Raw genomic sequence first — 53,562 nt, forward strand, 5'->3', positions numbered from 1 at the left:
AGACAAACTCTGCGCGGATGGCCTGCAACAAAACATCCCGGAATCCCTTTCTGGACTTCCCTCGAAAGCGTTCCCTCAACCTGATTTTATCACATTGCTGGCGCATATGCTTTCCCGGAGCATCCGGATGCACTGTCACCGAATGTGTCTTTTTTGCCATTTTTTTCAAAGCATTTTCTCAGCATCCACTCAGAATATGATTGACAGACTGATTTGTATTTGATAGTGTGGAGTTAACAAAATACGATTCGATGTGATGAAGAGGTCGCGGTTAACAATCAGTAAGGGGTTCCCTGAAAGGTGTTGCTGCCGAAATACTCTGTATTGGGGCCAAGGTTGAATAAATCTGGCACTGTCGGACAAAGCCGCCCAGCTTTGTTCGGTGAGCTTCTCACGTTGGGGCAAATTGGTGGAATTCACTATCTGGATGCAATGTTTCAGCTTAAGCAGCCTGTTTTGAACGACTATGAGACCATTTGCTCATAGTCGTTTTTTGTCTATTCATAAATAAAACACAGAATTCAGGAGGAAGATAAGCATGGCTATTTTTGAAGGCTCAGGCGTCGCTATTGTTACGCCGTTTAAAGATACGGAGAACCAAGAAATCAACTACGAGGTATTGGAAGAACTGATCGAGTTCCAGATTGCGAACGGAACCGACTCGATCATTATCGCAGGAACAACCGGAGAGGCTTCCACGCTGACGGATGAGGAACAGCTGGATCTGATCCGCTTCACTGTCGAAAAAGTCAATGGCCGCGTACCCGTCATCGGCGGTGCCGGAAGCAACGATACGCGCCACGGCGTCGGATTGACGCGCGCTGTCGAAGCAACGGGTGTGGATGCAATCCTCAGCGTCACCCCTTACTACAACAAAACATCGCAAAAAGGCTTGATTGAACATTACAAAGCTATCGCCAACAGCGTGAAAGTGCCGATCGTCCTTTACAATGTGCCTGGCCGTACCGGTCAGAATATTACCCCAGAATCTTTGGTGGAGTTGGCGAAAATCGACAACATCGTTTCGTTGAAGGATGCTACCGGCAACTTCGGCCAGGCAGTGGACAACCTGCGTCTTTTGGGCGATCGTTTGGACATCTACTCGGGTAACGATGACACGATCATCCCGCTGATGAGCTTGGGCGCAAAAGGCGTCATCTCCGTCCTTGCCAATATCGCACCGAAAGCTACAGCCGAAATGACCCACGCTTGGCTAGATGGCGACATCAAAAAAGCTGCAGCAATGCAGGCCGAGTACAAAGAACTGATCGACTGCCTGTTCGTGGAGCCGAATCCGATTCCAGTCAAAGCAGGAATGCAATTGTTGGGCTTCAATGTCGGACCGATGCGTCTGCCTTTGACGGATGCCGATCAAGCAGTCATCGACCGTTTGGCCGCAGCCATGAAAAAAGTTGGTTTGATCTAGAACAACCCAAAAACCCCTTCCGGAATAATTTTTATTTCCGAAAGGGGTTTTGTATTTGTCAGAAAAGATGCAGCAGATATTTATTTACCAATAAAATAATCAGTACAAGAAGCATAACAATGACAAAACCGATGGCTCGCTTCACATAGAACTCCCTCAACTTCATGGAAATCCCCTTCCATGACCGCTCTGGAAAAATCTTTTATTTTATGACTACAAGCTTTTTGAAATGGGCCTTCGGAAAGGCACTGATGCCGATGCCGTTCGCATCCCCCAGCTTGATTGTGCCTCCGGTGAACAGCGGACCGCCCTCATAGGATTCGATTTTGTAGAACGACGGCCCAATGAGGTCGACCATCGTGATGCAGTTTTTAGCGGCTGCCAGATGGGCCGCTGCACTGACCGAAATCTTGCTTTCCAGCATGCAACCGATCATACAATCCACCCCGTAGGTTTCCGCCACGGTGCAGATTTTGAGGGCCTCGTGAATGCCTCCGGTTTTCATCAGTTTGATGTTGATGAGGTCGGCTGATTGTGTCTGGATTATATGGAGGGCATCCTTCATGGAAAAAATACTCTCGTCGGCCACTATCGGTGTTTGGACATGTTGCTTCACAAATTTCAGGCCGGCCAGATCGTGCGCCTTCACCGGCTGTTCCACCAGCTCGGTCTGCATGTCCTTATCCTCCAGCAGACTGATGATGCGGATCGCATCCTGGGGGCTCCAGCCTTGATTTGCCTCGACCCGGATACGGATGCCCGGTCCGACGGCCTTGCGGATAGCCAGCAAACTATCCACATCTTTGAGCCTTTGCTTACCGACATTCACATTCAGGATGCTGAAGCCGTCCTGAACGGCCTGCATACTGTCGCGCAGCATCTCATCGATGGGATTGTCGCTGATGGTGTAGGCAGTCTCGATTTTCCGTTTCGCTCCGCCCAGTACTTTGTACAAAGGTTGGCCGAGCGTTTTGGCATATAAGTCGTAGACAGCCATGTCAACGGCAGCTTTAGCTGATGTGTTGTTGACGATGCTGGCATGCAGCCTTTGCATGATGGTATCCAGGTCGAAAATTTCCATCCCGATGATGCTCGGAGCGATATATTGCATGATGGCCTCGCGGATGGAAGCCTTTGTTTCGCCGGTGATCAAGGCTGTCGGTGGTGCCTCCCCATAGCCTGCAGTACCGCTGTCCGTCACGATGCGGATCAGGATGTTATTCACGGCATCAACCGTGCGCGACGCTGTTTTGAATGGCGTCCGCAGCGGGATGGCCACTTCCCCAATTTCAATTCTGTCGATTTTCATCATCAAACCCCCTCTCTTCACCGGCACGCTTTCTAATCCGGGATAAGGCAGCGGCTTTTTCAGCTGATTTTGTTCGACCACCCGTTTGTATCTATTTTACCAAGAAAACGCTTAGGCACCAAACGGGAGGCCGTAGTCTGCTGGCTTCTCGATGAAGCACGATAAGATAAATAACGTCCAAGCGGCCAGCAGCGTTACACTGGTCGCTTGGACGTTATTTTTTTCTGCTTACAGGGCTACGGCGGAAATTCGGCTATCATTTTTGCTCGTGTTCTCCGGCCAAGAGGAGCTTCGCCGGAGGAAAACTTGGTTTCGGGTTGCCTCCTCAGGTGAAGATTGCTTCACCTGAGTTCAGGAGCCCCATTTAAGCGTCTCCTCCGGCCGCATCAGAACTCACCGGAGAAAAACAGCTGAATCCAGTTCGGTTTCTTTCGGCCAGCTTCGCTTGCGCCAGCTGGCCTCCCGCATTCATTATCCTTGTTTTTTCTTTTGCTGCCTGCTCGTCAGGCGCACGACCAAGTTGCGCGGCGCCAGCTTCGACGAGAAGAGCGCTCCCTTCAGCAACATCGTCGGAACGATGATTTTCTTGCGTTTATACATTTTATCCAAGGCATAATTGACGCAGTATTCAGAAGTGATGCCCTTCAGATTGAACTTCACATCAGCTACTTTATTGAACTCTGTGTCTACCGGCCCCGGACATAACGAACCGACGTAAACGTTGCTCTTCTTCTCTTCCAATTCTTCAGCGATTGCAGAGGTGAAACTTGTTACGTAGGCTTTGGTTGCGTAATAAGTTGCCATGTAAGGCCCCGCTGGCATCAGTCCGGCAACCGAAGCAACATTCAGAATATAACCTTCATTTTTTGCGATCATATCCGGCAGAAATTTCTTGGTCAGAATATGAACCGCCTTGATGTTGACATCGATCATCTCCAGTTCCTTGTCCAGGCTGGTCGTCGTGAACGCGCCGAAATCGCCGAAACCGGCACAATTAATCAGCATGGAAATATTTTTGCCCTTCGTTTCTTCGTACAGACGGTAGCATTCCTCCGCCTTAGCCAAGTCCGCTGTGATGATTTCACTTTTGGTCGACAAGTGTTTGGCGATTTCCAAAAGTCGATCCTCACGCCTCGCAACCAGAATCAGATCGTACCCTTGTTGGCTCAGCTTCTTAGCGAACTCCTGACCGATACCGGAGCTTGCGCCAGTGATGAGCGCTAGTTTATTTGTCATTATTTGTCCCTCGCGTTTCGTCAAAATGATAGTTGTATTTAGCGTATCGTATTTGCTTCATCAGAGCAATATTTAAGTGCATCTGCTAAATGTTTTCACTATATTGATAGAAACTATTTGAAACGAATACCGTAATATATAGGCAAATAGAAATGAAGGAGTGGTATTTTGCACCATCATAACGATTCTTATTTCACCGGAACACTGTTGGAGTATTTGGGCATTATGCTTGTCAGTTTTCTCGCGGGCTTTTTCACTCTCGGACTGGCTGCACCTTGGGCTTTCTGCCACCGGGAAAGATGGGTCGCCAGGCATACCTACATCGAAGGTCGCCAATTGCATTTTGTCGGAAAATCCTTTGATCTGTGGCTTTTCTTGCTGAAATGGACTCTTTTTTCAGTCCTGACTTTGGGCCTCTACTCTTTTGTTGTGCCGATACGTTTCCAACAATGGCGCATCAAAAATACTTATGTTTACGGCTATTGGGACGAATACTACGCGACGGAATAACAACTTCATCCAAACAAAAAACCCCAAACACGGGGTTTTTTCGTTATCTTAAACATGCATCCGTTTTTCCAACTCGCGCCAAATCTCGCCGCCGTGGTAGAGCAGGATGATGACCAAGGTGACTGCGCTCATCATGACCGACAGGCTTGAAGGCAATGATGTCGTGACCCAATCCAAGGTCAGGAAAAGCGCCGGCAGCAGCCCCAGCAAGGCGGCTGTCAAAAGGTAAAGCACATAGTCCCTCACGCCCAAGTTGACAAGTCGCACTGCGATATATAGGGATATGATGGCAAAACTGCAGATGATCGGTACGGCATACGTGGTCGACCACCCGCTCCATCCTGACAAATAATCCAAATAAATGCACAGGAGCGACAGCGAGACGATCAGATAAACGATGCCCTTTGCGATGTTCCGCCTTTTCCGGATCAGGATCAAGACGGAAAGCCACATGCTCATGATCCCGAACAGGGCGAGCTGAAGATTCTCCATCCGTCCGATCCAGATCAATTCGATCAGCAGAAAGGCGATGATCAGAACGAAGGAAATCAAGGTCAAATATTTCCAGACTATTTCCTTATTGAACCGCAGCGGAATCTTCGGATAGGGATCCGGCAGCACCGGATCGGCGGCTTCATCCAATGTCGTTTGGCACAAGGGGCATTGATCCCATTCTCCCTTGATGGTCGCGTTGCAGTGATGGCAATATCTCATTCTAACTCACCTTCCAAATCTTTACTTGTGACCTTATTCGCTGCGACAGTTACGTCTATGCCTGCGTGGGTCAAAATCCGGACAAATTGCTCCTCGATCGTGGATTCGACAAATGGTGAGGTGAAACTGACGGTCAGCTGGTCTCCATGGCTGATGGCGCAAAATTGCGGACGGACCGCTGAAGTGTGGAAATACATTTTTTCGATGTAGCCGTCGATCGGATCAGGAAACGTGACCTTTCCTAGATTAGAGATCGCAATCGTCAAATTCCGGTTGCTGACGTAATTGACCAGCTTCAGAACAAGGTCTTTGATAGGTCGGAAGACCACCCGCGTGAAGGGGCTGTACTCGAAGGCAATCAATGTCCTCAGCTTGTCCTCCAAGCTTTCCGGTGTAATCTGTTGCTGGAACTGCTCCTTCAGGGTTTGGGCTATTGCGCCAATATCATCCGTATTGTCCTGTTCATTTGTGGTATAGATCAGGCGAGTTGTGCTGAAAAAATTCCTGGCAGAATTGGACGGGAAGAACTGCCTTAAATTGACCGGAACAGAAACAGCCATAGCCGATCCGGGTTTAAAATCGGGACTGGCTCTGCGTACAGCCAGCATAAATACTGCAGTCAGATACAAGGTCAGCGATGTTTGCTGTTCCCGGGCCAAGGCAAGCACCCCCTTGACCGGCATCTCCAATTCGACGACATGTGGCCGGTTGTCAGGCGTCTTTTTGCCGCGGAACTGGTGCACCTGCCGATTCTGCTTATTTTCCTCAGGCAAGGCACTCTTTTGCGATGGACTCTTTCCAGCCAATTGACTGACTTTCGCGAAGGAACGGATGGCGGATTGTGCCGCGTCAGTAAAGTTCTGTTTCTTATTCTTGCGGAAATAGTGCGCAAAACTGTCCTCCAGTTGATGGTTCAAGCGGTCATGCGCCGCGGCACTCAGGCCTTCAAAAGCCTCGGGATGCCGCAGCATGATATACGCCTTCAACAGATCCTCGAAAAACCAGAGCGCACCGGTTCCGTCCGACAAGGCATGGAACAATTCCAAATGAACCCGGTTTTGGTTGTAGAAGACTCGAAATAACAGTTCCTTCCGATCAAAATGATAAATTTGCGCGCAAGGAGGTAACGTGTCGGCTGTCACTTTTGGCTTCAAATCGCTTTCTTCCAGATAATACCAGAAAAAGCCACGCCTTAGCACGCTATGATACAGCACATAATTTTCATAGACTTCATCGAGCGCCCGCTGAAGCAGGATCGGATCCACGGAATCGGTCAATTCCGCACTCATGCGGAAGACCTTCGTATCGCTGTTCGTCATGGCCGCTAAAAATATGTTGGAGGCATTATCCAAACGTACCCACTTTTTTCGGTTCACTGCTGCCCCTCCTTTCTTCCTTCTTTTCTATAGAACGAGCTTCTTGGCTTATGCATTAAGAAACGCATTGATGACTTCGTAGGCTTCTTCAACCGATTCGGCCGTCTTCGGATAGGTGATGAAGCCATGGACGATACCGTTCACGCGATGAACCTGCACCTTGTTGCCGGCTTTCTGCAACGCTTCCGCGTAGGCTTCGCCCTCATCCCGCAACGGATCGAATTCGGCTGTGATCACCAACGTTTCCGGCTGATTTGACAAATTTTCAGCCATTAAAGGTGCGACATACTCATTTTTACGAAGTTCAGGATCAGGCTGGTATAGCGCCATATATTCTTCCATTTTTTTGGCAGTCAGTCCGTAATCCTGTCCATTCGTACGGATCGATTCGAAAGGGGAAGCTTCCGAATGATCCCAATAGGTGACCGGATACAACAAAATCTGTTTGATTGGCGTCGCTTTACCTCTATCACGGAGCAGCAAAGACACGGATGCGGCCAAATTCCCACCGGCTGAATCGCCGATCAGAATCAAATCTTTTTCATCCGATAAGCCGCTCATTTCCAGATGCTTCAGCAATACTTCCGCTACCCGGTAACAATCATAGAGGCCTGCCGGATACGGATGCTCCGGCGCCAAACGATAATCGACAGAATAGACCGTTCTACCGGTCAGATCCGCCATGTTGATGCAGGCATTCGTATAGGTTTCGATGTCACCGATGACCCACCCGCCGCCATGGAAAAAGAGCAAGGGTTCTTTATACAGATGCTCTTTCGGATAGAAGACACGCACGGGAATATCATGGGAACGGTCCTCCGAATAGATTTTGTGATCCATGATGATATAGCCCTTTTTTGGTTTGGGAGCCAAAATCTGCTGCACTTTGCGGACGCGGGCATAATCTTCCTGCATGTTGATTTTTGGTGACGACATCAACTTGAGCATCAATTTAAACAATGGATTCATTCAATTTTCCTTCCTCTGACAGCGTTGGCTGTTCTGGTATCTTTGCTTTATTATAGCACAGGATGAGCTAGTCCCATCACAGTTGGACCCTTCGTGAAGGCTACATGTGTGATGGATATGCCACTCTTTCGGCTTGCAAATTCCGCCTATAGTGTTATACTTGTTATATAACGAACGATCACGGGAGTGGTTTTGTTGAACCCAATCGTAAACCTAACCTGGAGATATAAAACTAAGCGAAAAAAAAGAAAGAAGGCGAGTTTTTATGTCAGCTGATTTGCAGCCATACTTCCCTATCCTGATCCCTTTAGTCGTGATCCAGATCATCCTGTTGATCACGGCCCTGCTCCACCTGAACAAGCATCCCCATGTAAAAATAGGCAATAAAAATCTTTGGATCTTCGTCATCATTTTCCTGAACATCATCGGTCCGGTCCTGTATTTTTTGATTGGAAGGGGCGATGAGTGATGGACATCCTCACGATTGCCGGATTGGGGAAAGCCTTCGGGAGCCAAAGCGTGCTCGATGACCTGTCCTTCTCCGTCCCTGAAGGCTCGATCTACGGTTTCATCGGCAAGAACGGCTCCGGAAAGACGACCACCATGAAGATCGTTTTGGGCTTGCTGTCGGCAGATACCGGCGAAATTTCTGTTTGCGGCGAAAAAGTGCATTACGGTGACACCCGGACGAACCGCTTCATCGGCTACCTGCCGGATGTACCCGAATTCTACGGTTTCATGACCGCAAAGGAATATCTGCGGCTGTGCGGCGACGTCACAGGCATGCCGTCCGCGCTTATTCAAACCAAATCCGAGGAACTGTTGGAACTGGTCGGGCTGGCGGATGTGAAAAAACGCATCGCCACGTTTTCCCGCGGCATGAAACAGCGCTTGGGGATTGCCCAGGCTTTGCTGAACGAACCCAGGCTCTTGATTTGTGACGAACCGACTTCCGCCCTGGATCCGATTGGCCGTAGGGAAATATTGGATATCCTGCTGAAAGTGAAAAAACGGACAACCGTCATCTTTTCGACCCATGTCCTGAACGATGTGGAAGCAATCTGCGATCAGGTAGGCATCCTTGACGGAGGAAAAATTGTCCTGACAGGCTCGGTATCCGAACTGAAAAACACTTACTCCAGACATTCCTGCACGGTGACCTTCCGGACACAGGCGGATGCTGATTTATTCCGGACAAGTGCACGGATTAACGTCGTAGGGAGCCTCGTTTCTGAAAAACATGCTTCTGTCACCATCCAATCTGAAGATCCGGAACAGACCATGGCGTTGATCATACGGATTTTGAGCGAAACTGGGTTGGTTCCGCTCCGAGTGGAAACGGTCGAACCCAAACTAGAAGATATCTTCCTGGAGGTGATCCGATGAGAGCGTACCTTGCCTTCACAAAAAAGGAACTGATTGAATATACACGAAACTTTAAGATGTTCCTTGCGATTACCTTGTTTGCGTTGTTGGGCATCATGAACCCGTTGACGGCCAAATTTATGCCCGAACTGTTGGGAAATTTCATGCCAGAAGGGATTACGATCCTCATTACGGAACCGACCAACCTTGATTCCTGGATCCAATTCTTCAAAAACGGCACCCAGATTGGCCTGTTCATCATCGTCATCCTTTTGAGCGGTATGATGGCAAAAGAATACGAAAAAGGCACGCTCATCAATATGGTCACGAAAGGACTGCCGCGCTGGACCATCCTGTTTTCAAAATTTACAGGCGCCTTGTTGCTTTGGACCATAAGCTACTGGCTCTGCTTTTTCATCACTTTGGGATACACGCTGTATTACTTTCCTGAAGGTACCACCGAAAACTTGACACTTTCGGTCATCAGCCTCTACCTGTTCGGTATATTGCTTATTGCTGTTTTGCTGCTGGGGTCTGTCCTGTTCAAAAATGCCTATGGACCGCTGTTGTTGACCGGGGCGTTCCTGTTGGTGCTGTTCTTGTGGAATCTGTTTCCGGAAGCAGCCACGTGGAACCCGTTGGTGTTGGTCTCGCGCAACATGGATATGCTGCAAGGGACACTGCTGCTTGAGGACCTTCTGAATCCGCTGCTGATTACGGGATTGATAATTGCTTCAAGCCTCTTTACCGCAGGGAAACTTTTCAGTAAGACTACTTTATGAAAGTAAAAAAACGCGCCATCCAGCCCTTTTCCGGCTGATGGCGCGTTTTTTGATGTTTTCCGTATCCGATCAGTCGACAGATGTTTTAACTCTCGGGTATTTCCGTCACCGGCCTGGGCTCTCGCCCGACAGCGGACCGATCCTCAGCGCATTTTCCCCAACAGCAAATACAGGAAATAAGGCGCTCCGATCAAGGAAACGACGATACCCGTCGGAAAAGCGGTATCCATCACTGTGCGGCCGATCGCATCGGCAATCAACAGGATGCTGCTCCCGACCAAGAGCGCAATCCAGCTGAAGCGTTCATGCTGTTTGCCGACCAGCTTTTTGGCAATGTGCGGGGACATCAGGCCGATGAAGCCGATGTTGCCGGTCAACGAGATTGCCGCTGAGGCGATGGCGACCGCACAAAGCAGCAGAATCAATTTATCGTTCCGGAGTTTCAATCCCAATGCAGCAGCGGTCTCCTCGCCCAGCGCCAAAATATTCAGCGTCGGGGCTTTCAGGAAGAGGATTCCCACCGCCAACAGCCAACCGGGCAGGATCGTGAATACGAACGGCCAGGTCGATCCCCAGATGTTTCCCGACATCCAAGCGGCGATGAAGCTGACGTCGGTCCGGTCAGAAGCGGACATCAGCAGGACGATCAAACCCGAAAAGGCGGAGGAAATCCCCGCTCCGATGACCACCAGCTGCATCGCATGCTGTTTATGGCTACGGCTGTAACTGAGCAGGTAAACCGCGGAGGCAGCCACCAGCGCGCTGATGAAAGCGACAAGCGGCAGGACCGCCGAAAACTGCAGCATGCCTTCGCCCGCAAACAGATAGAAGATCGTCACGCCGAGACCGGCACCGGAATTGATGCCCAGGAGACCCGAATCGGCCAGGTCGTTGTTGCTCAAGGTCTGCAGGATGATGCCGGCGCCTGCCAGGCAGGCGCCGGCCATCGTCAATACCAAAGCCCGGGGCAAGCGGATCTGGTAAAAGACGTAGTTTTCTTTAAAAACCCCGTTCCCTGACAGCACCTGCAGGATGCGGTCCAACGGAAGCGAAGAATAACCCATGGACAAGGCAGCGAGGAAAGTCGCCACGAACAAAAAGAGGAATAGCCATAATTTTTTTCGATAAGTCAGATTCCATTCGTTAAACAGCTCGGATTCCCCCTTTTCTGGCGATTGTCACGTAGAAAGGCACGCCGATCACGGAAACGATCGCCACAACGGGAATTTCGAAAGGACTGACGACCGTGCGGCCGATATAATCAGCCAGGATCATGAAAGTCCCGCCGACCGTGATGCACAACGGAATGATCTTGCGGTAATCCTGCCCGACCATCTTGCGCACGACATGTGGAATCATCAAGCCGATCAGAGCGAGATTGCCGGCGATGGCAACCGCGCTGCCCGCAAGCAAAGTGATCAAAAGAATCAGGACGGTCCGGATCAGATTGGTCCGTTGTCCCATGCTGATCGCTGTTTCCTCGCCCAAGCTCAGCACCGTCAACTGGCCGCTGAACACCAGGCTCAACAACAGCGCCAGTCCGATGACCGGGGTGATGCTCAAAATATTCCAATCGACACCCATCAGGCCGCCGGAAGTCCACATCGAGACGTCTTTCGAGATGCGGAACCAGATTGCGATCCCGTCCGCGATGGCCTGGAAAAAGAACGAGACGGCTGCTCCAATCAGGATCAGGTTCAAGGGTGATTGTCCGCTCCTCGTCGCATTACTGAGACCGTACACGAACAGCATCGCCAAACCCGCACCCACGAAACAGGCAATGGAAACGAGCAGGTAGGAACTCTGCGGAGCAAAGGCATAGACCAAGGCCACCGCGATGTTCGCTCCGGAAGTCAGCCCCAAAAGCCCAGGATCGGCCAACGGATTCCGCGTCAGCGCCTGCATGATCGCTCCGGCAACTGCCAAGGAACTTCCCACGAAGAAGGCACCCAGGATGCGCGGGAAGCGGATGCCCCGCAGGACAAGATAATAATCGCCGCCGCCTTTCCCGATGAGCGCTTCGAACAGGTCCGACCAATCCGTATCCGCCGCTCCTGTGTAAAGCGCTAGGACCGCTGCCACGATCAGCAACAAGACAGTCACTGCCAGATAGATTCCGAAGGCCTTTCGTTTCCGTTTAATCACTGCAATCGTCCCCTCTTATTCCGCTAAAAAGGATTCCTCGAAGAAGTCCAGTTGGTAATCCAAAGATAGCGAATCATTGAAATAAAATGTCTCGGCATCCGCCACAAACACTTGGTTATTCTGCACGGCCGGTATGTTCTGGAACCATTCAGCATCCAAGAAGCTCGTTTCCGGATCGGTTGCGGCCAAGCTCAAGATCAGGTAGTCGCCGATGTAATCGCCGAGCACCTCTTCGGAAATGGCATAATAACCTGCATCCAAGGCGTTCTCTTTGACCGTTTCCGGCATATTCAGGCCCATTTCCTGATAAAGGATTTCCGTGCCGCGTGCCCAGTTATCGCCGAAAATGTACATCTGTTTTTCGAAGTTCTCGGCAACTGTTACTGTTGCTTCTTCGCCGATTGCTGCCTTGATTTCTTCTCCAACAGCCTGCGCTTCTGTCTGGAATTCCTCCACCCACGCGACAGCTTCCTCTTCCTTGTTGACTACTTTCCCGATTTCCACGATCTGATCCAGGTAAGAAAGGTCGCCGTATGTGAACAGGACGGTCGGCGCGATTTCCGACAATTGATCGGCATTTTCGATATTGTCCAAGCCGATGATCAAATCCGGTTCCAATTCGAGAATTTTTTCGACGTCGGCATTCGAAACGACTGCGACGCCTGAAAGACCTTCGCTGAAATTCGGGTTACCGGCTGACCAAGCATCCACGCCGACGATGTTGATGTCGAAGTTGATGAGATCCCCAGCATAGGACGACAGCACCACTACCCGTTCCGGGTTTGCGGGAACCGCGATTTCTTCGCCGTCGACCGTTGTGTACGTCACCGTTTCGGTTGCTGCGCTTTCGCTAGATTCATCGGCTGTGTCCGTAGCGGAGCAGGCTCCCAAAATCAATCCGGCACTCAATAACATTGTCAGTGATAGTTTGTTTATTTTTTTCATGTTCATTCTCCTCTATTTATCAATTCGTATCCGATGATGACGGGTTTATTTGTCTTTGCGTCCGGCTGGATGGTCGGACGGATGTTGAAGATGGACGCGATATTCGCGGCGGTGATCACTTTATCCGCCGCACCTTGACAGACGACTTTGCCGTCCGCTAGCGCCACGATATGGTCGGAATAGAGCGAAGCCTGATTGATGTCGTGCAGCACCATCACGATCGTATAACCTTCCTCTTCATTCAGTTTCTTGAGCAGTTCCAAAATTTCCAGTTGGTAACTGATGTCCAGATAGGTCGTCGGTTCATCCAAAAAGATGATGTCGGTTTTTTGCGCCAACGCCATCGCCAGCCAGACCCGTTGCCGCTGCCCGCCTGACAGTTCATCGATATAGCGGTGACGCAGCTCGTCGATTTGCGTCTTCTTGATGGCCCAGTCGATGATTTCCTTGTCCTCGCTGCCCAATCCCCTCAAGCCTTTCCGGTGCGGGAACCTGCCGTACGAAACGATCTCTTCAACCGTAATGCCGGAAAGGTTTTCCTGACGCTGCAGCAGGATTGCGATCCGTTTCGCCAACCGTTTCGTATCCATCGTAAAAATCGAAACACCGTCCAGCAGAATGTCGCCGCTCGAGCAAGTCAGGATACGCGACATCGCCTTCAATAAGGTCGATTTTCCGCAACCGTTCGGTCCGATGATTGTTGTGATTTTCTGTGGTGCGATAGTGACTGAGATATTTTTCACAATGATCTGCTTGTCGTACTTGATTTGCACCTCCTCAACTTTCAGGCTGCACATGCCTTCATTCCCCTTTCTTTATCCTTGCAGAAGCGATTCATTTCCGGATCGTTCTTGACATTTTCGAATAAAAATTATTTAATTGATAATGAGAATCATTCTCATTTATAATTTATTCTATTATCATTCATAACATCCAATTAGTCAACAGAAAATGAGGTGGTCTTTTGAACGAAGTATTTGACGTAACGATAATCGGTGGCGGGCCTTCGGGTCTGTACAGTGCTTTCTACAGCGGTTTGCGCAATCTGAAGACGAAGCTGATCGAATCCCAGCCCGTCCTTGGCGGCAAAGTCAACCTGTACCCAGACAAAATCTTATGGGATGTGGGCGGTCTGACACCGATCACCGGCAAACAGTTCCTTTCCAATTGCATCACGCAAGGCCTGACGTTCCATCCGACCGTATGTCTGAATACGGAAGTCAGCCTGATCACCAAAGTCGCGGGCGTTTTCGATATCCGCGCCAGCAATGGTGCCCATCATTATTCGAAAGCAGTGATCCTTGCATACGGCAGCGGCATCATCACGCCGAACAAGTTGGAGGTGGACGGTGCAGAGCAGTTCGAAAGGACCAATCTGCATTACATTCCGAGCAGCCTGGATGCATTCCGCAACAAGGAAGTTTTTCTTTCAGGGGGCGGAAACACAGCAATCGAGCAGGCGAACGAATTGCTGTCCATCGCAAACGGCGTGACATTGGCTTACCGCAGTAATGAACTGCGTGCCCATGAACACAGCGTAGAAAGCTTCTGCAACAACGGCGGCACATTGCTTCTGGAAACGCAGATTCGCTCCTTACATTCTAATCGCCAAGGCGAAATCGAAGCCGTTTCCCTCTCGGTCGGCGGTGAGCATCGGACAGTAGTTTCCAACGCAGTGATCGTCAACCACGGCTTCGCCAGCAAACAGGCGATTACTTTTGGGGATGTAGTGGAGCTCACGTTCAACGAAAACAATTTTATCGAAGGCAGTCCCGACAGCACGATCGGCCATCCCGGCATCTTCGCGGCAGGCGACGCGATTGCCTACACGGGCAAAGTCAATCTGCTCGTCGGCACCTTCCAGGATGCCGTGAATGCCGTGAACAGTGTCAAACAATACCTGAACCCCACCGCTGAAAAGCACGCGATGGTGTCCTCGCACAACGAAGCCTTCGTTGAAAAAAACAAACAGTTTAGTTTGTAGATTTGTAGATTTGTAGATTTGTAGATTTGTAGATTTGTAGATTTGTAGATTTGTAGATTTGTAGATTTGTAGAAAAGCAGCCGAGGGGAGTCCCCTTGGCTGCTTTTGCGTTTCTGGCACCTTTCGTCGGCTGTTCAGCATTCGTTCCTTACAGATCAGCCGACGAAGTGAGTACCTGTTGACTATTCATCATTCATTCTTCCCACAACAGTCGACGCCTGAACCGTTTGTCGGCTGTTCCGCATTTATTCTTCCCTAAACAGTCGACAACCCAAAAATAAAACAAACGCAAGCCAAGTCTCATTCCAAGAATGATCCCTGCCCTGCGCCACTTTTCCTCTGTCAGATTTCGTATTCGACAGCCCGTTTGGCTGCGTCCTCGGTTGCTTCTTTGTACATTTTGCGGGTTTTCTTCTTGCCGACGCCTTCCACCCACCATTGCCAGAAATCGTCGTCCTTGTGATGGGAAATTCCGCCCATCAGTATGCCCCTTTTATAGACATTATATTCGGTATACTCTTTATTTGTTTTGTCCGATGTCAGCCAAATGATCATCTGCACGCCTTCTTTCGTTCGATTTTGTTGATATGCTCTTTATAAGTGCTTGAAAAATCCCATAAAGCAACTCTACTCCAAAAACAAAAAGGTTTCAATAAAAAATAATTTCCATATCAATTCTAGAGCTGCGTACCATCAAAATGTACAGGGCATTTCACTCAAAAATGCATAACATTAGTGCTATACTGACCTTAGAGATCCTGATTCCACGAAAAAGCAGGGCCGGATTCGGATTTCGGAAATCTGAAAATCAAAGGGGTTTGAATCATGAACAAAGAGCAATTCGATATCATGAAAAATCGCAAAGGTTTCATTGCAGCGTTGGACCAAAGTGGCGGCAGCACTCCCAAGGCACTGGCTTTGTACGGTATTTCGGAAGATAGCTATAACGGCGAAGAAGAGATGTTCACGCTAGTCCATGAGATGCGCTCGCGCATCGTCACCTCGCCGGCTTTCAGTTCGGAACACATCTTGGGAGCCATCCTGTTCGAACAAACGATGGACCGCAAAATCGATGACCTCTATACCGCCGACTACCTATGGGAAAAGAAACGTATCGTACCCTTCCTGAAAGTCGATAAAGGGCTTGATGCGGAAGCTGATGGCGTCCAGTTGATGAAACCGAATCCGGATTTGGGCGCCCTGCTTGCGCGCGCAAACGAGCGCCACATCTTCGGCACCAAAATGCGTTCCGTCATCAAATCTGCCAATCGTGAAGGCATCAAAAAAGTCGTCGCCCAGCAATTCGAAGTCGGCAAGCAGATCATTGCTGCGGGACTGATCCCGATCATCGAACCGGAAGTCGACATCCATAGTGCAGACAAAGCTGAATCGGAAACGATCCTCAAGGAAGAATTGTTGTTGGCGCTGGATACGTTGAATCCGAACCAATTTGTGATGCTGAAACTCTCGATTCCGAGCGTCGATGATTTCTACAAAGAACTGATCGCTCATCCGCAAGTCGTGCGGGTCGTGGCACTATCAGGCGGCTATTCGCGTGAAGAAGCCAACGAAAAATTGACCCACAATCCCGGATTGATCGCGAGCTTCTCGCGGGCGTTGTCCGAAGGTCTGAGCGCCGGTCTGACCGAGGATGAATTCCGGAACACCTTGGCCGAATCGATCCAATCCATCTACGACGCGTCGATTGTTTGATGGGTTATGCAAAGATAAATGCCTTTTTGTGCCTTCCGGTAGATTGAAAAACTGAATAATTTTTGCTTATCCGACACCTTGCGCAACGTTTACTCTCCGGTTCTCGGATTCTTCTGGGTTATCCGACAACGAGCACGACGATTCCTCTCCGGTTGTAGGATTCTTCTGGGTTATCCGACAAATCACAGAATGCTTGCTCTCAGGTTGTCGGATTCTTCCGGGTTATCCGGCAACCGGAATAGAAACTGTTTACAATAAATTCATTCGCACGTTCTTGCGTATAGTCACTATAGTAGTACTAATAATAATTGAGGTGATTGTTATTAGTACAAAGAACGGATTAAACCCGAGCATCTACGAATTTTAGAAATATTACTTACTCGCACGAAAATATCAAGAGATGATTACTATTATTTCCTCAATCTGAAAAAGGGTTTCGAAGGGGAGCTCGTATTTGATGCGTACACCAAGCAATTCAAATTAGATCATTTCTTTTTGAATGATCTTCAGTTAGAAATAAGGCGTGCTCCTTTCCAAGTAGATGCTCTAATGATTCGCACCAATCTGCTTATCCTGTATGAAATCAAGAATTTTGAAGGAATCTATAAATGGGGAGCGGAGAAATTCACAAAAACAACCGGAACAGAGTTGGAGAATCCATCCTTGCAGCTGCAGAAAACGAAAGTACGTCTGGAACTTTTACTCCAGGAAAAAGGATATTCGTTAAAGGTTGACACCTATGTCATCTTTGTCAATCCGGAATTCACATTGTTGGGGACGCCAAATGACTCCAATTTTATACTTCCTAGCCAGATTCCTGGTCATTTTCGTAACATCCAGGCAGCCCCTGAGCTGAATGCCGAGCAAATAAAATTGGCTGAAACACTGATGAATCTCCATGATTCCAGCTATCCAAGAAAAAAGACGCAATATACTTATTCAGATTTAAAAAAAGGCATCACGTGCCCAGAATGCGGAACTTTAGCGGAGAAATTTAGCGGATATTCCCAAGTTTGTACCAAATGCGGAAACAAAATGAACGTCAATAAGGCCATACGATCAAGCATCGAGGACTTTCACACACTGTTCCCGGAAATTAAATTGACATCCCGCCGTATGATGGATTGGTGTGGTTGCGGCAACGACATGCGCGTGTATAGAGTTCTCAAGAAAAATTATCGAATGATAGGCAAAAATCGCGGTCGATACTACATTTGAAACAAATCCAGGCGTGGGTTTCTTCAGTTTACAACTGAAACTTTTTTAGAATTAAATACTACTCAAATGCCATACTTTATCCGACATCACACAGAGCGTTAGTATTCCGGTTGTCGGATTCTTTGCGATTATCCGACAACTCGCAGAACGTTTGCTCTCCGGTTGTCGGATTCTTCTAGGTTATCCGACAACTCGCAGAGCGTTTGCTCTCCGGTTGTCGGATTCTTCCGGGTTATCCGACAACTCACAGAGCGTTTGCTCTCTGGTTGTCGGATTCTTTGTGGTTATCCGACAACTCACAGAGCGTTTGCTCTCCGGTTGTCGGATTCTTCCGGGTTATCCGACAACTCACAGAATGTTTGCTCTCAGGTTGTCGGATTCTTCGTGGTTATCCGACAACTCACAGAATGTTTGCTCTCAGGTTGTCGGATTTTTCCGGGTTATCCGACAGCCCAAAGGAAACCACCTGTACAGAACTTTTTCAATCAAACAAAAAGCTCCCGAATTACAGCATAATACATCGCTGTAATTCGGGAGCTTTTCAAATTTTAAGCATTCTGCGCATTGCGCTTGTGCCAGCTTCGGACGACTGCCGAAAGCGTAAAGCAGATGATGAAATACACCAACGCCAGGAAGGCATAAATCATGAACACTTCCTGTGTTTTCGTCACTTTTCCGAGGATAACTTGCCCACTTCTTGTGAATTCCATGATCCCCAGACCAGCCAAGAAAGAAGTATCCTTGATGGTAGTGATCACTTGCGACAGCAGTGAAGGGACAATCTTCTTGAATGCTTGCGGCAAAACAATGTACCACAAAGACTGCATGAAGGAAAAACCTTGAGAATGGGCAGCTTCGAATTGCCCTTTCGGTATCGAATTCAATCCTCCGCGCACGATTTCGGCTACAACGGCCGATGTGTACAGGAACAAGGCAAAAGATCCTTTCAAGGTTATTGTGCTGCCAGGTATCAAGAAAGAACACGAAAGCATCCACAAAAGTAACGGTGTATTCCGGAAAAGCTCGATGTAGGCACCAGCCAGTTTTCCGAATACTTTTTTCTCATAATTACGCAACAGGCCCAATACCGTACCGAAGATGATCGAAAGGATGACGACACCGACAGAAATCAGCAATGCCAGTTTCAATCCTTCCATCATGAACGACACATTCGCTGGTGTGAAGACTGTTCTGATCGATTCCATCATTCCATCACCTCCGGAATATCTACGCCAACGTTGACAATAACCGTATCATTGTCTTTCAGTTTTTGCTCGTATTTCCGCGCAAATGTTGCAAGCGGGAAGCATAGCAGGAAGTAAAGCAATCCGGCAACCGCATAAGCAGGTCCGTAGTTCAAACTGTAGGAAGCATAAGAATCAGCTACATACATGAGGTCCGCTCCGGCGATGATCGCCAATACGGAAGTATTCTTGATCAAGTTGACCGCTTGATTGGTCAAAGGCGGCAAAATGATTTTGACCATCTGCGGCAAGATGACGTAACGCATTGTTTGGATATAGTTGAAGCCCTCTGAGTAAGCTGCCTCTTCTTGGCCTTTCGGAACAGCGAGGATACCTGCACGAACGACTTCAGCGATGTAGGCACCGTGATACATCCCTACACCGACTACCCCGATCGTAAATTCGCTCAGCACCAAGCCTGCCATCGCAAGCCCGTTGTACATGAAGAAGATTTGGATGACCAACGGGATATTCTGAAACATTTCCACGTATATTCTGGCAACAGCACGAGGCAATCGGCCTTTTGCCGTGGACATGGTCCCCACGACAACCCCGATGACCAAAGCCAGCAACAACGCCAACACAGCGACTTGGAGTGTCCGGATAAATCCGGCTCCAATGTCGCTGCTGTTTTCAAGAAGGCTTTCCCAACGCCAGAGAGCGAATGGATTGGTACTTCTCATTACTCGCCCAATCCCCACTCAGTAATCATTGCATCAAGGGTGCCGTCTTCTCCCCATGCAGTGATTAAGTCATTAACAGTCGTTGCCAATTCTGTGTTTGATTTCTTGATCGCAACACCATAATCTTGTGTAGCGAAGCGGTCTTTCAGGATTACAGTCGAATCATCCAAGTAGCCAGCCAAGATGGATCTGTCCACGCTGAATGCATCCACACGGCCGGAATCCAAAGCAGCTTTGATTTCTGGATAAGTAGCATATTCTGAGTAGCTCAAGGAAATGCCGTATTGCTCAGCTTCAGCGTTGATTGCATCAGCAGTTGTTGAACTTTGGGCAACCCCGATTGTAGCACCGTCCATGTCAGCCAGACCAGTGTATCCTTTGTCTTTCTTGACCAACAGGCCGACTGCATCCACATAATAAGCATCAGAGAAGTTATAGGTTTCTTTACGTTCTTCTGTAACTGTGAATGTTGCGATGACCATATCCACTTCGCCGTTATCCAATAATGGACCACGCGTTTTTGCAGTTACCGGAACCAATTCAATCGCTTCAGCATCGCCTAAGATTTCTTCAGCGATTTTTTTTGCGATGTCGATTTCAAAACCTTCGATTTCGTTTGTTTCAGTGTTTCTTAATCCAAAATTCGGCACATCTTCTTTAACGCCGACTTTCAATACGCCTGCTTCTTTGATTGTTTCTGCGGTCACTTGACCGGAAGCATCTGTTGCGGAACCAGCCGCAGAATCTGCTGTATCCGTAGCATCACTACCGCAAGCACCCAAGAACAATGCAGCCGATAAACATAACGAAACCCATAGATTTTTCTTTTTCATACCCAATTCCTCCTATAATGTTGTATTCCGAAAAGATCGGTTATCTTAAAATTTTACCCAAGAAGGCTTTCGTCCGCTCGTTTGTCGGATTGTCGAAAAAGTGCTCCGGAGTGCCTTCTTCAACAATCATGCCGTCAGCCATGAAGATTACCCGATCGGCAACTTGTCTCGCAAAACCCATTTCGTGCGTCACCACAACCATCGTGATGTTCATGCTGGAAAGTTTGATCATGACATCCAATACTTCCTGAACCGTTTCAGGGTCCAATGCCGAAGTGGGTTCATCAAAAAGAATGATCTTTCGCTGTGAACAAAGTGCTCTTGCGATTGCTACTCTTTGTTGTTGTCCGCCTGAGAGTGTTGAAGGATAGACGTTCGCCTTTTCTCGCAATCCGACGATATCCAAATATTCGTAAGCCATCTCTTCCGCTTCTTTTTTGGTTTTCCCTTGCAGCTTCATAGGGCCGATTGTCAGGTTGCCTAACACGGTCATATGCGGATACAAATTAAATTGTTGAAAAACCATTGCAGAGGAATGACGGACAATGTCCAACTTGTTCTTAGGTGTGACTTCTGTGCCGTCTATAAAAACTTTTCCGTCTGTAGGCTCTTCGAGGAAATTCATACAACGGACTGTCGTACTTTTACCTGAACCGGAAGGCCCGATAATAACCACTTTTTCCCCTTCGGCAACTTCAAGGTTGATATCCTTCAACACATGGTTGGCGCCGAAATACTTGTTTACGTGCTCTAACTTAATCAATTTTGCCTCAACCCCTTTTATGCTCGCCATCACGCTGCTTTAATTTCAAGAGCATGGATTGGATCCTTGTCAAGAAAGGACCTCTTCTTATATTTATACCGTTAAGCAAAATTATAATGAAAGCATGATTAAAAATCAATTAAATTCTTCCGCGAGAATGTTAGATTTTCTAACACGAATTTCCCGTATTCTTACTTAATTGTTAAAAACCGCCTATTTTATGCCTGTTTTATGAGAAAGCCTTCCACGATTCTCGCTTTTATATAAATCTTTCTGCTTTAATGTAGCATCCTGAGGCAAAAAGCTTCATTTAAAATAAATAACCGACATAGAAACTTATCGATAATTCTCATTTCATTTCAATGTTCTTGTTTGATTGAACTAAAGGAGCACATTTCAGTATATCTTTCAGCCGTTTTTTGATAAAATGACTGCGTATGAAAATTCCATGATAAAGGGGTACTTACTTTGCCAGAAAAACATAATAAAATTCTTTCTTCCAAAAACTGGGCACCACATACACACCAAGCGCTGAATGCTGTCATCTCTTCTTACGGGAACCAAAGCAGTTCATTCGATCCGGCTGCCCCTCCTTATGTTGTCTTTGATTTCGACAACACTTCCGCCATCATGGATATAGAAGATACTTTGATGCTTTATATGTTGCTGCATTTGGATTACCGTTTGACGCCTGATCAGTTCCATGCGATTTTGACGGATGGCCTCGAGAATGTCGGCGCAACAGTGGACACGCTCCTCGATAAGACCAATCCGCTTGCTACGATCGGCAATATCGCTGACGATATCAAAGTAGCCTATGCTTGGTTGTACAAGCAATATGAAGGTTTTATGCAAGGCGGGACCCTCTCGTTGGAAGAAGCAAAAAAGTCTTCTTATTATGAAGAATTCGCCGCAAAAATTCGTTTGTTCTACACGGTCATCAACGGTGACTTCAAAAGAAAAGCCGGCTATCCTTGGATGACTTACCTTTTTGCGCAACGCAGCAGCGAAGAGTTACGCCAGTTGGCTTACCAATCGATTTCTTATTGGTTGCAGTACGGAAAATTCGAACGCGTGACCTTGACGAGCCCGGCTGATTTGACGAGCAAAGCCGGCGTCATCGTATCGCATTACGATACTGGTTTAGCCTTCCCGAATGAGTTGAAGGAACTCTATCATGTTCTGCAGGCAAACGGCATCGTCGTCTATGTCATTTCGGCTTCACCTGTAGATGTCGTCCAAGTCGCCGCAACGCATCCGGACTTCGGTTACGGATTGGACAACGAACACGTCATCGGCATGTATTACAACAAGGATGAAAACGGCCTGATCCAGCCAAGCATGCAACCAGGCAAAAATATTACGAAAGGTCCCGGTAAAACAGCCGTCATCACAGAACAGCTGATGCCGAAGCACAACGAAAAACAACCGCTGATGCTCTTCGGAGACAGCACCGGCGACTACGATATGATGATGGAACTGAAGGACACCAAACTCTGCGTTCTCTTCAACCGTTACATGAACGATGACACTCAAAAATTGGCGCGCGAAGCTTTCCGCACAATTGAGGACGAAAATCCGCGCATCGTTCTGCAGGGTCGTGACGAAAATAAAGGCAGCCTGCGCCCTTCCGAGAAGACGATCCTTTTGGGAACCCAAGAAGAAGTACTCATCCACGAAGCGTAAACAAAAGAAGCCTACGCACAATTTTTTATTGTGTGGGGCTTCTTTTTTGAGTATTTTGTGCTTTTTCGTATAGGCCGATATGCTTGCTTGCTACTTGTCCGATTCTTCGTGGTTATCGGACATCCCACAGTTGCCCCAAAGGCAAACCATAATAAAAATGGGCATCCTCGATCAGGATACCCACCTCTTTTGATTATAAAATGATACGGGATTCGAATTTTTGATGGCAGGTCGGACATTTCACTGTCTTCTTGCCGCGCTTGACAGGCAAACGCAAAGTCGTTTTGCAATTCGGGCACTTGCGGAAACGGGCCACCTTGATTTCCTTGAATCTTCTGAAAAATAGTTTAAGCTTTTTCTGGTTCGGCTGCCACCACTTTAGGAATTTGCGATTTTCCTCCGCGCGTTTATAGATTTGTTTCGAATAGACTCGGAACAGCGCCCAGAAAATCAGGAGTTGCGCCACTATAACCAACACACCCAAGTCCGTCATTGCACCCAAAAAGTACAGCACCATACCGGAAATGATCAACGCGTTGTAAAGCTGATCGGCACCGTATCTGCCGCGCATGAAAGTCATCAGTTTTCTTTTCAATTTTTCCAATCGGATATCCCCTTACTTCTTCGTCTGCCTACTCCTGGAGCCGAAAAAAGGCTGCAGGAATAAGCGCTATTGTCCCATTATAGCACAGCACATCCTTATTAAAGGTTAAGAATAGTTGAAAATGAGCGGAGCGAGAAAACTCTGTGATACAATAGAAGGAAACGTTATAAACAAACGGAGGTGTATCATGGGTATACTAGATTTTTTCAAAAAAGGATCCAAAGAAAAGGTTCAGCCTGTTTCCGACACTTCAGAACAAGGAAACAACGGCGTCGGCCGAATACTATTCCAGACACGCTGGAAAGGTAGCGCATTATTCGCGGAAAATAGTCTTATCCAAAAAGTTGCAGAGCGCATCATTCAGGAAGATCCGTTCTGTAAACCGTTCGGAAGTCTTGATGATGAAGCGATTGCTCGGACTAAGCGGCGGATCTATGAATACGAACAAGTCACAACGGTGAATGTTGCCATCAAAGACGGCAATCTGATGATTGAAGGTATGTCCTTGGGAAAACTTCCTGCAGAACAGTGGAACGAAATAAACCCTTATTATGGAAAAAATGATTTCACCGCATTCGTATATGTCACCGGAGGACGCTACAAAGCTTATTCGGATGATTCAAAAACAGTCGAAACCGCTTATACACCTTATGATCTGGACATTTTTGTCCAGTTTGAATGAAGTAAAAACAAGGGGCTCTCTCATTTGAGGGATCCCCTTGTTTGTTTTGTGTTATTGAGCAGGCTGGGACCGAAGCACAGGATGCGATCGGGATACTCCTTCTCCGGCGAAGGCTGGTTTGGCCGGAGAAGCGCACAGGATCAGAGCCCCAGCTCCGGCAAGCCGATGTTCGCCGAAGCTGGGAATGAAATAGTTTCAGCTTCTCCGGCAAGCGTTAGCTTGGTCGGAGCTGGGGCTCGGACATTCCATAAATGACAGCAAAAAAAGAGGCACCACCCTGACCCAACAGGATGGCGCCCCTTTAACGAGCTAACTTATTATTTTGCTGCTTTACGGCGTTCTGACAAGATCGCTACGTTTTCTGCAACTTTTTCTTTGGTCAATGGATAGATGAACCATAGGCATAGCGCAACGCAAGTGTAACCGATAGCCGGTACGATCGTAGCTACATCGTAAATACTGTCAAGAACAGCTTGGTCTTGGGTTGCAGCCGCTGAAGCATAACCGATAGCAGCCAAAGCGAAACCGCCCAAACCGCCGGCCAAGGCTTGACCAAGTTTTCTGGAGAAAGAATAGACGGCGTATACTGTACCGCTATCTGCAGTGCCTGTTTTAACTTCTTGATAATCGATAATGTCTGTGATGAAAGCCCAGATGACTACGTTGAAGTAGTTCATTCCCAGACTTGCGAGGAACGCCATCGGCAAGAAGACCATAACATTGTCTGTATGAATGAAGTACAGAACTGCATATACGGCCGCTGAAAAGAATAGCGCAACTGTTGCTGATTCTTTTTTACCGAAACGGGAAGCAATTTTGTTTGCGAAAGGCGCAAGCATAAGGGTGCCAATAGTACCGAGGATACCGGCGACAGCCAATGTCTTGGAGCTCTTGAAGTAATCGGCGTAAAGATAAGCATTCATCGTGTTCACCAACAGCATGGACAACAACAGGAAGATTGCAGCTGCGATGATACCTCCAAGTGCGCGGTTTGTTGACAAACCTTTGAAAAGGACAGCCATTTCTTTACCGAAAGATTGTTTTTCAGTTTCCGGTTTTTGTGGGATCTGAACACGTTCGATCGTGAAGTGATAGCAGAACTGATACAGTGCGAAAGCAAGAACTGCAAAGATTGCAGCAAGGATTGTGAAGCGTTCAGGAATAACGATTTGTGCACCGTTTACATCAGTCTTGTAGACGAATAACGGAACAAAGAAGGAAATGAAGATGCTGGCAAGGCTGGCTCCCATGCTGCGGAATACAGAAAGGGAAGCACGGTCTTCAGGCTTCTCGCTGATTACGGATGCCATCGATCCATAAGGGATGTTGATTGCTGTGTAGCAGATGCTGCCCCAGAAAAGGTACGTTACAAAGATGTAGACGATTTTTGCAGTCATGGACCAGTTTTGAACGACTGATAAGAACATCAGGAACCCGGCGATAACAGCGAAGGGTGCTACACGCTTGATCCAAACCCGGAAACGACCGTCTTTTGAAGGCTTCAAAGTATCAACAAGTCGGCCCATTCCCATATCCGTAAAAGCATCGACAACCCGTGCCGACAAGAACAACGTACCAACAACTGCTCCACTGATGCCCAATACTTTTGTATAGAACAACATCAAGAAAGAACTCGAGAAAATGAAGAACAAATCATTTGCGATGTCCCCCGCCATATAAGCTAATTTATCCAGTAATCCGAATTCCCTTACATTTTTCTTGTCATCGGTTACATTTTCTACTTTATTTGCGCTTGCGTGTTGCATTTCATGACCCCTTTTCTTTTATTGAATAAAACGACGCTGAACCAATTGATAAAATAAGTAAAATTAATTTCATAATGCGATATTCGGTTGCCATTAAAAAACAATAAACGTTTTCAAATGAGACGTCGTAACATTTACACACAGAATATACCACGCATTTTTTGCTCATACAACAGATTAATTATTAACAATTTGTGAACGTTTTTCACGAAATCTGTCATATCCTTGCTCCACCAATGATGTAATCGATGACAAAAAGACCAACTATCCACATAGTAAGGCGGATAGTTGGTCTGAAAATTAACGCTTTATTTTGACCTTCGTCACAATTGTTTCATTCCTGATCGGTTAGCTTTTTCTCTAACGAGCTATGGTGTCTGCTGGATGTCTCCAGTGTTAGCACAAGAATGAGTGAAAATTATTTTTTCTGAACAACATTTCCAGTATTGTCCGATCGATGATTCAGAAATCACAAATCGATTACATCGCCGCCGGTCACGCCATAGATTTGGGCGGTCACGTAGCTGGCGTTGTTGGATGCCAGGAAGACATAGACATGCGCCAATTCGACCGGCTGCCCTGCCCTACCCAGCAAGGTTTTCTGCCCGAATTCCGGCAAGGCGCCGTCGGGTTGTCCGTGATCCAATTGCAACGGCGTCCAGATTGGTCCCGGTGCTACTCCATTCACGCGGATGCCTTTCTTGGCGAACTGTTTCGCCAAACTGATCGTGAAGCTGGCTATTGCGGATTTGGTTGCGGCATAATCCATCAGATGACCGCTCGGATCATAAGCCTGGATCGAGGTTGTCGTAATGATGGCGCCTCCCGCCGGCAGATGCGGCTCAGCAGCCTGCACCAGCCCAAACATCGAAATGATGTTGACTGTGAACGTATCTTTGACTTGTTCCAACGGCAATTCCGAAATGGACTCACGCGCAATCTGTTGGGCGGCATTCAATACAAGCGTATCCAGACCACCCAATGCCTCGACGGTCTTATCGATTATTTCTTGGTATTTGCTTTCATTCCGAAGGTCGTATGGAAGCAATACAGCCTTCCTGCCCGCCTTCTCTATATATTCAGCGACTTCTTTTGCATCGCGTTCTTCACCGGGGAAAAATTGAATCGCTACATCGGCGCCTTCTCTGGCATAAGCTATCGCTGCAGCCCGTCCGATTCCGGAATCGCCACCAGTAATCAATACCCGGCGATTCTCCAGCAAATGATTGCCCACATAGCTTTCCTCCCCGCAATCGGGTTCAGGTAGCATCTTATCTTGCAAAGCTGGGGTGTGTTGATCCTGATCTGCAAATTTTCCAGTGTGATACAACTCGCGTGGATCCTTCAAAATAGGTTCAGTCATCTTATTCACTCCTTTGTCTTTGTATGAATAGTCTAATATATTTACTTACAATTTGGAAATGATAAGCCTTTTCAGGAGACGGGGTGCATCTTCCAATCGTCATTTTATATATTTTTTTATATATTCTATTGACCCTTATATTCAGTAAGCGTATAATCACTCATATAAGCAATGTGAAATTAAATACAAAACGAATCCGAATCTTCGTCGTCGCCATCCGAGCCACATGGATGATTAGGGAGGTAAATATGAACATCGAACGATTTATTGAAGCCCGCAAAGCATTAGCCCTCTCGCAGATGGAACTGGCAGAGGGGATCTGTACCCAAGCTACATTGAGCCGCTTCGAGAACAACGGGCAAGTCCCGAATCTTAAAATTCTGATTAAACTGTGCAATCGCTTGAACCTTCCCTTAGGAGAGTTGTTCCCTAAAGTAGGCGTCAAGTATACAGAAGCGACAGAAAAAATGAATAAAGCAGAATTCTTTTTGATCACAAGTGAATACGACCAGGCTTCGGACTTGCTGCGAAGCATCGCTTTGAGCGAAATCGAAGAAAACAGCCTCGCTCTGCGCTTCCATTATTTGAACGGGTTCGTCATGATTGCGCAGCAGATTTCAGTGACAGATATTTTGTTCACTTTCGATCAAATTTTGCTGGCCGATGATAGGTCAGAGACTGAAATCTTTCGCTTGCTGGCTTATACAGGTATCGGCATGGTTTACAGCCGTGAAAAAAGTCCGGATAAGGCAGAGTTCTACTTCAGCAAAGTGCTCGAAAAAATTTATGCTTACCCGATCAAAACGACAGAAGACATTTGGCGTGTACTGAATATTGTATTCCAAAGCGGCACTTTCTTCTCCCAAATCGATGAGATCGAACTGAGCAATGCGTTGCTATCTTATGCTGTTTCTATTTGTTCAGACAATCACGTGACCTACTATCTTGCCCGTGCAGCCATCCAGTTGGCCAAAAATGCCATCATCCAGGGGAAGCCGCAGCAAGAAGTGCTGGAATTGATCCATGATGCCAGAGCCTATTCAAAAATCAACAAAAACACGATTGCGCTGAAAGAATTGGCGCAGTTGGAAAGCGCGATCCTTTCGGGGAATCCCGCAACAGAATGACACGGTTATCCTGAAGGTGGTGGAAAATATGGAACAAAAAAAAGCAACGGTCCGTCTGATGGGAACAATCATCGATCTGCTTGTGACGCACACGCACCCGGACGCTATTTTGGAGGAGGCGATCCGACGCCTACGAATATACGAACAACGTTTCAGCGCCAATGATCCAAAGTCGGAGCTGATGCAGATCAACCATTTGGCAGGCAAAGCTCCTCTTGCTGTCCATCCTGATTTGTTCCACTTGATCAAGGTGGGTAAATACCATAGCTTAGCCCCCAACAGTCGTCTGAATATCGCCATCGGACCGCTGGTGCAGACTTGGCGGATCGGTTTCGGTGATGCCAAAGTCCCGGATGCCGAAGAGATTCAGCGGCTTCTTGAAATCACCGATCCCAATAAAATCCTCTTGTCCGAGAAGGATCAGACCGTTTTCCTTCAGCAAGAAGGTATGTCCATAGACTTGGGGGCTTTGGCAAAAGGCTATATTGCCGATCTCCTGACGGACTACTTCAAGAAAGCCGGTGTAGCCTCAGCTCTCATCAATTTGGGTGGAAATGTCGTTGTGTTCGGACCATCCCAAAACAATGAAGATCCCTATTGGCGCATCGGCATCCAAAATCCGATGCTTCCCCGCGCGCATTATAGCGCGGTATTGAAAATCCAGAACCAATCAGCGGTTACCTCTGGTGTGTATGAACGGCAGCTGGAAGCCCAAGGCAAGCACTATCACCATATTCTGGACCCACAGACCGGCTATCCGGCAGAAACGGATGTCATCAGCTTGACTGTGGTTGCCGATGATTCTGTCGATGGGGAAATCTGGACGACGCGTTTATTCGGCCAACCTGCCGACGTGATCCTAGCCGCATTAGATCACTCGGAAGCCATCGACGGCATCCTGATCACGAAAGACGGTAGCCTCTACTGCTCCAAAGGCTTGGAAAACCGGCTGCAACGCAAACAACTTTCTCAATCACGTGTTTAAATGATTCATAAAAAATTTACAAATTGGAAGGAAGTATTCACATGAATAAATTAATCGGCCTCGTCGGCACAAACTCGGACCACTCCACTAACCGCATGCTGTTGCAATACATCCAAAAGCATTTTGCGGATAAGGCAGACATCGAAATCGTCGAAATCAAGGACCTGCCGATCTTCAACAAACCGGCAGACATGCAGATCCCGGCTGAGGCGAAAGCCTTGGCGGAAAAGATCGAAGCAGCTGACGGCGTCATCATCAGCACACCAGAATACGATCACGCAGTTCCTGCTTCCCTGATGAGCGCTTTGAGCTGGTTATCCTACGGCATCTACCCCTTCGTCGACAAGCCCGTCATGATCACAGGGGCTTCCTATGGCGTACTGGGTTCGTCACGGGCGCAAGCGCATTTACGTCAGATCTTGGATGCGCCGGAATTGAAAGCCCGCATCATGCCAAGTTCTGAGTTCCTGCTTAGCCATTCTTTGCAGGCTTTCGACGCAGACAACAACCTGAAAAATCCAGAACAGATCCAGGAGCTGGAAGGCTTATTCGAGGACTTCCAAATGTTCATCAACATCATGAAACAACTATCGCACACCCACGCTGCACACGTAAAAGCAGCTGAAAACTTTTCTTGGGAAAATAACTAGAGATCGGAGACAAACATTATGAAATTAGTCGGTATAGTAGGTTCCAACGCGGAAGTATCATATAACCGTATCTTGTTGAAATACATCAAAAAGCAGTTCAGCCACTTGTTCGACCTGGAGATTTTGGAAATTAAGGACATCCCTTTGTTCAATCAGAGTGATGACCAAACAAACAGCGCCCCTGTCCAAAAACTGACCCAAAAAATCCTGCAGGCGGATGGCGTCATCATTGCCACTCCTGAACATAACCATACAATTCCTGCCAGCTTGAAGAGTGTACTGGAATGGTTGTCCTTCAAAATCCATCCATTGGAAAACAAACCGGTCATGATTGTGGGAGCTTCCTACTATGATCAAGGATCTTCTCGGGCCCAACTGCACCTGCGTCAAATTCTCGATGCACCAGGCGTCAATGCCATCGTCCTTCCGGGTAATGAATTTTTGCTGGGAAAAGTCAAAGAAGCCTTCGATGAACAGGAAAATCTGAAAGACAAGCGCACCATCGATTTTCTGGGCACTTGTCTGGATAAATTCACTCAGTTCATCACGTTGGTCTCTGCTGTTGAAGGACCGAAAAAACCGGTGCTCGAACCGGAAGACCTATACGCTACCGGAAAAATCGCAACAACGATTGAAGGCGTCGATAAGGAAGCCGATGACTGGTTGGAACAAGCGGCTGAGCTTGTGGGCGCTGTGGAAGGCAATACCTACGTCAAACTGGAACGCGGCTTGTTGACTGTTGATCAGCTGAATTACTTCCTGGCGTCGATGCCGATGGAATTGACGTATGCAGACAGCAACAACCAATTCCTTTACTACAACCATACGAAACCTGCCGAAGAAATGCTCGCTGCGCGTGTACCTGGCCAAGTCGGCAACCCGCTTTCCAAATGCCACCCGGAAAGAGTGCATAAAGGAGTGGAATGGGTACTTCAACAATTGCGTTCCGGCACAATGGATGCCTTCCGTGTCAACGTTCCGACGCATGGACCGGACAAGTATGTCGTGCATAATTATCAAGCGCTGCATGACAAAGACGGCAACTATGCCGGCGTCAACGAATATATTCTGGACTTCAAACCGATCATTGACTGGTATCTGGCCCAAACCGGCCAAAAACTGATTGGCGATGTCGATGCCGTTTCCAGCGCTTCCGTCAAAGACCACCACAGCGATGATGTGGATGCTGGTACAAGCGCGTCGGTTAAGGCATAAGCACTGCGCAGAGATGCTTTTCATCTCCAAAAGCAAAACCTATATCAAAAAGACCTCATACTATAAAGTAATGAGGTCTTTTTGGATAGAGTTTAGTATAACTATTTTAACGGAACGATATTTTATTACTCTTTTACAAAACTAACCGTTATTTTAGGTGCATCGCGACTATAATCCGGAACTTTCTTAGCGAAGTTTTGCAAATGAGACGTTGCATTATGTAACTCAATTGCTTGTTGATTTTCCCATTTTTCAACCATTACAAAATTATTTTCATCTGTAACTGCTTCGTAAAGTTGATAAGACAAGCAACCTTCTTCTTTTCTGGATGCCTGAATTAATTCCGAAATTTCATTTAAAAATTGTTTTTTTTGCTCAGGTACAATATAAAATTCTGCATTGATTACTATCATTTCTCCACCTACTTAAAATTAGTGATTTTCTCTGGCGCAAACCGTACGGATTCATAGCCTTCTTCCATTGCTTTACCGATTGACAAGATCATAACCGGCACATACCGTTCCTTGTCGAGATCGAACGCATCCGCCAACTGATCTGCTTCAAAGCCGCCGATAGGGTTGGTGTCATAGCCATGGGCGCGGGCAACCAGCATGAATTGCATCGCTGCCAAACTAGAATCGATTTTGACAACATCATTCATCTGCTCTTTAGAAAAGTTCTTGTAGTAAGGAATGATTGCGGCTAATTGTTGGTCTCGGACTTCGGCGGACATTTTGCCTTGTGCAACAGCTGCATCGTAGATTTCTTCTCCGTACTCGTAGCATTGCATATCGCCGAATATCAGAACCATTGCTGACGAAGTATCATTTTGTCTGGTATTGAAACGGATCAGCGGTTTCAATTTGGCTTTTGCTTCTTCACTCTCAACAACCACAAAACGCCAAGGTTGCATATTCACGGATGAAGGTGTAGTCGTAGCTTCCTGAATCATTTCCAACATTTCTGCTTGACTGATTTTAAAATTTTCATCATAAAGACGGATCGATTTTCTTCCGAATGCGATATCCGAAAAATCGTTATTGATAAATTTATTGGTCATGTTTATAGCCTCTTCCTTTTTAACTTTGTAAGTATAGTTTATTCAGCAAAATGGATAATTGCTCTGCTTCCTCGTGGCTTAATGACAGTGATAAGGAAAATTTCCCCTGATCATGTTCTTTTCCGCACGCCTCCAAATCTTGGATTGCCCTGTCGGATAATTGAACAAAGACCTCTCGGTTGTTCTCAGCATTCCGTTCCCGGATGACATAGCCCTTTTGTTCCAATATTTTCAGATGGCGTGTAATAGCCGCGCTGTCTATCTTCAGTTCTGTCTGAATCTGATTTTGGGAACACGTCCCCTTGTCTTTCAGGAACATCAGCATCTCATAGCGCGTCAAGCTGAAACCTGTTTCTTTTTCGAACAGCGTATTGATCTCCTGATTTGTGAGCTTAATCTGATAAAGCAATCTGCTGATTTCTCTCAAGTTCATACCAATTCACCTCGATTTTGCGGATTATCCTGACTGATCAAACAATTGACTTGTCAACTGTTGACCTGTCAATCATAACGCAGGAACTAACTTTTGTAAAGTAACTTGCTTAAAATTACCCGCTATCCAAAAAGAGCCTCGTCTTTGGGACAAGGCCTTGCAATGAAAATAGATGGACTGATCAATCGATTTCTAATTTGAACCGTTACAGCTATTAATTGATGTTTCGAACTTGCTGAGAAGTAATCAATTCAAAGGTTTCAAGTTTACTTCCGTCCAAATCTGCACGATTCAAATAGACTGCACTGATTTGATTGTTACTGTAAGTTTTGTAATAATAAATGCCTTTTTGCGTATTCATGCATGCCGAATAGATCGTTAGTTCTTCTCTGCCATCTTCGTTGACGGCACACCCTTTTGTAAAGGCCACAGCATCCAAAATATGGAAAAATTGAGCCACCTCTGAGCCTTCATCTGTTTCTTCCGTCGCATTCGCTTTCGTAAAAGCAGCACGCACAAATCGCGATGGAGAAGAAAGATCTCCTGGTAAGCCGATACTGCCCATACCGATGCTAGATACCGACAAATCCACTTTTCCGGAGAATCGATTGTTCGGAGGGGCTGATGTAAGATTCAGGTAATTATTCAGATTCGTCAAATGATAATCAAACGTTGGGTTATTCGTCAGGACACCCACTGGATTATCAAATATCTTCAATCCATGCGACATAGGTTCCACAACAATCGAGCGCTTCTGATCTGAGATGATCCAATGCAGCGGTGCCAAGGGCAGAAAATCATTGAATGATTCATTTATCAGAATCGTATTTTTCAATACAGCCACGGCTTCTTCCACACTGCTGCAGTTGCCGAGAATAAAGGGAATGAATTCGAAAGGAGCAATATTTTCCATTCCTTCTTTTCTGGACAAATAACAGGCATTCCCAGGAAAATTTAGTCCCGCCATGCATAACCCTTTTTCATTCATTGCATCATAATACAGCGGATAATTATCGATTACCGCAGCCATCCCGATCATCGCCCAGTGAGACTTGATTGCTGCTTCATTCCTGAACCGAAATTCAAACTGCCGTGGAGTAATCGTTACTTTCTCGTTGAACGAAACATCTAAGTCCAGATTTCTGCCAAAATAAAAATTCATCCCTTCATATGTCACTGCCGTACACAAAAAAAATTCCTCCAGTCCTTTGCAGAATACAGGCTATTCTTTTGTATTGTTTCCCTTACTATATTCCTACATTTGGTGAGGTGCAATCACAAAGCTCTCGAGAGTGTTTTCTCTTTTTCAAATGATCTTACACTTAATTCTGACTCCAAACAAAAAGACCGCACTCTTTCGAATGAGATCTCCAGATTTGAGATATGCTAGCGATCAGAACTTGTTCATTCATACAACGCTAATTACTTGTACAGTATTTCAGTTTTTCATTGCCCCAAAGTTTTATAAGCCAGCTTACTTATTAAAAATTTTTGGACCTTTACGCATGTTCTTGATATCATTTTTCGGCGTGTCGATTTGCTTGGATTTTCCGCCGCCTTGTTTATTCTTGATTATCTCTAACATTTTCTCTTTTGGACTCACTGTTTACACCGCCTTTGTTGATGGAATGCTCCATACTTTCATTTTATTGAATTTATGCCATAAAAAAAGCACCAGCAAGATGCCGATGCTTTAAGGTTGTTAATTGATTTTTCAGAACGTTGATACAATAAATGTTAACGTTTAGAGAATTGTGAAGCTTTACGCGCTTTTTTCAAACCTGGTTTCTTACGTTCAACCATACGTGGGTCACGTGTTAACAGACCAGCTGCTTTTAATGGTGCGCGGAAGTCAGGATCTACTTCTAGCAATGCACGAGAGATACCGTGACGAGCTGCTCCAGCTTGTCCAGTGAATCCGCCGCCGTTTACGTTAACGAAGATATCGTAGCTACCTAAAGTACCTGTAAGGTTTAAAGGTTGTTTGATTACTTCATATAAGTAAGCGAATGGGATGTATTCTTCCATGTCTTTTTTGTTGAAAATGATTTTACCTGTTCCTGGTAATAAACGTACGCGTGCAGTCGAATTCTTACGACGACCAGTTGCGATATATTGTGCTTGTGCCAATGAATTTCCCTCCTTAAATTAGGTTAGTGATGTCTAAAACTTCTGGTTGTTGAGCTTCGTGTGGGTGAACTGCTTCACCGTATACGTGTAACTTAGTGAATTGTTTAGCGCCTAAAGAGTTCTTTGGCAACATGCCTTTAACAGACAATTCAACTAATTTTCTTGAGTTCTTAGCACGTAATTCACCAGCTGAAATTTGTTTTAGCCCACCTGGATAACCTGAATGACGGGAATAAATTTTGTCAGATGCTTTTTTACCTGTTAATGTAACTTTGTCTGCATTGATAACAATCACATAATCACCAGTATCTACGTGTGGTGTGAAAGTTGGTTTGTTTTTACCGCGTAAAATAGTTGCAACTTGTGTTGATAAACGTCCCAATGGGATGTCAGTTGCGTCGATTACGAACCATTTACGGTCCATTTCGCTTGCTTTAGCCATGTATGTTGTACGCACGTTTGTTTCCTCCATATTCTTCTCTGTCTGTTTGATCCAATTGAGTTTCCGGGGCTCATCGTGGGGCAAACAATACCGTCTTATATGATACGACATTCCAAAAGGATTGTCAATGATTCAAATGAAATAATTTGTCCTTTTCATCCCCAAAAAAAAGTCTCCACATACCACATAGCTGCGATTGTGAAGGCTTCTCTGATTATTTCTTCAGATGTAAATATAATTGCTCGATGACCTCGGCCGGCACAAACGGATAGGCCCCTTTTCCGGATGTCTTGTAGGGTTTGAATGCTTCGATAATAGCATGGTCTTTCACGATGTCTTCCACCGCAACGAACGCGCCTTTTTTTGTGAGCGTCACTTCAAAAGCTTCATATTCTTCAACCGGGACATTCTTTTTCGGGGTCGAGTAATGCGCCATGCTGGCCTGCACGGAAAGGATCACATCGTTCGGACAACCGATTGCTTCATAAAATTGGGGCATAGCAGCAGCCACAAAATCCGGCACATCGCCGCGTGGGATCCGCTTGAGTTCCTTTGTGAACGTTACCATTCTTACACACTCCTTCATTCGTTCTTATACTTCCATTATACGCGAGTTTCAGTATTTTAACACCATTCGAGAGAAATAACCGTTCAAGCATGATCGATTATTCATCTCACCATCACTGACTTAAAATACATAAAAATATTGACCACTTCAAACCCTCGTGCTACCATTGCACTAACATAAATTTTAAATGATAAAAGGATGGCAATATACTTGTGTATGTCATTTCGCATAAAGGAGAATCGACGATGGAAAGTATCAGCATTCAAAGCTATCTTGCACAATTAGGCAACAGAAAAGATCCGCATACCGGCGCCGTCAGTGCACCGATTTATTTGTCCACAGCTTATGGACATCCTGGTCTGGGCCAATCAACCGGCTATGACTACACACGCACCGCCAATCCGACTAGGGACATCCTTCAGGAAGGTTTGGCTGTTCTTGAAAATGGCGTTCAAGGGTTTGCTACCAGCTCCGGCATGAGCGCCATCCAGCTTGCTTTCAGCATTTTTCCGGCCAACAGCCATTTTGTTGCATCCAGGGATCTTTACGGCGGCAGCTTCCGCTATTTCCAGGATATGGAGAAAAAAGGCTTCTATTCCTTCACTTATGTCGATGACCCGATTGATATCACGTCCGCCATCCAGGATAATACGGCCGCAGTCTACATCGAAACGCCGACGAATCCGTTGATGAAGGAAACGGATATCGCCGCGGTGGCTGAGATCGCCAAAAAACACGGTCTGCTGGTGATTGTGGATAACACCTTCTACACACCTCTGTTGCAGCGTCCTTTGGATTTGGGCGCTGATATCGTCGTCCACAGCGCCACCAAGTACCTCGGCGGCCATAATGACCTGTTGGCTGGGGCTGTCGTAACGAACAATAAAGCACTCGGTGAACAGTTGGCTTTCCAGCTGAATACGGCCGGCGGTACTTTGGATGCCTTCGACTGTTGGCTCTTAGTCCGCGGAATGAAGACATTGCCGTTGCGCATGAAGCAGCATCAAGCGAATGCACAGGCAGTCGTTGCTTATCTCGAATCGGAAAAACTGATCAAATCGGTCTATTATCCGGGTAAAGGCGGCATGCTCAGTTTCACGCTGCATGATAAAGCAACTATCCCTGTCGTCTTGGATGCCCTGAATATTTTCACTTTCGCTGAAAGCTTGGGTGGCGTCGAAAGTCTGATTACCTATCCGACCACCCAGACCCATGCCGACATTCCGATTGAAGTCCGTGAATCTTATGGTTTGACCGACGATCTGCTGCGCATCTCGACTGGAATCGAAGATGCGGATGATTTGATCGCCGATCTGCGCCAGGCCTTTGCGAAGGCTGCTGTAACAGCCATAGTCTGAGAAGATAGATCGAAAAATAAAAGTTGCTCAAGCGCACAAAAAGCGGCTGCGGAAAAGATTTCGTCTTTTCCGCAGCCGCTTTTTCAGCATACTTTTTTATTCTTCGTTCTGTTTGGTTTCAAATGCCTTTGTGATTGTCATCAAGGAGCGGAAGAGGTCTTCCACGCTGTCTTCGTAGGCTTTGTTCTCGGTCAGACGGCGCACTTTATCCAACACCTTATCTTCCCTGGATTGGTCAAGAATCGGCAGCTTATGCTCTTTCTTGATCCGCGCGATCTCCGTCACTGCATCCATCCGGCGTTCGAACAGTTTTACCAACTCCCGGTCGATTATATCGATCTCCGCTCTTTCTTTTTCAAACATCGCTTTTCCCCCTAACCGTTCCTTAATTTTTCTTCATCATAGTAGACTTCCACGAGATACAATCCCTGCGACGGGGCTGTCGGTCCGGCTTTGCGGCGGTCTTTCACTTCCAAAAGGCGGTCGATTTCCTCGACCTTTTTCAGGCCGTCTGCGATCTGCAAAAGTGTCCCCACGAAAATTCTGATCATATTATAGAGAAAGCCGTTACCCCTGAAAGTGAAGACCAGCTCGTTATTCACTTCGTCTTTCCTGACGCTGGCTTCATAGACGGTGCGGACCAGATCGGTTTTATCCGTCTTTGTCGAGCAAAAACTGGTGAAGTCGTGTTCGCCTTCCAGTTTTTTGATGGCCTGCTCCAAATTCTCCATATTGAAGCGGTAAGGATGGTGCGTCGTGTAGAGTCGTTTGAAGGGATTCGGGAAGCGATCAAGATCGACCCGGTAAATATATTTTTTCCCTAGCGCGTGGTAGCGCGAATGGAAATCCTCTGCAGCGTGTTCCACCGATTTGATTAAAATGTCATCGGGCAGCAGGCTGTTCAGCGCCCGCAGCAGATGATCCGGCTTAATCGCAGCCGGGTAATCGAAATGGATAACCTGTCCAAGCGCATGGACGCCCGAATCGGTCCTTCCGGAAGCTTGGATCGGAATGATCTGCCCGTTTGACATTTTTTTCAACGCCTTTTCGATTTCCGTCTGGACACTGTTGCCGTTAGGTTGGACCTGATAGCCCACATAACTTGTTCCGTCATATTGCACGATGCATTTGTACCGTTGTGCAGTCATTGTTGGCGTATGCCCCTTTCTTATTTTGCTGATGTATGTGGTAGTTTTTCCATTTTAAAAGGGACCGGAATTGCTACCCGGTCCCCAGACTCGTTCTCTAGCGGCTTAATCAGCCCGTATGCGCTCATGAGCGGAAGAACAATAACAACCCTGTCAATGCGACAAACGCCAGCATACTCAACGTATCGCGCTTCTGCCAATCAAGGATGCGGTACTTCGTCCGGCCTTCTCCGCCTTGATAGCCACGTGCCTCCATGGCATTTGCCAATTCATCAGCCCGGTTGAAGGAGCTGACGAAGAGCGGCACCAAAATCGGTGTGACGGCCTTCATCTGCTTGACGATATTGCCTTCGCCGAATTCGACACCGCGAGCCCGTTGTGCATTCATGATCTTTGAAGCCTCATCCATCAGCGTCGGCACAAAACGCAACGCGATGGAAAGCATCAGCGCAATTTCATGGACAGGAACTTTAAATCGTTTCAATGGTCCCAACAGCTTTTCAATCGCATCGGTCAACGACAACGGCATCGTCGTGAGCGTCAGCAACGTCGAAATGAAGATGATGAGAACGAAACGCATGAAGATGAAGGCACCATTGATGACCCCGAATGAGGTGATGCTGATCGGTCCCAGCACTAAGTACGTTTCCCCTCCCCTTGTGAAGAGGATCTGCAGCAATACCGTGAACAAGATCAACCAAATCAGCGGTTTCACGCCGTTCAGAAAAACTGACAGTTTAATATCAGACAGAATAACGCACAAGAAAGTGAACAACGTCATGATCAAATAAGTCTGCCAGTTGTTGGCCAGGAAGATGACGATGATGAAATAGAAAGCCCCGATCAGCTTTGCGCGCGGATCCAGTCTATGGACCAACGAGCTGCCTTGGATATAGCGCCCGAACAGTAATTTATCCAACATGATTGCCACCCTCTTCCTTAGCGGCATTTTTGGAGCCTTTATTTTCGTTGATTTTAGCGATCAACACAGCCGCCAGCTGTTCGGTACGAAGCGGTCTTTCGTCGCCGAAGTCTACTCCGGTCCGTTTACTCAACCTATCCAGAAATGCTAGCGCATCCGGTAAGCCCAACTGCTTTTCTTGCAGCCATTGGGCATCCTGGAAAATCTCATCGGGCTGTCCCATTTTGACGACTGTCCCTTTTTCGAGAATGACAACATGATCCGCATAAGTCGCGACATCATTCATCTGATGCGTGACCAATACAATCGTCAGACCTTTGTCGATATGGAGTTGATTGAACATATTCATGATTTCCCGTCTGCCCGCAGGATCCAATCCTGCCGTTGGTTCATCCAGAACCAGCACTTCCGGTTCCATGGCCAATACGCCGGCTATCGCTACGCGTCTCATTTGACCCCCTGAGAGGTCGAATGGGGAACGATCCATGAAGGATTCATCCAAGCCAACCAAAGGCAATACGCGCTTCACAATCGCCATTGCATCCTCTTCACTGACGCCGAAGTTCATCGGTCCGAAAGCGATATCCTTAGCGATCGTCTCCTCGAACAGTTGCGACTCCGGAAACTGGAACACAATCCCTACCTTTTTCCGGAGGTCCTTCAGATTTTTGTTGTTCGATTTGTTCGTTATGATGCGGTCTCCGATCGTCACACTGCCTTCAGTGGGTTTCAATAAAGCATTCAGATGTTGCGTGACTGTTGATTTTCCGCTGCCGGTATGCCCGATCAATGCCGTATAGCTGCCGTCCGGGATATTCAGGTTCACATCATAAAGAGCCCGGCTTTCGAAAGGCGTTCCGGCTGAATACGAGTAGCCTACTTTTTCGAAAGTAATGTCCATAACCAGTTCACCATCCCTTCCTCAGTCAAATAGTTTTCAGGAACTTCCAGTCCCTGTCTCTTCAATTGGTATTTCAGTTTTTCTGGGAACGGTATATCCAAACCGATATCGATGATTTCCTTGCCCAAACTGAATATTTCTTCCGGCGTGCCGATCCGTGTCAATTGCCCAGCCTCCATCACAAAGATGCGATTCGCTTTTGCAGCCTCATCAATGTCATGGGTGATCGAGATCACCGTCAGATTTTCTTTTTCTTTTATTTCCTGGATGGTCTCGATGACTTCATGACGGCCTTCCGGATCCAGCATGGTCGTTGCCTCATCGAGGATGATGATATCAGGAGACAAAGCCACGATTCCAGCAATCGCCACCCGTTGCTTCTGCCCACCCGAAAGTCTTGCCGGTTCCTTGTCCATGAAGTTGGTCATATTGACAGCCGCAACCGCATCGGCTACCCGCTTGACCATTTCCTCACGGAGAATGCCGACATTCTCCAAGCCGAAAGCAACGTCGTCCTGCACTGTTGAACCGACAAACTGATTGTCCGGATTCTGGAATACCATTCCGATTTTCTTACGGACATCCCAAACCGTCTCTGCATTCAGAGCTACTCCTTCGATGATGACTTCTCCGGAGTTCGCTTCTATCAGGCCATTGATCGTTTTGGCCAAAGTTGACTTGCCTGAACCATTAGGCCCGATGATGGCAATCCATTCACCTTGCTGGATTGTCAACGAAACGTTGTTCAATGCCGGTCTTGCATCTTCCTCTGAATAGGAAAAAGTCACATTGCGCAACTCGATAATTTCATTCATGATTGCAGTCCTACTTTCTCTTTTATTGAATCTATAAGGCCGTATCCGATCATCCGCCCGCAGACAAGCGGGTATAAAAAAAGATGAAAAATACGGCAAGGAAATGTCTACTTTAGTAAGTATAAACTACTCTCCCGTATTTTTCATCCACTGTCTTGACACAGCAAGGAAATAAAACGCTTTTATTTATATATCAAAAGAAACTAGAAAATATATTGGCATTTTCTAGTTTCTTTTGATAAAAAAAGGCACTTTTTTTGATGAAAAAATGCCCTTCCGAAAATCATGCGATCTTCGGAAGAACCTTGAGCTAGACTAGGGAAGCAATAAGCAGACCCATCATCATAACACTCTATTTCATCTAAAAGTGAACGTTTCATCTTTATGCGATTGAATTATACTAATTCAATGATAACCATTTGTGCTGCATCGCCACGGCGAGGTTCAGTCTTCAAGATACGAGTGTATCCGCCTTGACGTTCTGCATAGCGAGGTGCGATATCAGAGAATAATTTTTGTAACGCTGATTGAACAACGATTTTATCATCTTCTTCACGAACATCTGCTACTTCGTTACGAACGTATGCTGCAGCCAAACGACGAGCAGCTAAATCTCCACGTTTGCCTAAAGTAATCATTTTTTCAGTAGTTGAACGAATTTCTTTAGCACGTGCTTCAGTTGTAACGATGCGTTCGTTGATGATTAAATCAGTAGTCAAATCACGAAGCATTGCTTTTCTTTGAGCGCTTGTGCGTCCTAATTTACGGTAAGCCATCCTAGGTTTTCCTCCTTTGTGCAGTACTAGTCGTCTTGACGCAAGCCTAGATTAAGATCATTCAGCTTGTTCTTCACTTCTTCAAGTGATTTGCGTCCCAGATTACGTACTTTGATCATCTCTGCTTCAGACTTGTCTGTCAATTCTTGAACTGTATTGATGCCTGCGCGTTTCAAACAGTTATAAGAACGTACGGATAAATCCAATTCTTCGATAGTCATTTCCAGCATTTTCTCTTTATGTGTTTCTTCTTTTTCAACCATTATCTCGGCCTTGCGGGCTTCATCGGTCAGATTAACAAAAATATTCAAATGTTCCGTTAAAATTTTGGCAGCCAAGCTGACTGCTTCTTCTGGGCTGATGGAACCATCTGTCCAGACATCCAACGTTAATTTATCGTAAATATTTTTTTGTCCGATGCGAGTATTTTCAACCTGATAATTCACCTTGCTGATTGGAGTATAAATGGAGTCGACTGGCAAAACACCGATCGGCATATCTTCCGTTTTGTTATATTCGGAACGAACATAGCCACGGCCATTTTTTACATCCAAACGAACATGAAAATGTGCTCCCTCTGAAACTGTACATATATATAAATCAGGGTTTAAGATTTCCACATCGCTGTCATGGGTAATATCCGCTGCAGTCACGACTGCTGGACCTTTTACGTCAATCTCGATTGTTTTGTCTTCGTCCGTATACAATTTCAAAGCTAATTTTTTGATGTTCAGAATGATTTGGGTAACATCCTCGACAACACCATCAATCGTTGAAAATTCATGTAGAACACCATCGATTTGGATAGTTGTTACAGCTGTACCAGGAAGTGAAGATAATAGAATTCGACGTAATGAGTTCCCAAGTGTTGTTCCATAACCGCGTTCTAGTGGTTCTACAACGAATTTACCGAATTTGGCATCTTCGCTGATCTCAATCGTTTCAATTCTTGGTTTTTCAATTTCGATCATTTATCAATTTACCCCTTTCAAAACGTGAAGTTCATGTTAGTGAGTCCATTGCGTTTCGTTACATAACAGTACAATTCTCAATTAAACACGACGACGTTTTGGTGGACGGCATCCATTATGAGGAACGGGCGTTACATCGCGGATTGCGGTAACTTCCAATCCTGCAGCTTGTAATGAACGAATGGCAGCTTCACGTCCAGAACCAGGACCTTTAACAGCTACTTCGACTGTTTTCATGCCATGTTCCATAGAAACTTTAGCTGCTGCTTCTGCAGCCATTTGTGCAGCATAAGGAGTAGATTTACGAGAACCTCTGAATCCTAATGAACCTGCTGACGACCATGAAATAGCATTTCCATGAACATCTGTAATCATAACAATAGTATTATTAAAAGTTGAGCGGATATGTGCTACACCAGCTTCAACATTCTTTTTTACGCGGCGTTTGCGAGCTACTTTTTTAGCCATGAAGTTTTGACCTCCTTCACTTAATTATTATTTTTTCTTACCAGCGATTGATTTAGCTGGGCCTTTACGAGTACGTGCATTGTTCTTTGTGTTTTGTCCGCGAACAGGCAAACCACGACGGTGACGCATTCCTCTGTAAGATCCGATTTCGATCAATCGTTTAATATTTAGGTTTACTTCACGACGAAGATCACCTTCAACCTTTAATTTATCCACTTCAATACGGATACGGTCTAATTCATCATTCGTTAAATCACGAACACGAGTATCTTCTGAAACCTCAGCTGCTGCTAAAACTTTTTGAGCTGTGTTTAATCCGATACCAAAAATATAAGTTAATGAAATAACTACACGTTTGTCACGCGGAACATCTACTCCTGCGATACGAGCCATTTATAGGCACCTCCTTGTTATTATCCTTGGCGTTGTTTGTGTTTGGGATTTTCGCAAATCACCATAACACGACCATTGCGGCGAATGACTTTGCATTTTTCGCAAATGGGTTTTACTGATGCTCTAACTTTCATTTAAATTCCCTCCTATTTAGTGATGGAGTGCAATTATTTAAAGCGGTAAGTAATGCGTCCACGAGTAAGATCGTACGGAGATAATTCTACCGTAACTTTATCGCCTGGCAAAATGCGGATGTAATGCATTCTAATTTTACCAGATACGTGAGCTAATACTATGTGACCATTTTCAAGTTCGACTTTAAACATTGCATTGGGCAAAGTTTCAACGACAACTCCTTCGATCTCAATGACATCGTCTTTCGCCACGCCTGCTAACCTCCTAACATTCTGTTGAGCTGATTAATCTCATGTCTTGGCAATTTTTACTCTAACTGCTAGATTATACCATAGCAAGTATCTATTGAAAAGAAATTTACGATTAACTTCAAATGACATTTGCAACTATTCTATAATCTTTTGGATTTCAGTAAACAACTTGTCGATGCCGATTTCGCCATCCACATTGTGCAACAATCCTTTTTCGCTGTAAAATGCAATGATTGGTTGAGACTGTTCAAGATTAATCTGAATGCGATTTTCTACGGTTTCAGGTTTATCATCTTCGCGTTGATAGAATTCGTGTCCGCCACAACGATCGCACGTTCCTTCTACTTTAGGAGGATTGTTTGTTTTGTGGTAAGTCGCTCCGCAAGAGCGGCAAATGATTCTACCCGTTAGACGTTGCATCAAAACCTCAGGGTTCACATCAATGTTAATAACAGCATCGATTTTTTTGTCGAGTTCATTCATGATAGCTTCAAGTGCTTTTGCTTGTACGAGGGTTCTTGGAAAACCATCCAACAAAAAGCCTTTTTCAGTATCAGATTCTGCTAATCTCTCTTTAACGATTCCGTTTGTAACTTCATCTGGAACAAGTTCGCCTTTATCCATATATGATTTTGCTTCCAGGCCCAAGGCTGTCTCATTTTTCATAGCAGCTCGGAACATGTCCCCTGTAGAGATATGCGGAATATTGTATTTCGCGATGATCTTTTCAGCCTGTGTTCCTTTTCCAGCACCGGGAAGACCCATAATAATTAGGTTCATCATTTTACTGCCTCCTAAAGATGTAAGCATATGTGACGAGGAAATCACTTTCCCCCTCACAAACTTACTATTGAATAAATCCTTGGTAATTACGTTTAACCATTCGACCTTCAATTTGTCTTGCCGTTTCCAATGCAGTACCAACTACAATCAGAAGACTTGTACCGCCAAGGGCGAGCGAGTCCGGCAAATCCCACAAACCTGAGGCAATGATTGGCAATAGCGCAATCAGTCCAAGAAATAGCGCGCCGACCGTACTTAATCGCATAATCATACCGGAAATGTAATCTTCTGTCCCTTTACCCGGGCGTACACTTGGAATATAGCCGCCTTGCTTTTGCAAGTTCTCTGCCATTTTTTCAGGGTTAATCTGAATGAAGGCATAGAAGTAAGTGAAGACAACGATCAATACCGTATAGATTGTTGCACCGATGGGTTCACGGTAATTAAAGATGGTTGACAAAATTTGATACCAGCTGGCTTCACTTTGACTTGCCGCGAAAAATCCAAGGATCGTCTGCGGTGTCATCATGAAAGAACTGGCAAAGATTACTGGAATGACTCCAGCTGAATTGATTTTCAAAGGCAAATGCGCGGATTGATTCGAACCGGAAGCACGCTTGGAATATTGAATGGGGATTTTACGTTCAGCTTGTTGAACGTACACAACGAGTATGACCACCAATAATATTGCTATCAATAGCGCGACCGAGAACAAAATATTGTTCATCAAATCGGATCCTGCATCCACAAAACGATCATTATAGTAAGTGTAAAGATCTGAAGGGATTCTTGCGATGATACCAGAGAAAATGATCAATGAGGTTCCGTTTCCGATCCCATGCATTGAAATCGATTCTCCGATAAAAACAACAAGCATCGAACCTGCCGTCATCACTAACGCGATGATCATATAAGTTGTCGTCCCCGGATCATTTACCAGCCCAAATGCTGAGAGTTGGTTGAAACCGATCGATAGACCGACAGATTGTACAAATGCTAAAATGACTGTCAAATATCTTGTTACTTGATTTAATTTTCTTCTACCTACTTCACCCTGTTTAGACCATTCCACGAATTTGGGAACAATATCCATTTGTAACAATTGAACAACAATAGAAGAAGTGATGTATGGCGAGACACCCATAGCGAAAATGGAATACTGACTCAGTGCTCCACCTCCGAATGTGTCCAACAGACTGAACAAGCCCGTCGATGCCAAGTTTGCGATGGCACCCGCATCAACACCCGGTACAGTAATATGTGTTCCGAGACGGAACACAATCAGCATACCTAGAGTAAAAAAGATTCTATTTCTAATGTCTTTCGCCTGAAATGCATTTTTCAGAAGAGCAAACATTAGATCACCTCAACAGTCCCACCTGCAGCTTCGATAGCTTTTTGTGCTGCTTCGGAGAATTTATTAGCTTTAACTGTCAGTTTTTTCTCAACGCTTCCGTTGCCTAAAACTTTGATGCCTGATTTTTCATCTTTGACAATACCAGTTTCAACTAATAAAGCTGGAGTAACTTCTGTACCATCTTCGAAACGGTTTAAGATTTCTAAGTTGATGACAGCATATTCCTTACGGTTGATGTTCGTGAATCCACGTTTTGGAAGACGACGGAACAATGGAGTTTGTCCACCCTCGAATCCAAGTCTCACACCGCCGCCTGAACGGGCTTTTTGGCCTTTATGTCCACGACCGGATGTTTTACCATTACCGGATGAAGATCCGCGACCGACACGGTTACGTTCTTTACGTGAGCCTTCAGCAGGTTTTAATTCATGAAGTTTCATAGTAACTTGGCACCTCCTTCAATCTGATATTTATTATTTAACTTCTTCTGATGTTACTAAGTGGCTTACTGTGTTAATCATGCCCAAGATAGCTGGGTTAGCTGGTTTCACAACAGTTTTGCCGATTTTGGACAATCCCAAAGCCTTGCAAGTATCTTTTTGGTTTTGAGGACGTCCGATCAAGCTGCGTGTTAAAGTGATCTTTACTTCTGCCATGATGTAGTCCTCCTTATCCTAGTAATTCTTCAACTGATTTGCCGCGTAATTTCGCAACATCTTCAGCATTTTTCAATTGTTTCAAGCCATCGATTGTAGCACGTACCATATTGATAGGTGTGTTAGAACCAAGGGACTTGCTTGTGATATCAGCGATACCAGCTAATTCAACAACGGCACGGACTGGTCCGCCTGCGGATACTCCGGAACCGGATTTAGCAGGTTTCAACATTACGTTACCGCCACAGAAAGTTCCGATAACTTGGTGTGGGATTGTTGATTCAGACATTGGAACTTCAATAAGGCTCTTTTTAGCAGATTCGATAGCTTTACGAATAGCTTCTGGAACCTCGGCTGCTTTACCAGTACCGAATCCTACATGTCCGTTTCTGTCTCCTACAACAACTAAAGCAGCAAAGCGCAGACGACGTCCACCTTTAACAACTTTTGTTACACGATTGATTGCAACAACGCGATCTTCTAATTCAATATGAGCTGGGTCAACATAAACCATGTGTGGTTATCCTCCTTTTCCTAGAAATCTAGTCCATTTTCGCGGGCAGCTTCAGCCAAAGCCTGCACACGACCATGGTACAGATAGCCACCACGGTCAAAGACTACTTTTTTGATACCTTTAGCAACAGAACGTTCAGCAATTAGTTTTCCAACTGCAGCAGCAGCTTCAGTTTTAGTACCGCTTGCGATTTCTGATTCTTTTGTAGAGGCACTTGCTAGCGTCACACCCGCTACGTCATCAATTAATTGAGCGTAGATGTTTTTGTTGGAACGAAAAACGTTCAAGCGTGGGCACTCTGCAGTACCAGAGATTTTTCTTCTTACGCGTGCGTGTCTAGCTTGGCGCACTTTGTTTTTATCTGGTTTAGTAATCACAATTGTCACCTCTTTAATTTAATTTTGTTGGGTCGTTCAGGAAGCAAGTAATAATAGCGGACTATTATTTACCTGTCTTACCTTCTTTACGACGGATAATTTCGTTAACGTATTTGATCCCTTTGCCTTTGTAAGGCTCTGGTGGGCGTACGCCGCGGATGTTGGCTGCCAAAGCGCCAACTTTAGCTTTATCGTAACCTTTAACGATGATTTTAGTGTTAGTTGGTACTTCCACTTCAATACCGTCTTCAGGTGTGAATTCCACTGGATGAGAATATCCTACGTTCAATACAAGTTTTTTACCTTGCAATTGAGCACGGTACCCAACCCCTACTAAGTCCAATTCTTTCGCAAATCCTTCAGATACACCTACAACCATGTTGTTCAACAACGCGCGTGTAGTACCGTGAATGGATTTAGTGAATTTCTCTTCGTTAGGACGAGTGAAAGTAACAGTGTTTCCTTCGATATTGATACCGATCATTTCATTAAATGTGCTAGTTAATTCGCCTTTAGGGCCTTTAACCGTAACAGTGTTACCTTGTTGAGTAACGGTTACGCCAGCTGGGATTTCGATTGCTTTATTACCAATACGACTCACAGGGCTGCACCTCCTTATTTTCTCTTATTTTTTTAAATTACCAAATGTAAGCTAATACTTCGCCGCCGATGTTTTTCGCTCTTGCTTCTTTGTCGGTGATAACACCTTCAGAAGTAGACACGATTGCGATTCCTAAACCATTCAATACTTTAGGGATGTCGCCAGTTTTAGCGTATACACGCAAACCTGGTTTTGAAATACGTTTCAAACCAGTGATGACGCGTTCGTTGTTTGGACCATATTTTAAGAATACACGGATAACACCTTGTTTGTCGTCTGAAGTGTAATCAAAGTTTTTGATGAAACCTTCAGCCTTAAGAATGTTAGCGATCTCTAATTTTGTCTTTGATGCAGGCACTTCTAAAGATTCGTGACGTACCATGTTGGCATTACGAATACGAGTTAAGAAATCTGCGATTGGATCTGTCATGACCATTTACATTATACCTCCTTTTGCGAGTATGGTTAAATTACCAGCTAGCCTTTTTCACGCCGGGAATTTGTCCTTTATAGGCAAGTTCACGGAAGCAAATACGGCAAAGTTTGAATTTGCGATAAACTGAATGTGGACGTCCGCAACGTTCACAACGAGAGTAAGCTTGAGTAGAATGTTTTGCGGGACGCTTGTTTTTAGCAATCATGGATTTTTTAGCCAATTATTATTCGCCTCCTTAGCTTATTTTTGGAATGGCATTCCAAGTTGAGTCAATAATTCTCTTGATTCTTCGTCAGTGTTAGCTGTAGTTACGATAACGATATCCATACCACGCACTTTGTCGACTCTATCATAGTCAACTTCTGGGAAAATCAATTGTTCTTTGATACCTAAAGTATAGTTTCCACGACCATCAAAAGATTTTTTGCTGATCCCACGGAAGTCACGTACACGTGGTAATGAAACTGTTACTAGTTTATCCAAGAAGTCGTACATTCTTTCGCCACGTAGAGTAACTTTAGTGCCGATAGGCATACCTTCACGTAGACGGAATGCTGCGATTGATTTTTTAGCTAACGTGATGACTGGTTTTTGACCAGAGATCAAAGTTAATTCTTCAACTGCTTTATCCAAGTTTTTTGTATTTGAAACAGCATCACCCACACCCATGTTGATGACAATTTTGTCAATTTTTGGTGCTTGCATGATTGAAGTGTATTCAAATTTTTCCATCAATGATGGAACGATTTCTTTTGTATATCTTTCTTTTAAACGGTTCATTTAGAATATCCTCCTTCCTCTAATAATTAATCAATGATTTCGCCGGTTTTTTTGGAAACGCGGACTTTTTTGCCATCTACGACTTTAGATCCTACGCGAGTAGGTTCGCCAGTTTTAGCATCAATTAACATAATGTTAGAAACATGGATAGGTGCTGCTTCTTCAAGAATTCCACCTGTTGGGTTTGTTTGGGAAGCTTTGCGATGTTTCTTGACAATATTAATGCCTTCGACAATAACACGATCTTTTTTAGGGAAAGTTTTAAGGATGACTCCTTCTTTACCTTTATCTTTTCCAGTAATGACTTTAACTTTATCACCAGTTTTTACGTGCATGCTTTGTTGCACCTCCTTCATTTATGACAGTTGATTACAATACTTCTGGAGCTAGGGAAACGATCTTCATGTAGTTGTTGTCACGCAATTCACGTGCAACTGGTCCAAAGATACGTGTTCCACGAGGGCTCTTGTCGTCACGAATGATTACACAAGCATTTTCGTCAAATTTGATGTAAGAACCATCTTTACGGTGTGCGCCGTGTTTCGTACGAACGATAACAGCTTTAACTACATCACCTTTTTTGACAACACCACCGGGTGTAGCTTGTTTTACTGTGCAGACGATTGTATCACCAATTCCTGCGAATTTGCGGTTTGAACCACCTAAAACTTTGATAGTTAACACTTCTTTAGCGCCTGAATTGTCGGCAACTCTTAAGCGGGATTCTGTTTGTATCACGTCAGTATCCTCCTTCCGGATATAAAAATATTTATTTGTCTGATTAGATGATTACTGATTCTTCAACAACTTCCAGTAAACGGAAGTTTTTAGTAGCAGATAGAGGACGAGTCTCCATAATTCTAACTACATCTCCCATTTTTGCTTGGTTGTTTTCATCATGTGCTTTGTACTTTTTAGAGTACTTAACGCGTTTGCCGTAAGTTGGATGTGTTTTTGTTGTAGATACTTCTACAACGATTGTTTTATCCATTTTATCGGAAACAACAACACCTTGGTAGACTTTACGTTGGTTACGTTGTTCAGTCATTTCGTTGTGACCTCCTTTGCTGATCTACTATTTTTGCAATTCTTGTTGTCGCAATACAGTTTTAATACGTGCAATTGATTTGCGTACTTCTTTCAAGCGGGCAGTATTTTCTAACTGGCCGGTTGCAAGTTGGAATCGTAGATTGAATAATTCATCTTTGAATTGTTTTTCTTTTTCAATCATTTCAGCAGTGGATAACTCTTTAAGTTCATTAGCCTTCATTCGATTCACCACCAATTTCTTTACGTTTTACAATTTTTGTTTTAACTGGCAATTTGTGAGATGCAAGACGTAGAGCTTCGCGTGCCACTTCTTCAGGAACACCTGCTACTTCGAACATGATTTTGCCGCGTTTAACTGGAGATACCCAACCTTCAGGAGCCCCTTTACCAGAACCCATACGGACTCCGATAGCTTTGGATGTATATGATTTGTGAGGGAATATTTTGATCCAAACTTTCCCACCACGTTTCATGTAACGAGTCATAGCGATACGAGCTGCTTCGATCTGACGGTTTGTGATCCAATGAGAGTCAACAGCTTGCAAACCATATTCACCGAATACTACTTCTTTTCCGCCTTTAGCTTCTCCGCGCATTTTTCCACGGAACTCACGACGGTGTTTTACACGTTTAGGTACTAACATTGGTTATTTCCCTCCTTTCTCAGTTGTTTTTTTTGCTGGTAAAACTTCACCACGGTAAATCCAAACTTTAACACCTAATTTACCATAAGTTGTATCTGCTTCTTCCCAAGCGTAGTCAATGTCCGCACGCAATGTATGCAATGGAACAGTTCCTTCAGAATGAGTTTCAGCACGAGCGATATCTGCACCATTCAAACGACCAGAAACCATAGTTTTGATCCCTTTAGCGCCAGATCTCATTGTACGTTGGATAGCTTGTTTTTGAGCACGACGGAAAGCTACACGGTTTTCCAACTGTTTAGCGATACCTTCAGCAACCAATTTAGCGTCCAAATCTGGTCTTTTGATTTCCACGATGTTGATGTGTACTTTTTTACCAGTCAGTTCATTTAACTCTTTACGAGTTTTTTCAACTTCAGAACCGCCTTTACCGATTACCATACCAGGTTTGGCAGTATGAATAGAAACGTTTACGCGGTTAGCGCCACGTTCGATTTCGATTTTAGAAACAGAAGCTTCGCTTAAGTTCTTTTCGATATATTTACGGATACGTAAATCTTCATGTAAGAAAGCTGCGAAATCTTTTTCAGCGTACCATTTAGCATCCCAATCACGGATGATGCCGACACGCAATCCTAATGGATGAATTTTTTGACCCACAGATTATCCCTCCTTCTTTTCTGATACCACGATTGTGATGTGGCTAGTACGTTTCAAGATTGGTGAAGCTGAACCTTTTGCACGTGGACGGAAACGTTTCATCGTTGGTCCTTCGTTAACATAAGCCTCGCTTACTACCAAGTTTTCGATATCTAAATCATAATTATGTTCTGCATTGGCAATTGCTGACATCAACACTTTTTCTACAACGGGCGAAGCGCCACGCGGTGTGAATTTCAGAATGGAGATTGCTTCTCCGATGCTCTTGCCTCTGATAAGATCCACTACTAAACGAACCTTACGAGCGGCAATGCGAACAGTTTGTGCAGATGCTTTTGCAGCTGTGATTTGTTCTGGCATGTTATTTCCTCCCCTCGTAATTAACGGCGACCTGTTTTCTTGTCGTCTGCGGCATGGCCACGGTATGTTCTTGTTGGAGCGAATTCTCCTAATTTGTGTCCTACCATGTCTTCTTGAATGTAAACTGGAACGTGTTTTCTTCCATCATAAACTGCAATCGTTTGACCGATGAATTGTGGGAAAATTGTAGAGCGGCGAGACCAAGTTTTGATTACTTGTTTCTTTTCGCTAGCTAGAGCAGCTTCAACTTTCTTAATTAAATGTTCATCGACAAAAGGTCCTTTTTTCAAACTACGACCCATGGTGAAGCCTCCTTTCGATTATGTGTTGCTTCAGTCAATTATTGTTGTGATAATTATTTTTTGCGTCCGCGAACGATCAGCTTGCTAGATTTAGCTTTCTTGCTACGAGTTTTGTAACCAAGAGCTGGTTTACCCCAAGGAGTAACTGGCGCTTTGCGTCCGATTGGAGATTTACCTTCACCACCACCGTGTGGGTGATCGTTCGGGTTCATTACAGAACCGCGGACTGTAGGGCGTTTACCCAACCAACGGTTACGTCCTGCTTTACCGATGTTGATCAATTCGTGTTGTTCGTTACCTACTGAACCGATTGTTGCACGGCAAGTTGAAAGGATTAAACGTACTTCGCTTGAGTTCAAACGAACTAATGTATATTTACCTTCTTGTCCAAGTACTTGAGCACTTGTACCGGCTGAACGGATCAATTGACCGCCTTTGCCTGGTTTTGTTTCGATGTTGTGGATAACAGTACCGACTGGGATGTTTGCCAATGGCATTGCGTTTCCGATTTTGATATCAGATCCTACTCCAGATTCGATTTGTTGGCCTACTTCGATGCCTTTAGGGGCAATAATGTAAGTTTTGATTCCATCAACATATTGGATCAATGCGATGTTTGCGGTGCGGTTTGGATCGTACTCAACAGCTTTGACGATACCAATAACTCCATCTTTATTACGTTTGAAGTCGATCACACGGTAAGCACGTTTGTGTCCACCAGCTTGATGACGAACGGTAATTTTACCTTGGTTGTTACGACCGGCTTTTCTTTTGATTGGTTCGATCAAAGATTTCTCAGGTGTTGTTTTTGTGATCTCTGCGAAATCAGAACCAGTCATATTACGACGGCCGTTTGTGGTAGGTTTGTATTTCTTAATCGCCACGTTTTTTCCCCTCCTATTTGATTATTTCAAAAGATTAATTTTCGAATAATTCGATTGTTTTAGAATTTTCAGTCAAAGTGATGATTGCTTTACG

Annotated in this window: 71 protein-coding genes and 1 riboswitch (1 of these 72 cut by a window edge); of the genes, 15 read left to right on the forward strand and 56 right to left on the reverse strand. The window is 45.5% G+C overall.

From position 1 onward, the window contains the following. Positions 1-251 precede the first annotated feature (251 nt). A riboswitch (Lysine riboswitch) is annotated at positions 252-398 on the forward strand. A gap of 140 nt (positions 399-538) precedes the next feature. Further along, the gene (dapA, locus tag ACKPCD_RS12390) at positions 539-1,426 is read left to right on the forward strand and encodes a 4-hydroxy-tetrahydrodipicolinate synthase (RefSeq protein ID WP_086942264.1); all 888 of its coding nucleotides are present in this window, start codon (positions 539-541) and stop codon (positions 1,424-1,426) included. A 202-nt stretch (positions 1,427-1,628) separates the two neighbouring features. Here the strand turns inward: dapA and ACKPCD_RS12395 are convergent, their stop codons facing one another. Together ACKPCD_RS12395 and ACKPCD_RS12400 are read right to left on the reverse strand one after the other, a co-directional pair. Continuing rightward, the gene (locus ACKPCD_RS12395) at positions 1,629-2,735 is read right to left on the reverse strand and encodes a dipeptide epimerase (protein ID WP_321433404.1); all 1,107 of its coding nucleotides are present in this window, start codon (positions 2,733-2,735) and stop codon (positions 1,629-1,631) included. 471 nt (positions 2,736-3,206) lie between these two features. Then, positions 3,207-3,971: an SDR family NAD(P)-dependent oxidoreductase gene (locus ACKPCD_RS12400; protein WP_086987937.1), complete on the reverse strand. Its 765-nt coding sequence runs from the start codon at positions 3,969-3,971 to the stop codon at positions 3,207-3,209. 168 nt (positions 3,972-4,139) lie between these two features. Between ACKPCD_RS12400 and ACKPCD_RS12405 the strand changes: the two genes are divergently transcribed. Further along, on the forward strand, positions 4,140-4,481 hold the full coding sequence (locus tag ACKPCD_RS12405) for a DUF898 family protein (protein WP_276644932.1): 342 nt from the start codon (positions 4,140-4,142) through the stop codon (positions 4,479-4,481). A 48-nt stretch (positions 4,482-4,529) separates the two neighbouring features. Here the strand turns inward: ACKPCD_RS12405 and ACKPCD_RS12410 are convergent, their stop codons facing one another. Genes ACKPCD_RS12410 through ACKPCD_RS12420 form a run of 3 tightly spaced genes read right to left on the reverse strand, consistent with a single transcriptional unit; the run spans position 4,530 to position 7,540 of the window. Further along, positions 4,530-5,195: a DUF6320 domain-containing protein gene (locus ACKPCD_RS12410; RefSeq protein ID WP_321433405.1), complete on the reverse strand. Its 666-nt coding sequence runs from the start codon at positions 5,193-5,195 to the stop codon at positions 4,530-4,532. After that, entirely contained in the window at positions 5,192-6,571 is a 1,380-nt protein-coding gene (locus ACKPCD_RS12415; RefSeq protein WP_321433406.1) for an alcohol acetyltransferase, read from the reverse strand. The genes ACKPCD_RS12410 and ACKPCD_RS12415 overlap by 4 nt, the downstream gene beginning before the upstream one ends. A 48-nt stretch (positions 6,572-6,619) precedes the next feature. Then, positions 6,620-7,540: an alpha/beta hydrolase gene (locus tag ACKPCD_RS12420; RefSeq protein WP_321433407.1), complete on the reverse strand. Its 921-nt coding sequence runs from the start codon at positions 7,538-7,540 to the stop codon at positions 6,620-6,622. Between the two features lie 265 nt (positions 7,541-7,805). On the opposite strand from ACKPCD_RS12420, the gene ACKPCD_RS12425 reads away from it, so the two are divergent. From ACKPCD_RS12425 to ACKPCD_RS12435, 3 genes are read left to right on the forward strand one after another with little or no spacing between them, the layout of a single operon-like run. After that, entirely contained in the window at positions 7,806-8,009 is a 204-nt protein-coding gene (locus ACKPCD_RS12425; RefSeq protein WP_068558862.1) for a PLDc N-terminal domain-containing protein, read from the forward strand. After that, positions 8,009-8,926 carry an ABC transporter ATP-binding protein gene (locus ACKPCD_RS12430; RefSeq protein ID WP_321434570.1) on the forward strand — a complete coding sequence of 306 codons (918 nt, stop codon included), beginning with the start codon at positions 8,009-8,011 and terminating at the stop codon, positions 8,924-8,926. The genes ACKPCD_RS12425 and ACKPCD_RS12430 overlap by 1 nt, the downstream gene beginning before the upstream one ends. Continuing rightward, on the forward strand, positions 8,923-9,687 hold the full coding sequence (locus tag ACKPCD_RS12435; protein WP_321433408.1) for an ABC transporter permease: 765 nt from the start codon (positions 8,923-8,925) through the stop codon (positions 9,685-9,687). Before ACKPCD_RS12430 ends, ACKPCD_RS12435 begins: the two co-directional genes overlap by 4 nt. A gap of 143 nt (positions 9,688-9,830) precedes the next feature. Here the strand turns inward: ACKPCD_RS12435 and ACKPCD_RS12440 are convergent, their stop codons facing one another. Genes ACKPCD_RS12440 through ACKPCD_RS12455 form a run of 4 tightly spaced genes read right to left on the reverse strand, consistent with a single transcriptional unit; the run spans position 9,831 to position 13,574 of the window. Continuing rightward, positions 9,831-10,778: a FecCD family ABC transporter permease gene (locus ACKPCD_RS12440; RefSeq protein WP_321434571.1), complete on the reverse strand. Its 948-nt coding sequence runs from the start codon at positions 10,776-10,778 to the stop codon at positions 9,831-9,833. A gap of 52 nt (positions 10,779-10,830) precedes the next feature. Then, positions 10,831-11,832 carry a FecCD family ABC transporter permease gene (locus ACKPCD_RS12445; protein WP_321433409.1) on the reverse strand — a complete coding sequence of 334 codons (1,002 nt, stop codon included), beginning with the start codon at positions 11,830-11,832 and terminating at the stop codon, positions 10,831-10,833. Positions 11,833-11,847: 15 nt separating this feature from the next. After that, the gene (locus ACKPCD_RS12450; protein WP_321433410.1) at positions 11,848-12,777 is read right to left on the reverse strand and encodes an ABC transporter substrate-binding protein; all 930 of its coding nucleotides are present in this window, start codon (positions 12,775-12,777) and stop codon (positions 11,848-11,850) included. Positions 12,778-12,779: 2 nt separating this feature from the next. After that, on the reverse strand, positions 12,780-13,574 hold the full coding sequence (locus ACKPCD_RS12455) for an ABC transporter ATP-binding protein (RefSeq protein WP_319996067.1): 795 nt from the start codon (positions 13,572-13,574) through the stop codon (positions 12,780-12,782). Between the two features lie 167 nt (positions 13,575-13,741). Here ACKPCD_RS12455 and ACKPCD_RS12460 point away from each other — a divergent pair, with 167 nt between their 5' ends. After that, entirely contained in the window at positions 13,742-14,761 is a 1,020-nt protein-coding gene (locus tag ACKPCD_RS12460; RefSeq protein ID WP_321433411.1) for an NAD(P)/FAD-dependent oxidoreductase, read from the forward strand. A 342-nt stretch (positions 14,762-15,103) separates the two neighbouring features. Here the strand turns inward: ACKPCD_RS12460 and ACKPCD_RS12465 are convergent, their stop codons facing one another. Then, the gene (locus ACKPCD_RS12465) at positions 15,104-15,316 is read right to left on the reverse strand and encodes a hypothetical protein (RefSeq protein WP_068624170.1); all 213 of its coding nucleotides are present in this window, start codon (positions 15,314-15,316) and stop codon (positions 15,104-15,106) included. 270 nt (positions 15,317-15,586) lie between these two features. Here ACKPCD_RS12465 and ACKPCD_RS12470 point away from each other — a divergent pair, with 270 nt between their 5' ends. Further along, the gene (locus ACKPCD_RS12470) at positions 15,587-16,474 is read left to right on the forward strand and encodes a fructose bisphosphate aldolase (protein WP_321433412.1); all 888 of its coding nucleotides are present in this window, start codon (positions 15,587-15,589) and stop codon (positions 16,472-16,474) included. Between the two features lie 423 nt (positions 16,475-16,897). Further along, a complete protein-coding gene (locus tag ACKPCD_RS12475; protein WP_321434572.1) occupies positions 16,898-17,692 on the forward strand; it encodes a nuclease-related domain-containing protein in 795 nt (264 codons plus the stop codon). Positions 17,693-18,240: 548 nt separating this feature from the next. On the opposite strand, the gene ACKPCD_RS12480 is transcribed toward ACKPCD_RS12475, so the two are convergent. Genes ACKPCD_RS12480 through ACKPCD_RS12495 form a run of 4 tightly spaced genes read right to left on the reverse strand, consistent with a single transcriptional unit; the run spans position 18,241 to position 21,215 of the window. Further along, complete coding sequence (locus tag ACKPCD_RS12480; RefSeq protein WP_321433413.1) at positions 18,241-18,900, reverse strand: amino acid ABC transporter permease; 660 nt, start codon at positions 18,898-18,900, stop codon at positions 18,241-18,243. Then, positions 18,897-19,619 carry an amino acid ABC transporter permease gene (locus tag ACKPCD_RS12485; RefSeq protein ID WP_321433414.1) on the reverse strand — a complete coding sequence of 241 codons (723 nt, stop codon included), beginning with the start codon at positions 19,617-19,619 and terminating at the stop codon, positions 18,897-18,899. The genes ACKPCD_RS12480 and ACKPCD_RS12485 overlap by 4 nt, the downstream gene beginning before the upstream one ends. Continuing rightward, positions 19,619-20,452 (reverse strand): transporter substrate-binding domain-containing protein, encoded by an 834-nt coding sequence (locus ACKPCD_RS12490; protein WP_321433415.1) that lies wholly within the window; start codon positions 20,450-20,452, stop codon positions 19,619-19,621. The genes ACKPCD_RS12485 and ACKPCD_RS12490 overlap by 1 nt, the downstream gene beginning before the upstream one ends. 40 nt (positions 20,453-20,492) lie before the next feature. After that, complete coding sequence (locus tag ACKPCD_RS12495) at positions 20,493-21,215, reverse strand: amino acid ABC transporter ATP-binding protein (protein WP_086942428.1); 723 nt, start codon at positions 21,213-21,215, stop codon at positions 20,493-20,495. A gap of 468 nt (positions 21,216-21,683) precedes the next feature. Here ACKPCD_RS12495 and ACKPCD_RS12500 point away from each other — a divergent pair, with 468 nt between their 5' ends. Continuing rightward, the gene (locus ACKPCD_RS12500; protein WP_288927655.1) at positions 21,684-22,901 is read left to right on the forward strand and encodes an HAD family hydrolase; all 1,218 of its coding nucleotides are present in this window, start codon (positions 21,684-21,686) and stop codon (positions 22,899-22,901) included. Positions 22,902-23,094: 193 nt separating this feature from the next. Here the strand turns inward: ACKPCD_RS12500 and ACKPCD_RS12505 are convergent, their stop codons facing one another. After that, positions 23,095-23,505 carry a hypothetical protein gene (locus tag ACKPCD_RS12505; RefSeq protein WP_086987918.1) on the reverse strand — a complete coding sequence of 137 codons (411 nt, stop codon included), beginning with the start codon at positions 23,503-23,505 and terminating at the stop codon, positions 23,095-23,097. A 187-nt stretch (positions 23,506-23,692) separates the two neighbouring features. On the opposite strand from ACKPCD_RS12505, the gene ACKPCD_RS12510 reads away from it, so the two are divergent. Beyond that, complete coding sequence (locus ACKPCD_RS12510; RefSeq protein ID WP_321433416.1) at positions 23,693-24,187, forward strand: hypothetical protein; 495 nt, start codon at positions 23,693-23,695, stop codon at positions 24,185-24,187. A gap of 317 nt (positions 24,188-24,504) precedes the next feature. Here ACKPCD_RS12510 and ACKPCD_RS12515 read toward each other — a convergent pair whose 3' ends face one another. Continuing rightward, a complete protein-coding gene (locus ACKPCD_RS12515) occupies positions 24,505-25,953 on the reverse strand; it encodes an MFS transporter (RefSeq protein WP_321433417.1) in 1,449 nt (482 codons plus the stop codon). A gap of 469 nt (positions 25,954-26,422) precedes the next feature. Further along, a complete protein-coding gene (locus tag ACKPCD_RS12520) occupies positions 26,423-27,316 on the reverse strand; it encodes an SDR family oxidoreductase (protein ID WP_321433418.1) in 894 nt (297 codons plus the stop codon). Between the two features lie 248 nt (positions 27,317-27,564). On the opposite strand from ACKPCD_RS12520, the gene ACKPCD_RS12525 reads away from it, so the two are divergent. Genes ACKPCD_RS12525 through ACKPCD_RS12540 form a run of 4 tightly spaced genes read left to right on the forward strand, consistent with a single transcriptional unit; the run spans position 27,565 to position 31,293 of the window. Beyond that, positions 27,565-28,443: a helix-turn-helix domain-containing protein gene (locus ACKPCD_RS12525; protein WP_321433419.1), complete on the forward strand. Its 879-nt coding sequence runs from the start codon at positions 27,565-27,567 to the stop codon at positions 28,441-28,443. A gap of 28 nt (positions 28,444-28,471) precedes the next feature. Beyond that, positions 28,472-29,428, forward strand: coding sequence for an FAD:protein FMN transferase (locus ACKPCD_RS12530; RefSeq protein ID WP_288926878.1), 957 nt, complete (start codon positions 28,472-28,474; stop codon positions 29,426-29,428). 41 nt (positions 29,429-29,469) lie between these two features. Continuing rightward, complete coding sequence (locus ACKPCD_RS12535; protein WP_321433420.1) at positions 29,470-30,078, forward strand: NADPH-dependent FMN reductase; 609 nt, start codon at positions 29,470-29,472, stop codon at positions 30,076-30,078. Positions 30,079-30,096: 18 nt separating this feature from the next. Continuing rightward, complete coding sequence (locus ACKPCD_RS12540) at positions 30,097-31,293, forward strand: NAD(P)H-dependent oxidoreductase (protein WP_321433421.1); 1,197 nt, start codon at positions 30,097-30,099, stop codon at positions 31,291-31,293. 125 nt (positions 31,294-31,418) lie between these two features. Here ACKPCD_RS12540 and ACKPCD_RS12545 read toward each other — a convergent pair whose 3' ends face one another. The 8 genes from ACKPCD_RS12545 to ACKPCD_RS12580 form a co-directional block, all read right to left on the reverse strand. Next, complete coding sequence (locus tag ACKPCD_RS12545) at positions 31,419-31,706, reverse strand: putative quinol monooxygenase (protein WP_276645633.1); 288 nt, start codon at positions 31,704-31,706, stop codon at positions 31,419-31,421. 8 nt (positions 31,707-31,714) lie between these two features. Continuing rightward, entirely contained in the window at positions 31,715-32,353 is a 639-nt protein-coding gene (locus ACKPCD_RS12550; protein WP_068558917.1) for a nitroreductase family protein, read from the reverse strand. Positions 32,354-32,372: 19 nt separating this feature from the next. Beyond that, a complete protein-coding gene (locus ACKPCD_RS12555) occupies positions 32,373-32,786 on the reverse strand; it encodes a MarR family winged helix-turn-helix transcriptional regulator (RefSeq protein ID WP_321433422.1) in 414 nt (137 codons plus the stop codon). A gap of 214 nt (positions 32,787-33,000) precedes the next feature. Next, entirely contained in the window at positions 33,001-33,975 is a 975-nt protein-coding gene (gene bsh / locus ACKPCD_RS12560) for a choloylglycine hydrolase (RefSeq protein ID WP_321433423.1), read from the reverse strand. A gap of 285 nt (positions 33,976-34,260) precedes the next feature. Continuing rightward, entirely contained in the window at positions 34,261-34,389 is a 129-nt protein-coding gene (locus tag ACKPCD_RS12565; protein WP_068558923.1) for a hypothetical protein, read from the reverse strand. A gap of 134 nt (positions 34,390-34,523) precedes the next feature. Further along, a complete protein-coding gene (gene rpsI / locus ACKPCD_RS12570; RefSeq protein ID WP_068558925.1) occupies positions 34,524-34,916 on the reverse strand; it encodes a 30S ribosomal protein S9 in 393 nt (130 codons plus the stop codon). Positions 34,917-34,929: 13 nt separating this feature from the next. Further along, positions 34,930-35,373 (reverse strand): 50S ribosomal protein L13, encoded by a 444-nt coding sequence (gene rplM / locus ACKPCD_RS12575; RefSeq protein ID WP_068559350.1) that lies wholly within the window; start codon positions 35,371-35,373, stop codon positions 34,930-34,932. Positions 35,374-35,572: 199 nt separating this feature from the next. Further along, complete coding sequence (locus ACKPCD_RS12580) at positions 35,573-35,926, reverse strand: hypothetical protein (protein ID WP_086987901.1); 354 nt, start codon at positions 35,924-35,926, stop codon at positions 35,573-35,575. A gap of 245 nt (positions 35,927-36,171) precedes the next feature. On the opposite strand from ACKPCD_RS12580, the gene ACKPCD_RS12585 reads away from it, so the two are divergent. After that, the gene (locus ACKPCD_RS12585) at positions 36,172-37,284 is read left to right on the forward strand and encodes a PLP-dependent transferase (RefSeq protein WP_276645625.1); all 1,113 of its coding nucleotides are present in this window, start codon (positions 36,172-36,174) and stop codon (positions 37,282-37,284) included. A 96-nt stretch (positions 37,285-37,380) separates the two neighbouring features. On the opposite strand, the gene ACKPCD_RS12590 is transcribed toward ACKPCD_RS12585, so the two are convergent. The 31 genes from ACKPCD_RS12590 to rplW form a co-directional block, all read right to left on the reverse strand. Beyond that, a complete protein-coding gene (locus tag ACKPCD_RS12590; protein ID WP_086987899.1) occupies positions 37,381-37,647 on the reverse strand; it encodes a chorismate mutase in 267 nt (88 codons plus the stop codon). 11 nt (positions 37,648-37,658) lie between these two features. Then, a complete protein-coding gene (gene truA, locus ACKPCD_RS12595) occupies positions 37,659-38,432 on the reverse strand; it encodes a tRNA pseudouridine(38-40) synthase TruA (protein WP_086987898.1) in 774 nt (257 codons plus the stop codon). A gap of 124 nt (positions 38,433-38,556) precedes the next feature. Further along, positions 38,557-39,354: an energy-coupling factor transporter transmembrane component T family protein gene (locus ACKPCD_RS12600; protein WP_086987897.1), complete on the reverse strand. Its 798-nt coding sequence runs from the start codon at positions 39,352-39,354 to the stop codon at positions 38,557-38,559. Then, on the reverse strand, positions 39,344-40,255 hold the full coding sequence (locus tag ACKPCD_RS12605) for an energy-coupling factor ABC transporter ATP-binding protein (protein WP_068558939.1): 912 nt from the start codon (positions 40,253-40,255) through the stop codon (positions 39,344-39,346). Before ACKPCD_RS12605 ends, ACKPCD_RS12600 begins: the two co-directional genes overlap by 11 nt. Beyond that, the gene (locus tag ACKPCD_RS12610; protein ID WP_321433424.1) at positions 40,231-41,070 is read right to left on the reverse strand and encodes an energy-coupling factor ABC transporter ATP-binding protein; all 840 of its coding nucleotides are present in this window, start codon (positions 41,068-41,070) and stop codon (positions 40,231-40,233) included. Before ACKPCD_RS12610 ends, ACKPCD_RS12605 begins: the two co-directional genes overlap by 25 nt. 395 nt (positions 41,071-41,465) lie before the next feature. Then, a complete protein-coding gene (rplQ, locus tag ACKPCD_RS12615) occupies positions 41,466-41,846 on the reverse strand; it encodes a 50S ribosomal protein L17 (protein ID WP_068558943.1) in 381 nt (126 codons plus the stop codon). A 26-nt stretch (positions 41,847-41,872) separates the two neighbouring features. Continuing rightward, entirely contained in the window at positions 41,873-42,817 is a 945-nt protein-coding gene (locus tag ACKPCD_RS12620; protein ID WP_068558946.1) for a DNA-directed RNA polymerase subunit alpha, read from the reverse strand. A gap of 81 nt (positions 42,818-42,898) precedes the next feature. Continuing rightward, positions 42,899-43,285 carry a 30S ribosomal protein S11 gene (gene rpsK, locus ACKPCD_RS12625; RefSeq protein ID WP_068558948.1) on the reverse strand — a complete coding sequence of 129 codons (387 nt, stop codon included), beginning with the start codon at positions 43,283-43,285 and terminating at the stop codon, positions 42,899-42,901. Positions 43,286-43,312: 27 nt separating this feature from the next. Further along, the gene (gene rpsM, locus ACKPCD_RS12630) at positions 43,313-43,678 is read right to left on the reverse strand and encodes a 30S ribosomal protein S13 (protein WP_068558950.1); all 366 of its coding nucleotides are present in this window, start codon (positions 43,676-43,678) and stop codon (positions 43,313-43,315) included. 20 nt (positions 43,679-43,698) lie between these two features. Beyond that, a complete protein-coding gene (gene rpmJ, locus ACKPCD_RS12635) occupies positions 43,699-43,812 on the reverse strand; it encodes a 50S ribosomal protein L36 (RefSeq protein ID WP_062470716.1) in 114 nt (37 codons plus the stop codon). A 33-nt stretch (positions 43,813-43,845) separates the two neighbouring features. Beyond that, a complete protein-coding gene (infA, locus tag ACKPCD_RS12640; protein WP_068558953.1) occupies positions 43,846-44,064 on the reverse strand; it encodes a translation initiation factor IF-1 in 219 nt (72 codons plus the stop codon). Positions 44,065-44,199: 135 nt separating this feature from the next. Then, positions 44,200-44,844: an adenylate kinase gene (locus tag ACKPCD_RS12645; RefSeq protein WP_321434573.1), complete on the reverse strand. Its 645-nt coding sequence runs from the start codon at positions 44,842-44,844 to the stop codon at positions 44,200-44,202. Positions 44,845-44,911: 67 nt separating this feature from the next. Next, complete coding sequence (secY, locus tag ACKPCD_RS12650) at positions 44,912-46,204, reverse strand: preprotein translocase subunit SecY (protein ID WP_276645264.1); 1,293 nt, start codon at positions 46,202-46,204, stop codon at positions 44,912-44,914. After that, positions 46,204-46,644: a 50S ribosomal protein L15 gene (gene rplO, locus ACKPCD_RS12655; protein WP_068558958.1), complete on the reverse strand. Its 441-nt coding sequence runs from the start codon at positions 46,642-46,644 to the stop codon at positions 46,204-46,206. The genes secY and rplO overlap by 1 nt, the downstream gene beginning before the upstream one ends. 33 nt (positions 46,645-46,677) lie before the next feature. Continuing rightward, positions 46,678-46,860 (reverse strand): 50S ribosomal protein L30, encoded by a 183-nt coding sequence (rpmD, locus tag ACKPCD_RS12660; protein ID WP_068558960.1) that lies wholly within the window; start codon positions 46,858-46,860, stop codon positions 46,678-46,680. A 13-nt stretch (positions 46,861-46,873) separates the two neighbouring features. Further along, the gene (gene rpsE, locus ACKPCD_RS12665) at positions 46,874-47,374 is read right to left on the reverse strand and encodes a 30S ribosomal protein S5 (RefSeq protein ID WP_068558962.1); all 501 of its coding nucleotides are present in this window, start codon (positions 47,372-47,374) and stop codon (positions 46,874-46,876) included. A gap of 20 nt (positions 47,375-47,394) precedes the next feature. Further along, positions 47,395-47,751: a 50S ribosomal protein L18 gene (gene rplR, locus ACKPCD_RS12670; protein WP_072763662.1), complete on the reverse strand. Its 357-nt coding sequence runs from the start codon at positions 47,749-47,751 to the stop codon at positions 47,395-47,397. Positions 47,752-47,815: 64 nt separating this feature from the next. Further along, positions 47,816-48,352: a 50S ribosomal protein L6 gene (gene rplF, locus ACKPCD_RS12675; RefSeq protein ID WP_086942213.1), complete on the reverse strand. Its 537-nt coding sequence runs from the start codon at positions 48,350-48,352 to the stop codon at positions 47,816-47,818. 37 nt (positions 48,353-48,389) lie between these two features. Continuing rightward, positions 48,390-48,788: a 30S ribosomal protein S8 gene (gene rpsH / locus ACKPCD_RS12680; RefSeq protein WP_086626913.1), complete on the reverse strand. Its 399-nt coding sequence runs from the start codon at positions 48,786-48,788 to the stop codon at positions 48,390-48,392. A 34-nt stretch (positions 48,789-48,822) separates the two neighbouring features. Continuing rightward, positions 48,823-49,008 carry a type Z 30S ribosomal protein S14 gene (locus ACKPCD_RS12685; RefSeq protein ID WP_072763659.1) on the reverse strand — a complete coding sequence of 62 codons (186 nt, stop codon included), beginning with the start codon at positions 49,006-49,008 and terminating at the stop codon, positions 48,823-48,825. 20 nt (positions 49,009-49,028) lie between these two features. After that, positions 49,029-49,568, reverse strand: a complete 540-nt coding sequence (gene rplE / locus ACKPCD_RS12690) for a 50S ribosomal protein L5 (protein ID WP_068558969.1) — start codon at positions 49,566-49,568, stop codon at positions 49,029-49,031. Positions 49,569-49,594: 26 nt separating this feature from the next. Then, positions 49,595-49,903, reverse strand: coding sequence for a 50S ribosomal protein L24 (gene rplX / locus ACKPCD_RS12695; RefSeq protein WP_068558971.1), 309 nt, complete (start codon positions 49,901-49,903; stop codon positions 49,595-49,597). A 34-nt stretch (positions 49,904-49,937) separates the two neighbouring features. Continuing rightward, positions 49,938-50,306: a 50S ribosomal protein L14 gene (rplN, locus tag ACKPCD_RS12700; RefSeq protein ID WP_068558973.1), complete on the reverse strand. Its 369-nt coding sequence runs from the start codon at positions 50,304-50,306 to the stop codon at positions 49,938-49,940. 43 nt (positions 50,307-50,349) lie between these two features. Continuing rightward, the gene (rpsQ, locus tag ACKPCD_RS12705; RefSeq protein ID WP_068558975.1) at positions 50,350-50,616 is read right to left on the reverse strand and encodes a 30S ribosomal protein S17; all 267 of its coding nucleotides are present in this window, start codon (positions 50,614-50,616) and stop codon (positions 50,350-50,352) included. A 27-nt stretch (positions 50,617-50,643) separates the two neighbouring features. Next, positions 50,644-50,838: a 50S ribosomal protein L29 gene (gene rpmC, locus ACKPCD_RS12710; protein WP_068558977.1), complete on the reverse strand. Its 195-nt coding sequence runs from the start codon at positions 50,836-50,838 to the stop codon at positions 50,644-50,646. Further along, a complete protein-coding gene (gene rplP, locus ACKPCD_RS12715; protein WP_068558979.1) occupies positions 50,828-51,262 on the reverse strand; it encodes a 50S ribosomal protein L16 in 435 nt (144 codons plus the stop codon). The genes rpmC and rplP overlap by 11 nt, the downstream gene beginning before the upstream one ends. Positions 51,263-51,265: 3 nt before the next feature. Next, on the reverse strand, positions 51,266-51,922 hold the full coding sequence (rpsC, locus tag ACKPCD_RS12720) for a 30S ribosomal protein S3 (RefSeq protein WP_068558982.1): 657 nt from the start codon (positions 51,920-51,922) through the stop codon (positions 51,266-51,268). Positions 51,923-51,925: 3 nt separating this feature from the next. Further along, the gene (rplV, locus tag ACKPCD_RS12725; RefSeq protein ID WP_068558983.1) at positions 51,926-52,282 is read right to left on the reverse strand and encodes a 50S ribosomal protein L22; all 357 of its coding nucleotides are present in this window, start codon (positions 52,280-52,282) and stop codon (positions 51,926-51,928) included. A gap of 20 nt (positions 52,283-52,302) precedes the next feature. Then, positions 52,303-52,584 carry a 30S ribosomal protein S19 gene (rpsS, locus tag ACKPCD_RS12730; RefSeq protein WP_068558985.1) on the reverse strand — a complete coding sequence of 94 codons (282 nt, stop codon included), beginning with the start codon at positions 52,582-52,584 and terminating at the stop codon, positions 52,303-52,305. Between the two features lie 53 nt (positions 52,585-52,637). Further along, on the reverse strand, positions 52,638-53,468 hold the full coding sequence (gene rplB / locus ACKPCD_RS12735; protein ID WP_086942211.1) for a 50S ribosomal protein L2: 831 nt from the start codon (positions 53,466-53,468) through the stop codon (positions 52,638-52,640). Positions 53,469-53,502: 34 nt separating this feature from the next. Next, positions 53,503-53,562: the final stretch of a 50S ribosomal protein L23 gene (gene rplW / locus ACKPCD_RS12740; RefSeq protein WP_068558989.1), read on the reverse strand. Its footprint extends 225 nt past the window's final position; only the last 60 of its 285 coding nucleotides appear in the window; its start codon lies off the right edge, out of view — the gene reads right to left on this strand; the stop codon is at positions 53,503-53,505.

Origin of the sequence: Trichococcus flocculiformis, from assembly GCF_963662535.1 — a bacterium.
GTDB classification, from domain to species: domain Bacteria; phylum Bacillota; class Bacilli; order Lactobacillales; family Aerococcaceae; genus Trichococcus; species Trichococcus flocculiformis.

What these genes read in the sequence shown, in the direction of transcription:
- ACKPCD_RS12430 (WP_321434570.1), top strand. Translation starts at nt 8,009, where the DNA reads ATGGACATCCTCACGATTGCCGGATTGGGGAAAGCCTTCGGGAGCCAA.
- ACKPCD_RS12400 (WP_086987937.1), bottom strand. Translation starts at nt 3,971, where the DNA reads ATGACAAATAAACTAGCGCTCATCACTGGCGCAAGCTCCGGTATCGGT.
- rpsK (WP_068558948.1), bottom strand. Translation starts at nt 43,285, where the DNA reads ATGGCTAAAAAAGTAGCTCGCAAACGCCGCGTAAAAAAGAATGTTGAA.
- rpsH (WP_086626913.1), bottom strand. Translation starts at nt 48,788, where the DNA reads ATGGTCATGACAGATCCAATCGCAGATTTCTTAACTCGTATTCGTAAT.
- ACKPCD_RS12515 (WP_321433417.1), bottom strand. Translation starts at nt 25,953, where the DNA reads ATGCAACACGCAAGCGCAAATAAAGTAGAAAATGTAACCGATGACAAG.
- rplX (WP_068558971.1), bottom strand. Translation starts at nt 49,903, where the DNA reads ATGCACGTAAAAACTGGTGATAAAGTTAAAGTCATTACTGGAAAAGAT.
- secY (WP_276645264.1), bottom strand. Translation starts at nt 46,204, where the DNA reads ATGTTTGCTCTTCTGAAAAATGCATTTCAGGCGAAAGACATTAGAAAT.
- ACKPCD_RS12535 (WP_321433420.1), top strand. Translation starts at nt 29,470, where the DNA reads ATGAATAAATTAATCGGCCTCGTCGGCACAAACTCGGACCACTCCACT.
- truA (WP_086987898.1), bottom strand. Translation starts at nt 38,432, where the DNA reads ATGACTGCACAACGGTACAAATGCATCGTGCAATATGACGGAACAAGT.
- ACKPCD_RS12395 (WP_321433404.1), bottom strand. Translation starts at nt 2,735, where the DNA reads ATGAAAATCGACAGAATTGAAATTGGGGAAGTGGCCATCCCGCTGCGG.
- rplP (WP_068558979.1), bottom strand. Translation starts at nt 51,262, where the DNA reads ATGTTAGTACCTAAACGTGTAAAACACCGTCGTGAGTTCCGTGGAAAA.
- ACKPCD_RS12525 (WP_321433419.1), top strand. Translation starts at nt 27,565, where the DNA reads ATGAACATCGAACGATTTATTGAAGCCCGCAAAGCATTAGCCCTCTCG.
- ACKPCD_RS12585 (WP_276645625.1), top strand. Translation starts at nt 36,172, where the DNA reads ATGGAAAGTATCAGCATTCAAAGCTATCTTGCACAATTAGGCAACAGA.
- rpsQ (WP_068558975.1), bottom strand. Translation starts at nt 50,616, where the DNA reads ATGACTGAACAACGTAACCAACGTAAAGTCTACCAAGGTGTTGTTGTT.
- ACKPCD_RS12435 (WP_321433408.1), top strand. Translation starts at nt 8,923, where the DNA reads ATGAGAGCGTACCTTGCCTTCACAAAAAAGGAACTGATTGAATATACA.
- rpsS (WP_068558985.1), bottom strand. Translation starts at nt 52,584, where the DNA reads ATGGGTCGTAGTTTGAAAAAAGGACCTTTTGTCGATGAACATTTAATT.
- ACKPCD_RS12555 (WP_321433422.1), bottom strand. Translation starts at nt 32,786, where the DNA reads ATGAACTTGAGAGAAATCAGCAGATTGCTTTATCAGATTAAGCTCACA.
- ACKPCD_RS12470 (WP_321433412.1), top strand. Translation starts at nt 15,587, where the DNA reads ATGAACAAAGAGCAATTCGATATCATGAAAAATCGCAAAGGTTTCATT.
- ACKPCD_RS12620 (WP_068558946.1), bottom strand. Translation starts at nt 42,817, where the DNA reads ATGATCGAAATTGAAAAACCAAGAATTGAAACGATTGAGATCAGCGAA.
- ACKPCD_RS12465 (WP_068624170.1), bottom strand. Translation starts at nt 15,316, where the DNA reads ATGATCATTTGGCTGACATCGGACAAAACAAATAAAGAGTATACCGAA.
- rplV (WP_068558983.1), bottom strand. Translation starts at nt 52,282, where the DNA reads ATGCCAGAACAAATCACAGCTGCAAAAGCATCTGCACAAACTGTTCGC.
- rpmD (WP_068558960.1), bottom strand. Translation starts at nt 46,860, where the DNA reads ATGGCAGAAGTAAAGATCACTTTAACACGCAGCTTGATCGGACGTCCT.
- ACKPCD_RS12545 (WP_276645633.1), bottom strand. Translation starts at nt 31,706, where the DNA reads ATGATAGTAATCAATGCAGAATTTTATATTGTACCTGAGCAAAAAAAA.
- rplE (WP_068558969.1), bottom strand. Translation starts at nt 49,568, where the DNA reads ATGAACCGTTTAAAAGAAAGATATACAAAAGAAATCGTTCCATCATTG.
- ACKPCD_RS12550 (WP_068558917.1), bottom strand. Translation starts at nt 32,353, where the DNA reads ATGACCAATAAATTTATCAATAACGATTTTTCGGATATCGCATTCGGA.
- ACKPCD_RS12520 (WP_321433418.1), bottom strand. Translation starts at nt 27,316, where the DNA reads ATGACTGAACCTATTTTGAAGGATCCACGCGAGTTGTATCACACTGGA.
- ACKPCD_RS12410 (WP_321433405.1), bottom strand. Translation starts at nt 5,195, where the DNA reads ATGAGATATTGCCATCACTGCAACGCGACCATCAAGGGAGAATGGGAT.
- rpsM (WP_068558950.1), bottom strand. Translation starts at nt 43,678, where the DNA reads ATGGCTCGTATCGCAGGAGTAGATGTTCCGCGTGACAAACGTGTAGTT.
- ACKPCD_RS12485 (WP_321433414.1), bottom strand. Translation starts at nt 19,619, where the DNA reads ATGAGAAGTACCAATCCATTCGCTCTCTGGCGTTGGGAAAGCCTTCTT.
- ACKPCD_RS12610 (WP_321433424.1), bottom strand. Translation starts at nt 41,070, where the DNA reads ATGAATGAAATTATCGAGTTGCGCAATGTGACTTTTTCCTATTCAGAG.
- rpmJ (WP_062470716.1), bottom strand. Translation starts at nt 43,812, where the DNA reads ATGAAAGTTAGAGCATCAGTAAAACCCATTTGCGAAAAATGCAAAGTC.
- ACKPCD_RS12480 (WP_321433413.1), bottom strand. Translation starts at nt 18,900, where the DNA reads ATGATGGAATCGATCAGAACAGTCTTCACACCAGCGAATGTGTCGTTC.
- ACKPCD_RS12425 (WP_068558862.1), top strand. Translation starts at nt 7,806, where the DNA reads ATGTCAGCTGATTTGCAGCCATACTTCCCTATCCTGATCCCTTTAGTC.
- ACKPCD_RS12530 (WP_288926878.1), top strand. Translation starts at nt 28,472, where the DNA reads ATGGAACAAAAAAAAGCAACGGTCCGTCTGATGGGAACAATCATCGAT.
- dapA (WP_086942264.1), top strand. Translation starts at nt 539, where the DNA reads ATGGCTATTTTTGAAGGCTCAGGCGTCGCTATTGTTACGCCGTTTAAA.
- ACKPCD_RS12580 (WP_086987901.1), bottom strand. Translation starts at nt 35,926, where the DNA reads ATGGTAACGTTCACAAAGGAACTCAAGCGGATCCCACGCGGCGATGTG.
- ACKPCD_RS12420 (WP_321433407.1), bottom strand. Translation starts at nt 7,540, where the DNA reads ATGAATCCATTGTTTAAATTGATGCTCAAGTTGATGTCGTCACCAAAA.
- ACKPCD_RS12510 (WP_321433416.1), top strand. Translation starts at nt 23,693, where the DNA reads ATGGGTATACTAGATTTTTTCAAAAAAGGATCCAAAGAAAAGGTTCAG.
- ACKPCD_RS12590 (WP_086987899.1), bottom strand. Translation starts at nt 37,647, where the DNA reads ATGTTTGAAAAAGAAAGAGCGGAGATCGATATAATCGACCGGGAGTTG.
- ACKPCD_RS12600 (WP_086987897.1), bottom strand. Translation starts at nt 39,354, where the DNA reads ATGTTGGATAAATTACTGTTCGGGCGCTATATCCAAGGCAGCTCGTTG.
- rpmC (WP_068558977.1), bottom strand. Translation starts at nt 50,838, where the DNA reads ATGAAGGCTAATGAACTTAAAGAGTTATCCACTGCTGAAATGATTGAA.
- rplQ (WP_068558943.1), bottom strand. Translation starts at nt 41,846, where the DNA reads ATGGCTTACCGTAAATTAGGACGCACAAGCGCTCAAAGAAAAGCAATG.
- rpsE (WP_068558962.1), bottom strand. Translation starts at nt 47,374, where the DNA reads ATGGTTTATGTTGACCCAGCTCATATTGAATTAGAAGATCGCGTTGTT.
- ACKPCD_RS12490 (WP_321433415.1), bottom strand. Translation starts at nt 20,452, where the DNA reads ATGAAAAAGAAAAATCTATGGGTTTCGTTATGTTTATCGGCTGCATTG.
- ACKPCD_RS12455 (WP_319996067.1), bottom strand. Translation starts at nt 13,574, where the DNA reads ATGTGCAGCCTGAAAGTTGAGGAGGTGCAAATCAAGTACGACAAGCAG.
- ACKPCD_RS12645 (WP_321434573.1), bottom strand. Translation starts at nt 44,844, where the DNA reads ATGAACCTAATTATTATGGGTCTTCCCGGTGCTGGAAAAGGAACACAG.
- ACKPCD_RS12450 (WP_321433410.1), bottom strand. Translation starts at nt 12,777, where the DNA reads ATGAAAAAAATAAACAAACTATCACTGACAATGTTATTGAGTGCCGGA.
- ACKPCD_RS12540 (WP_321433421.1), top strand. Translation starts at nt 30,097, where the DNA reads ATGAAATTAGTCGGTATAGTAGGTTCCAACGCGGAAGTATCATATAAC.
- ACKPCD_RS12605 (WP_068558939.1), bottom strand. Translation starts at nt 40,255, where the DNA reads ATGGACATTACTTTCGAAAAAGTAGGCTACTCGTATTCAGCCGGAACG.
- rplO (WP_068558958.1), bottom strand. Translation starts at nt 46,644, where the DNA reads ATGAAACTTCATGAATTAAAACCTGCTGAAGGCTCACGTAAAGAACGT.